Source organism: Olivibacter jilunii, from assembly GCF_900607235.1.
GTDB lineage: Bacteria > Bacteroidota > Bacteroidia > Sphingobacteriales > Sphingobacteriaceae > Olivibacter > Olivibacter oleidegradans.
In genome coordinates, this window is sequence record NZ_LR027852.1 from 1 (window position 1) to 57671 (window position 57671).

Consider the following 57671-nt stretch of genomic DNA (forward strand, 5'->3'; position numbering starts at 1 on the left):
GTGTGGTAAAGAACAGAACGCCATATTCAAGAGATTATATATGTCTGGATCCGAGAGAAAAAAATGTAAACAGCTCCGAAAAAAATGTGGCCTGAAAACTTGCAATTTAATAGAGTATATGAGTGATGAGTTGCGAGTTGCCCGTTGTGAGTTGTGAGTTGTGAGAAAGGTTCGTTCGACTGAAAGCTGAAAAGGAATGATGAATGATGGGTGATGAGTGATGAACGGTGGGAGAATAGGCTTTTTTACTTCCTGCCTACCGCAGGCAGGTTTACTTTTGAATTTTTACTTTATCATACCTAAGTCTTAATACAAAAAATGGAAAAACACCTATATATTATTTTACTTTTTATTCTTCTCGGCAAGGGAGTTCCTCTTTATGCGCAAGCGGTAGCAGTGACACCCGAAGAGATGGAAAGCATCTACCGCGAGGTTAAAACACCGTATAAATATGGCTTGGTGATGGTGCCACCGAGTAATGATAAAAAAATGGATTGTCCAACGGTTTTCAGAAAGGGCGATAAATGGTATATGACCTATTTAATCTTCGATGGGCGTGGATACGAGACTTGGCTGGCCAGCAGTAATGATCTATTGAAATGGACAACCTTAGGCAAGTTGATGTCATTTTCCGATCGTGAGACTTGGGATGCGCATCAAAAGGCCGGATATAATGCCTTACAGGATATAACTTGGGGAGGTACTTATGAGCTAAAAAAATACAAAGGAAAATATTGGATGTCCTATTTTGGAGGCGATGGTAGAGGGTATGAAGCCGGTAATCTCTCCATTGGCATGGCTTATACAAAAGGGAAACCTTGGATAGCCCATGAGTGGACACGTATGGAAAAACCTTTATTCACCGCAAAAGACGCGGATGTGCGATGGTGGGAAAACCGCAAGTTGTTTAAAAGCACGGTGATCGAGGATAAAAAGCGATTAAGCGGTCATCGCTTTGTGATGTATTATAACGCCAATGGTGATTCAGCTCAAAATAATCTGAAAACACGGTGGTTTGAGCGGATCGGTATGGCCGTTTCAGACGATATGGTCCATTGGAAGCGCTATCTTCAGGAACCGATTGTCCATCATCCGGTAGGTATCACCGGTGATGCCGTCATTCAACAGATGGACGATACCTACGTTATGTTTTATTTCGGTGCTTTTTGGCAAGATCGTAAGGGCGCCTTTAATCGTTTTGCAGCTTCCAAAGATCTGGTCCACTGGACGGACTGGGAAGGTGAAAACTTGATCGAGCCCTCTGAACCCTTTGATGCTTTATATGCGCATAAATCTTTTGTGCTGAAGCACGAGGGCGTAGTCTATCATTTTTATTGCGCAGTGAATAAAGATGAGCAGCGGGGTATTGCAGTTGCTACGTCTAAAGACTTGGGAAAAAGTGGGCTGCAGTTTGTTGCTCCACCCGTAGGCCCAAAAAAACAACCATAAAATCTATCAGAAATGTTTAAAACGATTACGTCATTCTTCTTCCTCTATTTATTTGCCTTGACGCTGTATGGGCAGGAATGGGGTAAAACGCTCTTTAATGAACAATGGAAGTTTCATTTGGGCGATCGACCGGAAGCAAAATCAGTGGATTTTAACGATGCAGCATGGCGAGTACTGGATTTGCCACACGACTGGAGCATTGAAGGCACATTTTCGAAAGAACACCCGTCAACTAATCAAGGCGGCGCGCTTCCTGGAGGCATTGCATGGTACCGAAAGACCTTTCAATTAGCCGATACGATAGAGGGAAAGCAAGTATATATCGACTTTGACGGCATTTATCGAAATAGTGAGGTTTGGATTAACGGACATTATCTTGGAAAACGGCCTAGCGGATATACCTCCTTCCGCTATGATCTGACCCCTTATGTAAAAGGCGGCAAGCAAACAAATGTAATTGCGATTCGGGTTGACAATAGCCAGCAACCTAATTCCCGTTGGTACTCGGGTTCCGGCATTTATCGGAATGTCTGGTTGGTAACCAAAAATAAGATTGCTGTGGATCATTGGGGTGCTTTTGTAAGGAGCCCATCGGTTCAAAAGGAGCGGGCTATTATCGAACAGCAGACTACTTTTAAAAACCTAGAAGGTAAAGCTGTATCGGCAGATATAGTGATTACGATATTTAATAAAGAGAGTAAGGCAGTTGTTAAAAAAAGCTTTCCTCAGCAACTGCCTTTGGGTACAAGTAAGGCAAACTTTGAAGTTGAAGTACCGCAGCCAATCCTTTGGAGTCCTGAAAACCCGTATTGTTATCAAGTAGAAACACAAGTTTACGTTGGAAAACAACTAGTAGATCAATATAGGGTACCGATGGGCATTCGCTACTTTTCTTTTGATGCTAAAGAAGGTTTTTCGCTCAATGGAGAGAGAAAAAGGATACTGGGTGTTTGCATGCATCATGATCTTGGTGCCTTGGGAGCGGCCATCAATAAGAAAGCTATGGAAAGACAACTTGTGCTGCTCAAAGAAATGGGTGCTAATGCCATTCGGATATCTCATAATCCACCGGCACAGGAGTTCCTGGATTTATGCGATAGTTTAGGCTTTTTGGTAATGGATGAAGCCTTTGATATGTGGCGGAAGAAAAAGAATAAGTTTGATTACTCCCTCGACTTTGATGAATGGCATCGACAAGATCTGATTGACCTGATCAAGCGCGACCGTAACCATCCGTCGGTTATCTTGTGGAGTATTGGGAACGAAATACGAGAGCAGTTCGACAGCACCGGTAGGGCGCTTACCCAAGAGCTGGTAGCTATTGTCCGTCGAGAGGACAATACCCGCCCGGTTACCGCTGCATTAACTGAAACTCATTTGGAAAAGAATTTCATTGCGCAGGCTAACGCATTGGATATTTTGGGATTCAATTATAAGTATGAACAATACGATAGCCTGCCGATCAATTTTCCGGGACAAAAGTTCATCGCTTCGGAAACGACCTCTGCGTTAGCAGCTCGAGGTCATTATGATTTAGGACATGATACCTTGCGGTTTTGGCCGCCGAGTGCGAAGGAAAAATTTGTCAAGAACGGTAATCCGGATTTTACCGTATCAGCCTATGATCAGGTTGCAGCGTATTGGGGCACCAGCCATGAACAAGCATGGAAAGCCGTTAAGCAACGTGATTTTATGACCGGACTCTTTGTTTGGACTGGCTTTGATTATTTAGGTGAGCCGGTGCCTTATGATTTCCCAGCGCGAAGCTCCTATTACGGTATTATTGATTTGGCGGGTTTTCCAAAGGACGTGTACTATATGTACCAAAGCGAATGGACTGATAAGCCTGTATTGCATTTATTGCCACATTGGAACTGGCAAGCGGGGCAAACCATTGATGTATGGGCCTATTTTAACCAAGCTGATGAAGTGGAGCTTTTTCTGAACGGCCAATCCTTAGGAACTCGGCGAAAGCAAGGGGATGATATCCATGTTTCGTGGACGGTTCCTTTTCAAGCCGGAACGTTAAAAGCCGTTTCCAGCATAAATGGAAAGGAGGTTTTAGTAAAAGAAATTAAAACCGCTTCCACACCAGCCAGCATTCGGCTCACGGTAGATAAAAATAAATTGCGTGCAGGGATAAATGATCTAGCGTTTGTTACGGTGGACATCATGGACGACAAGGGAAATCCAGTACCTATAGCAGATAATGAAATTGTGTTTGATATACAAGGGCCAGGATTTATAGCAGGAGTTGATAATGGTTTTCAGGCGGATTTATCCTCGCTGAAAGGAAACCGAAAGAGAGCATATAATGGCAAATGCCTAGCTATTATCCAAGCTAAAGCGAATACAGGAGAAATCATTTTAAAAGCAAGCGCAAAAGGGTTAAAAGGAGCGGCGTTGAAACTTAACGTGGTGAGAATGATGAGTGATGAATGATGAATGATGAGTTATGAGGGATGAGTGTTTTTAAGTAGCAGTAGCACGAGCAGTGATGCCGAACGTTGACAGCTCTTAGCTGATAACTAATAACTAACAGCTAATAACTATAATAATATGAACAACAGCATTTTTTTTGATCATATCCGTGTTGACAACTATTCTTCAACGCCAAAATACCTGCAACTCGCCTATGCGATATTAAGTGCCGTTAAAGAAGGAAAGTTTCAAAAGGACAATATATTACCTTCTTTGAATGAGCTTACCAATCATTTAGAGATTTCGAGGGAAACGGCCGATAGAGGATATAAATACTTACGGTATTTAGGTATCCTAAAGGCCGTGCCGGGAAAGGGGCATTTTATATCAACCACGGAGATCAGTAGTCCTGGTCGTATTTGCTTGTTGGTTAACAAAATCAGCGAAGGGAAAAGTATTTTTTATCATGAACTGATAGCATCATTAGGTAACTATATTCCAATTGACTTTTATGTATATAACAACGATTTTTTCTTGTTTAAGCGTTTATTAAATCAGCGACGTGACTATAGCCACTATGTGATACTGCCTCATTTTTTTGATAACCAAGATGAAGCGGAGGCTTTGATCGACTCACTTCCAAAAGACAAATTAATCCTACTGGATAAGCGTCTGAAACGACTTAAAGGGAATCATAGTACGATTTATGAAGACTTTGAAGGGGATATTTACCAGGCTTTGGAAAAAGCCTTACCTGCGCTCGAAAAATACCATACTTTAAAACTCATCCTTCATCGAAAGAGTTACCTCCCTAATGAAATTAAGCGCGGCTTTAATAAGTTTTGTCAGCAATATGCTTTTGAACGTGCTATTTTGGATAAGGTGGATCATGTTGAATTAAATAGCGGCGAGGTATATATCTGTGTAAACGATGATGATATGGTGAATCTGTTGGATAAAGTTTCGACATCAGCTTTCGTGTTGGGTAAGGATTTGGGAATTATTTCTTACAATGAAGCACCATTAAAAAAATACATTGCCGGTGGTATTACGACCATCAGTACCGATTACAAACAGATGGCCTCCTTAACCGCTCAGTCGATTAAAGAGAATACGCCACAGCACATTGCTTTAAACTTTTGTTTACAGCTTAGGGGTTCTTTATAGGTGAATGAAACGGATGCCAACGTGTTTACGTAAAATAAATCCTTAGGTAGGAACTGTTCGAGTCGATAAAAGTCCGGCCTTGAAATATCCGGGTAGTAGAGGCTAAGTAGAAGTAGAATCTTTCAAAGGAGATTTCCAGCCGGGAGTTTTTGGTTACTTTTTGCGGAAACCTCGAGCCTGTAGGCGAGAAGCTTGAATGCCTTAAAAACTGACAAATGATGAAAAAAAGTAACTCGGAATTAAAAGAAAAGCTTTCGGTTTACATTGAAAGTCGTTAAATAGATGATAACAAGATGTTGAAAATCAAATACTTCATTCCAATTTACTTATTATTTACGCTGCTTTTTCAGGGAGTAAGCGGGGCAGAGATTTGGGTGTCTCCCAAGGGAAAGGACACCTACAGAGGCAGTATTGACTCACCCTTGGCTTCTATAAGTGCCGCATTAAGGAAGGCAAGGGAATGGAGGCGCTTACAGGCCAAGGAGGTATCCGGAGGGATTGACATTATTTTACAGGATGGAACCTATACATTACATGAAGCTATTTTTATCCGCCCGGAAGATGCAGGAACGGCGGATAGTCCAACACATATTAAAGCCTCCGCTAATGCACATCCGATTATCAGCGGAGGCATCAGCTTGCCGCATGGCTGGAAAAAAGTAAATAGAAGAATTGAAGGGCTACCCGCAGCAGCCCAGGGAAAAGTTTGGGAAATCGAAGCACCACTAATGGGTGATCAGGTACTTGACTTTAGGCAACTTTGGGTTAATAACCGGAAAGCGAAGCGTGCAAAGAGCACGGATGGTGATCGCATGGAAAGGATATTATCTTGGGATCATCAAGCCCAAACCTGCTGGATTCCCAAGCCTAAATCGACACGGTTCAGCTGGCAGCCGGGAATGGAGTTTTTCATTCATCAATGGTGGGCCATTGCTGTATTACGCGTAAAAGAAGCACTTGTACAGGGGGATAGTGTGCGACTATCGTTTTTGCAACCGGAGAGTAAGATACAATCCGAGCACCCTTGGCCCGCACCATGGATATCGAAGGAGACCGGAAACTCTGCCTTTTACCTAAGCAATTCTATCCAATTTTTGGATGAGCCGGGAGAATGGTATCTTGATAAACTCCGTCGAAAGCTTTACTATTGGCCTCAAAAAGATGAACATTTAGCTACCGCGAATGTTATTGTTCCGTATTTAGAAACCCTGCTCCGTATAGAGGGCACCCTAGATGTTCCTGTAAAGCATATCCATTTTTCCGGCATCAGTTGGCAACATAGTACATGGCTTCGGCCCTCACAGCAAGGACATGTCGCTTTGCAAGCCGGTATGTACTTATTGGACGCTTATAAACTAAAGATTCCCGGAACGCCCGACAAAAAGGGGCTCGAAAATCAAGCTTGGATTGGTCGGCCACCGGCTGCGGTAAGTGTATCGCATGCGCAGCACACATCCTTTAAAGGGTGCCGATTTGAACATTTAGCCTCTACGGGTTTGGATTATCATAAAGCCGTTCAGTTCAATACGATCCAAGGAAATGTGTTTCATGATATAGGCGGATCCGGTATATTGCTAGGTGTGTTTTCGGATGAGGCGTTTGAAACACACCTGCCTTATAACCCAACGGACAGGCGGGTTGTGGCCTCCCATAATAGCGTAGAGAATAACCTCATTAAAAATGTCACAACGGAAGATTGGGGATGTGTGGCTATAGGAGCAGGCTATGTCAACAATACCGATATCCGGCATAACGAAATCAGTGAGATCGCCTATACAGGTATTAGTTTAGGTTGGGGCTGGACGCCAACGGTGAATGTAATGGCTAATAATCGTGTTATTGCCAATAAAATTCACCATTACGCCAAGTACATGAATGATGTAGCCGGTATTTATACACTCTCTGCGCAACCAGGCTCTGTTATCGAAAATAACTATATCGATAGCATCTATGCTGCTCCTTATGCCCATTTGCCGGAACATTGGTTTTACCTTTATACAGACGAAGGATCGGCCTATTTTACTGTTAAAAACAATTGGTGTCCGAAAGAGAAATTTTTGCAGAACGCGAATGGCCCCAACAATGTTTGGGAAAATAACGGCCCTATGGTATCAGAAGAGATAAAAAGAAAAGCAGGATTGGAGGACGCGTATGGTTGGTTAAGGAATGATGCCTGCCTGCCGGTAGGCAGGAATTAGGAGTTATGAGCGATGAATTTTGGAAATAGACCTTATCCTCTAAAGCTTATAGCTTATCGCTTAAGGCCTACAGCTTGATTGGAAGCTAATTCCTGAAAGTTGGCAGTGAACGGCGAAATTTAGTTGTTGGTTGCTAGTTGTGAGCGGTGAAGGCGAACCAAAAATTGATACATTTGGTTAAAAGCACAGACTGTATGTCTTCGAAAATGTCGCCTCCAAAATTTTACATCTTGCAGGTGAACGCACTACCGTTCTTGTAAAAGTTTGAAGCGACGAGCTTTTTGCTTACTTTTTTGCGGGAAAAAAGTAAGAAGAGCTTTGATAATATCCTACACAAGCAAGCAAATATCTTACAAAACTTCAGTAGGTTTAAAACGTAAGTTTGACGCTTAAACCAATTTAAGCGTTGAATTTTTTTATTGTGAATATAAGCCTAATTCAATGAAGTTAATCATGTTAATGACAAGCCTTTGGCTGTTGTCGGGGATAGCCTACAGCCAAGAACGTTCCTTGCAAGGAATGGTAACGAATGCCAAAACGAAGGAACCGCTTCCCGGAGTGGGGATTAAGACGAAAGATGGCACCAAAAGCAGTGTGACGGATGCTGAGGGTCATTTTCGTATCGTGGTTTCCCAAAATACGAAAAGCCTTGTTATTTCATCCATCGGTTATGAGACGAAAGAAGTACCTGTTCTGCAACAAGGTTTGCTTCGAATTGAGCTTGTGGAGCAAGAGCAAAGCCTTGATGAAGTCGTTGTAGTAGGCTACGGTACGCAAACCAAACGTGCGGTAACAGGGGCGGTAGCATCGATTAGTCACGAAAAATTCCAAGACCGTTCTTTCAGTAATGTAGCACAGTCGCTGGCAGGGCAGTTAGCGGGTGTAAATATTTCCCAATCTCAAGGAGCGCCGGGGCAGTCGCCGAACATTCGAATCCGGGGAACGAGTTCTATTACTGCCGGTACCAATCCGCTCTACGTCGTAGACGGCATGCCTATAGAGAACTTTAATTTAAATAATATCAACCCACAAGACATCGAATCTGTGGAAGTACTAAAAGACGCCTCGTCAGCAGCTATTTATGGTTCAAGAGGAGCCAATGGCGTCGTATTGGTAACGACCAAATTGGGTAAAGCGGGTACAACTCATGTCGGTTTCAACTACGAGTATGGTATCCAAAAAGTGAGTCGACGGATTGATTTGATGGATGCACAACAGTACATCCAATATTATATCGATGCACACAACAACGGGTGGATCAACTCGGGAGAAGGTAGAAGTGCTAGCGATCCAAATAGTGTTCGAACCAAGCCTTTTCAAATCCCGGAAGACTTTACCGATCCAGTGAAACGAGCTGCTTTGGGTACAGGCACCGATTGGCAGGACGTTATGTTTCGTACAGCCCCTTCGCACCAGGCGCAGTTATCCGTTTCAGGAGGTACGGAAAAAACACAATTTCTGTTTTCCGGCAATTACCTCGATCAAGAAGCGGTATTAGATCAGAATTATCTAAAGCGTTTAACCCTGCGCTCCAATATTCGGCAACAAGTATCGGATCGATTTGCTATTGGATTGAACTTAGGTGTGACGGGCGTTTACGATCGTACCGAAGGAACGGAAGGAAAGAGCGATGTCATCAGTCTAGGTTTGCAAAGTGCACCTATATTTCCGGTGTATAACGAAAACGGTAACCTCGGATTTAAGGACCCGAATTCCAGCTGGTACCGTTTTGCGCAATATACGGATTTGCAGCTATGGCATCCCTACTCGCTCACGAGAGAACTTTACAAGCAAAATAAATCGTTCAATACGCTTGGTAATGCCTTTGCTGAATACACAATTCTTGATGGACTCAAATTCAAAACTAGCATCAATGCAAATTTGCTGAATACACGTTACGAAATGTTCTGGAATAAAGATCAGAAGTATGGGTATTCGTCGGCCCTTCCTGCACAGGGAAACGCTAACTCCCGATTTATGCTTAACTGGCTGTCGGAAAATACCTTAAATTATGATAAGCAGTTCAATGATCACGGTTTGGCTGTCTTATTAGGGTACACGGTGCAAAAGCAGCGAGATGAATACCAAGCGCTTTCTGCCGGCAACTTTCCCAACAATCTGGTACCGACATTAAATGCCGGAACCGTGAATGGAGGAACTTCACTTGCCTACGAATGGGCTATGATATCGTATCTCGGTCGCGTGAATTACAATTTCAAAAATCGCTATTTTTTATCAGCAGTATTGCGTCGGGATGGGAGTTCGCGTTTTGGAGCAAATAACCGCTTTGGCTATTTCCCTTCTATCTCGGGAGGTTGGGTGATATCGGATGAACAATTTTTCGAATCAGTAAAAGCAATTAATAACCTGAAATTACGTGCAAGTTATGGGGCAACGGGTAACAATCAGATTCCAAACTACGGTCAGATTGGCCTATTGGGAGCGTCCAATTATGTTTATGGAAGTGAGCTGGCAACAGGTTTAATGTTGACCAATATTCCTAATCCGGATTTGCGGTGGGAAAGAACCAATATGCTAAACCTGGGTGTAGATGTCGCCTTCCTTCAAGACCGCTTCCGGTTGAGTGCCGAATTCTACCATTCTGTTACGAATGATCTTTTACTCAATGTACCCGTACCGGATATCACCGGTTTTGCGACACAGTTAACCAATGCGGGTAAATTAAGGAACCGGGGATTTGAGCTGAATATTAATAGTCGGAATATAGACCGTGATTTTAAGTGGAGTACCGATTTTAATTTGTCGTTGAACAGAAATAAGGTTCTGCAATTGGGTCCCGGTAATGCGCCTCTACTTTATACCGATTACGTTGTTCAGGTAAAAACGGAAGTCGGCCAGCCTATATCAAACTTCTTTGGCTATATATATGATGGTGTTTACAAAAATCAGGCAGAAATAGAAGCGAGTCCAGCCAGAGGTGACGGCTTTACAAAACCCGGAGATCCAAAAATTAGGGATGTAGATGGCGATGGCCGTATTACAGAAGCCGATCGAACCATTATAGGCAATAACCAACCCGATTTTATTGTAGGTTTGAACAATAGCTTTTCGTTTAAAGGGATTGAGCTATCCTTTCTTTTCCAAGGTTCATTTGGCGGTGAGATTACCAATCAGCTGGTTCGATTTAATGGTATATGGAATGCCGGACGCAATGCCTTTGCTAAGGTAGCCAATTATTGGAAATCGGAAAGCGATCCGGGAGATGGCTGGCATTTTAAGCCAACGGTTGATCCCAAAGGTTATCAAGAACGCTTCTCCAGCTATTGGGTAGAAGATGCCACCTTTGTTCGACTGAAGAACATCCGAATTTCCTATGCCTTGCCACAACGTTGGGTGTCAAAAACACCGGCAAAAGGAATACGCATTTTTGCCAATGCAGAAAACGTTTATCTGTGGAGTAAATACACCAATTATGATCCGGAGAATACCACTTACCAATCGACATCCTATAGCAATATATTTTCGAATGCGGTGCCGTCTGCAACATCAACTGTAAGTGTTCCATCCGGTGCATTTTTAGGAGTGGATTATGGCTCTTATCCGTTGCCGCGCGTTATTACGTTTGGCGCGAAAATCGATTTTTAGAAACAAGATTTAAGGATAAAAATGATTATTATGACACGCTTATTTAAAGTATATATATCACTGTCCATCATCTTCGTCCTGAATGGATGTGGAAAATCTTTTCTGGATCTGGCACCTATTTCCAATGCCAACCAGTCGAACTTCTATCAAACCATTGAGGATTTTGAATTAGCGGTTAACGCCGCATACGCCACGTTATATACCTTTTACGGTCCGACAAGCGCCGTGTCCTACTTTGCTGAACAACTATCGGACAATGCTACCCTGTATAATGTGGCAGGTATTCAGTCAGATCGTTGGGCTTTTAAAGACTATAATCTGAAGCCATCTAATACAGAAGTTTATCGCTTTTGGCAAGAGTGTTACAAAGCTTTGTATAATGTCAATATTGTATTGGATAAAATTGGATCCGCAGAACTCAACGAAACCTATAAAACAGAAGTAATCGCACAGATGCGTTTTCTCCGCGGCCTATATTATTTCAATATGGTGCAAATGTGGGGAGATATTCCGTTGGTGAGCCGGCCGATTTCCGTTGAAGAAAGCTATGCCACCCTGCGCTCACCGGAGTCGGAGGTATATGCCTTTGTGGTAGAAGATTTAACATATGCTGCGGCTAATTTACCCGAACCCGCTGCCATCACCTTAGCAGGCAAAGCTTCGAAATATGCTGCGTTGACCTTACTGGGGAAGGTTTATTTAGCTTTAAACCAAAAGGACAAAGCGGCGGAGAGTCTCTTGCAGGTTTATGGGAAGTTTAGCTTAATGCCACGGTATGAAGCTTTGTGGGGTGCAAATGTTAAAAATACAGCCGAATCCATTTTTGAAATCCAGTATCAGGGCGGAAGTCCCAATTTGCCTTTTAGTAGATACTGGCGGGAGTACGCGCCGACAGAGAATTTTGTGCTTACCTTGTATGGTGGCGGAATGAATCAGGTAACGGACGACTTGTATGGTGAGTTTGAGGAAGGCGATCCGCGAAGAGAACAAACCGTATCCCTGGGATATACCAATAAAGAAGGAACTTTTATTCCCATTAAATTTCAGAATAAATGGGTTGATAAAGAGGCCCCGGCTCCTGCGGGCGAAGAGTTGAGCAATAATAACTTCATGGTGCTGCGATATGCAGATGTTTTATTGATGTTAGCCGAGGCTACAGACGACCCTCGTTATTTAAATGAAGTACGCGCACGTGTCAATTTGCCGCTTTACGGTAGCGACGCTTATCCAAGTAGCCAATATAATAGCCTGGCCCTGGCCATTGAGCATGAACGAAGGGTGGAGCTAGCCTTGGAGTTTCACCGATTCTTTGATCTGAAGCGGACGGACCGGGCGGTAGCGGTTGTAAGTAAGACGAAGCCGATCAAGAACGAAAACCAAACGGTATTACCTATTCCGCAAATAGTTATTCAGCAAAATCCGGCGATTACACAAAACCCGGCTTATCAAGGATTATAAAAAAATTATGAGAAATATTGGATTTGCGTTATTGTTTTACTTTTCCTTTTTTTCGCTTTCATCAGCAGCTACGTCTGAACAAAAAAAGGAACTTGTTTTAGTAGTGCCAAAGAAAATGTCACCGCGCTTCACGTACGGCACAGATAGTTTGACGAAAACTTTGCGCTCTGCGGGTTATAAAGTGAACGTAGATTCCAGTGGTCTTAGGAAAAAGTATCAACAACGATCTCTGTTGATTGGTAAGTTTACTGATTTTCCCGATCGTTGGGACGTGCTTTCGAATAGTGAAGTGGAGGAAAGTTTCCGAATCAAACTGAATACGGGTGGCGGCTACGTCCGGGCAGTTGACGATAGCGGGATTTTATATGGCACGTTGAAATTAGCCGAGACTATCTTGGAAAATGGTGGCGTGCTACCCACGGACTTAGTATGTGAAGACCATCCCGAAATGGTATTGAGAGGGACGGCCATCGGTATTCAAAAAACAAGCTATCTACCAGGAAGAACGGTATATGAATACCCCTATACCCAAGCGGAGTTCCCATGGTTGTATGATAAAAAGCAGTGGATACGGTATCTGGATATGCTTTTGGAAAATCGGTATAATTCGCTTTATCTGTGGAACGGCCATCCTTTTGCATCTTTAGTGCGCTTACCCGAATATCCTTACGCAGTAGAAGTGGATGAAGAGACATTCAAGAAAAACGAAGCCATCTTTAAGTTCATTACGGAGGAGGCAGATAAAAGAGGGATTTGGATTATTCAAATGTTCTACAATATTATTATATCCAAACCATTTGCTGAAAAACACCAACTCAAAACCCAGGATCGAAATCGCCCCATCATACCGATGATTGCGGATTATACCCGGAAGTCGATTGCCGCTTTTGTGGAGAAGTATCCAAATGTGGGTTTACTGGTTACCCTTGGAGAAGCGATGGAAGGTGTAGGGCAAGATGACGTGGATTGGTTTACCAAAACCATTATTCCGGGTGTACAGGACGGCTTAAAGCGCTTGGGATTACGTCAAGAACCGCCGATTGTTTTGCGGGCACACGACACGGATGCGCCTCGCGTAATGAAGGCGGCTCTTCCCCTTTATAAGAACCTCTACACGATGGCTAAGTATAACGGTGAGGCTTTAACAACGTATACGCCGAGAGGGAAATGGGCCGATTTGCATCGTACATTGAGCAAGGCAGCACCCGTGCATATACAAAATGTACATATCCTGGCAAATTTAGAGCCCTTCCGTTATGGTTCACCGGATTTTATTCAGAAAAGCGTGCAAGCCATGCATCAGGTGTATCAAGCGAACGGATTGCATTTATATCCACAAGCGTCTTACTGGGATTGGCCTTATGCCGCCGATAAGATCGACAATATGGGGAATAAGCGACTATTACAGGTTGATCGGGATTGGCTCTGGTATAAAGCGTGGGCACGCTACGCTTGGAAAGCCAATCGGGATAAAGTTGAGGAGAATGATTATTGGTCGGGTTTGTTTGCACGGCAATTTGGTGTCAATAAAGAAGCAGGGCTTGCAATAGTAAAAAGTTACGAAGAAATGGGAGAAATTGCCCCTAAGCTTTTGCGTCGTTATGGCATTACTGATGGTAACCGCCAAACATTAAGTCTTGGCATGTTTATGACGCAGCTGATCAACCCTTACCGCTACGGACTTTTTACTTTACTCTATGAGTCGGAAGCACCCGAGGGAGAGATGATCATCGATTATGCCAAGAAAGAATGGAACGGAGAACCGCATATAGGCGAAACCCCAATACAAGTGGCGGATGAGGTAAAAGAACATGGTCGAAAAGCGGTTGAGTGGATCGAAGAAGTAGGGCATAGTGTGCAACACCATAAAGAGGAGTTTGAACGGATTCGCAATGATATGTATTGCTATCAAGCCTTGGCCAACTTTTATGCCGAAAAGGCAAGGGCTGCAATTGCGGTATTGCGCTACAAATATTCAAATGATATAATTGATTTACAGCAAGCCTTACCCTATCTGGAACGGAGCGTGGAACATTATCGACAGTTGACGGAACTAACCCGTCACACTTATTGGTATGCAAACAGTATGCAGACTACGCAACGTAAAATTCCCATTCGCGGCGTAGACGGAAAATATAAAACTTGGGAAGAGTTATTGCCGCTTTATGAAAAAGAGTTGGTCCACTTCAGGCAACAGATCGATTCATTGAAAGGGGCACCTAGAAGAGCGGATGTTGCAGTCAATCAGCTTCAATCAGTAGAAGTGAAATTGGAAGATAAAGAGCTGGAATATTATTCGTTGACCAAGGGCGCGAGTCCATACGCTGACACGCCTGCTAGCCTGTCGGATTTAGCACCCGATTTAATTGGTTTGAAAGGCGTTCGTCTCCGTCAACGGAAATTAATCGACACGCTGACAAGCATTCGTTTTAGTACAACAAAGCCTGTTAAATTATTGGTGGGATATTTTAGACAGAAAGACCTTGCCTTCGGAGCGGAGCACAGTGAAAATTCATATGCACCGGCGCCTGATTTGGAACACGATGCATCTGCCAACGACTATGGTCAGTCGGAAGTCTTTATTGCCAATGCGATAGCCTTAGGCGATCAACCCGCTGTAGACATTCACACCTATTCCTTTGCTGCGGGCAAGCACAGCTTAACCCTGCCAAAGGGACAACTCTTGTTGTTGGGATTTATAGATGGAACTACAGAACTAAAAAATTATGACGCTAATATTGGTGTGCCACCTGATGAACGGAACATCGATTGGTTATTTGAGTAATATGAAAAAACTTACTTGTTGTTTCCTTTGGTTGTTGTTCGCCTGTTCTTCTTTTGCACAGCAGCATGGACAGCCTTATCAATTTGTACAGCTTGTATTGAACGATAGTGACACCTTATCTGCTGAGTTGATGGCTGATTTGCTGAATCAGTCTGGAAGTAAGGATGGTTTATACCATTGGAGAAATCGCCTTTTATTTTATGGAAAGGAGGAGGAGGCTATGGCCTTTTATGAGCAAAGTAAAATACGGTTTCCAAAAGCAGAAGTGATGTTAGTCCGCGAACCTTTTTATGTGTTTGATAGGACGCGATGTACAGACGGTAAGGAAAATAGTCGAAAGCGAGATCATCTAATTCTATCGGCCAATCTAGTGGCTGATAGTGCCAAGCAACAATCGTATCTTGATTATCACCGTCGGCAATTTGATGAATGGCCGGAAGTATCCGAGGGTTTTTGCAGAGCAGAATTTCAACAAGTGCAGCTATTTAAAACAGGTCGGCAGCTACTATTGGTTATCGATATTCCGGAAGGAGCAAATTTTGAAGAACTCAATAAAAGAACGGTGGAAAACAATCCACGAGTCGATGAATGGAATCGTTTGATGTCCACTTATCAGGAAGGTTTATCCGGTACGAAAGCAAATGAGGTGTGGGTGCGGTTTGAAGTGATGAATGATGAATGATGAATGATGAGTGAATGTTGAATGATCAATGAGCTGAGAGTTGTGCGTTTTGAGAAAAGCTATAAGCGATAAGCTTTAGGCTCTAAGGTTTAAGGAATACGAAGCAGCATCCAATATCGATTTGCCGCTTTCTACCAACGAATAGTTAATAACTAACAACCAACAACCAATAACTAATAACTAATAACTAATAACGAACAACGAACAACCAATAACAAACAACCAATAACGAATATGTTAAAACTAGGAATTTTAGGTTTAGGTGAAGGCCGTAGTACGATTTCTGCGGCCTTGAACAGTTCAAAAATTGAACTGGTAAAAATGTGTGATCTGAATGAGGCGCTGTGTAAACAAAGAGCTGAAGAGTTTAACTTTTACGCGTATACTACGCAATACAGCGACTTACTAGAAGACAAATCAATAGACGCTATCGCTGTTTATACACCTGATAAGTTTCATGCGGAACACGTAAAACTTGCGCTCATGCATGGAAAACATGTGGTTTGCACGAAACCCTTTATTGATAATTTGGCTGATGCAAAGCCCTTATTGGAGTTAGCGCAGTCGAGTGGAAAAAAAGTTTTTATCGGACAAAGTTCGCGTTTTTTTGAGCCCATGAAAAGGCAGCGTGCCGATTTTGAAAAAGGTGTAATCGGAGAATTGATTACGATAGAGGCTTATTATCATGCCGATCATCGTTGGTTTTTAGCGAAACCGTGGTCTTTAGAATCTAACTTCAAATGGTTGTATGGCGGCTTAAGCCATCCGGTAGATTTTATACGTTGGTATCTGCCCGATATTGAAGAGGTAATGGGGTACGGCATGTTAAGCAGTAACGGGAAAGCGGGAGGATTAAAAAACGAAGACACGATGCACTTCATTTTCAAAGCAAAAGATGGCCGTATAGCGAGGGTCAGCGGGGCCTACACGGGGCCAATTCAACCCGTAACGCGGGATAGCGAAATGAGCTGTATTCTGAGGGGAACAACAGGCTGCAGTCAGAGTGATTATATGGATTTGCGTTATGCCGTCACCACCGCTGAGGGAGAGGAAAAGATAATCACTTGGGAACATAAGCTAAAACATTACTTTCGATTTGAAGGAAAAAGCCATCACGCCGGTGAATACCAAAACTACCTCGAATACTTCGCCGATAATATAGCGGCCGGGACCACTGCTTATCCTGATATTACTGAAGGTATAGGTACCGTTATCTTATTACAAGCGATGGACCGTTCATTACGCCTTGGAACCCCTGTAAAGCTACAGGAACTATATGATGAATTCGGTTTAGAGAACCCAATTAGATAAAGGATTGAAGGATGGAAAGTATTGCATCAAAGTTGACCTGGGTTGATTATTCAATTATTGTCGGATATATTGCGTTATTGCTTATCATTGGACTTCGATCTAGTTTACTAGGTAAAGCAAAGCAGCAGGAATCGTTGTTTCTTGCTAACAAATCATTGGGTTGGGCAAGTATCGGCTTTAATATGTGGGCAACCAATGTTGGGCCTTCCATGCTTTTGGCCTTTGCTAGCATTGGATATACGACCGGTATCGTAGCGGTAAATTTCGATTGGTATGCTTTCGTGTTTTTATTGTTGTTAGCCCTTGTTTTTGCGCCTCGTTACCTAGCAGCCGATGTGATGACTTTACCCGAGTTTATGGGGAAACGCTACGGCGATACAACGCGCAGTATATTGGCATGGTATTCATTGGTGAAAATGCTGATCTCCTGGTTATCCCTCGGGCTTTTTGCCGGAGGTTTTCTGATTCGACAGGTACTGGGTGTTCCGATGTGGATTTCGGTGGTGGTGCTTGTCTTTTTTGCAGCCTTCTTTACCTACATTGGCGGATTGAAAACCATTGCCCGCATCAATATCTTTCAAATGCTGTTATTGATTGCGGTTTCCTGCCTGCTAACGGTATTAGGATTGCATCAAGTGGGCGGCTTTTCGGCTCTCTATAAAGGCGTACCGAGCGGGTTCTGGAACCTCATAAGACCGGCATCTGATCCAGATTACCCTTGGCATGCCATTCTCCTAGGCTATCCGGTTGCTGCGATTGCTTTCTTTTGCACGGATCAAGCGATGGTACAATCCGTCTTAGGAGCGAAGAACTTGGAACAAGGACAGCTAGGCGTCAATTTCATCGCTTGGTTAAAGATACTGTCGCTCCCTCTTTTTATTCTTACCGGCGTACTATGCGCCGTGTTATACCCAAATCTAGCCGATCCAACACAGGCCTACATGACGATGGTGACCAACCTATTTCCAACGGGGCTCAATGGATTGGTAATTGTGGTATTGATAGCGGTTTTAGTGGGTACGATTGGTTCTTCCTTAAACTCATTGAGTACGGTTTTCACGATGGACATCTATGTCAAACGCCTGAATCCTACAGCTAGTAAAGCGCAAATTGTCCGGGTAGGGCGACTAACCATTCTTGTTGGCTGTCTCTTTGCTATTATGATGGCCTTGGCGATCGACCAGATTAAAGGGCTTAATCTCTTCGACGTCTTCCAATCGGTACTCGGATTTATTGCACCGCCCTTATCGGTCGTCTTCCTTTTGACGGTATTTTGGAAACGGACAAGTCGTCTGGCCATTAATGTTGTACTTTCTTTGGGATCTGCTTTCAGTTTGGGAGTAGGTGCCGCTTATCTATGGGTATTTACACCAGATAAATATACTTTTTGGCCGCATTATCTGCTGTTATCGTTTTATATTTTTGTTATCTTGATGGGAGCAGCGATCCTACTTTCATTTGTTGGGAGAAAGGAAGACTTAGCGGTGATACCTTATCTGGCCGTAAAAACAACGAAAACCGTGAAATGGGCGTGGGGAAGTTTAATAGTGGTCATGATGTTGCTTTATGCCATTTTCAGTGGGCATTAGCAACGTTGAATATCCGACTAAAATTTGCTAACTTTGAATAACATTTATTTGGTTGCATTAAATGAAAGTATAACTATGGAAGCGAAGCAACAGGAACTATTAAATCGTATTACGCTGATACCAGGATTGATGGGGGGAAAACCCACCATAAGGGGGTTGAGATTTCCTGTAAGCGATATTTTGGAGTTGCTTGCGAGCGGACTTTCGGAAGAGGAGCTGTTGGAGCAACATCCTATACTGGAAAAGTTGGATATACAGGCTGCGCTATTATACGCCTCATTAAAAGTTAAGAATACAGCTGTGATTTATGCCGCTTGATTGGGAAATCTGGTTAGACACCAATATTTCTCCCGTCATCGCTAAATGGATGATGGCACACTTAAATGTAATTGTAAAATCGTCTTATAGCCTAGACCTACATTTCTTAGATGATTTAACAATATATAATCGGGCAAAGTCTGCGGGCAAAGTTGTGCTCGTTTCGAAAGATGCAGACTTTCCTGAATTAATCAGCAAGCTCGGTTCCCCACCAAAATTGATCAATTTAAAGATAGGGAATTGCAGCAACCAAATACTTTGGGAAAAAATAAAACCGAGAATGAAGGAAGTGCTGACTATCTTAGCAGAAAGCGATATTGATATGGTGGAACTGCAGTGATGTAAATGAATACGCTTCGCTAAAATCAGAGCTAATAGGCTTAATTGCGGAGCTACAGAAGAACCTGACACAAGGGACAAACCTCGGTAATAATTGTTTTAAAGTCCTACTTGCTGTTAAGAGTAAAGGCAAAAGTGAAAATCAGAGCAAACGCACTTAAAAGGAACGTTTCTTTTAATCAACTTTTCTTGATAAAAGTTGAGCAAACCGAAGAACGTAGTGATGAGTTCATGAACTCATCTGAAAACAAACACATGTGAATAAATCAAGGCTGGTGTAGGCTACCTTGCAACTGATTGCAAAGCATCATTGGCGCGTATTGGAGCCGTTTCACTTCTTCAATCCGCTTGGGTACTGCAATATGAACAAACGTACAAATGCTTTGCTGCTCGTTGCTTCGGTATCCTCCAAGGCCATTCTTCCCACGCACAGGGCTATCCTAAGGCTGAAGATAATAATACGTTCGGTTAAAAGTAAAAACGCTCCGTTCTGCTAAAATATCGCCTAGGAAATTTGCGGTTTGCACGTTGATGCACTACCACTTGTAGCAAATTTCCAAGCGATGAGTTTATTCACTACTTAGTTATTTTCAAGGTGTTCATGGGCTCCCTAAGGTCGGCTCTTTGACTACTTTCTTTGCGGAAACCTCGAGCCTCCTGGCGAGAAGCTTGAATGCCAATAAAAATAAACTCGTTATGAAAAATAAAGTAGTTGGCGGTGTCGCTGCCAATAAGCGACAACGTAAACGTTCCATTTTTCTAGCTAATATACTACAAAAGCTGGTTAACATCTTACAGTCGTAGAAGCTCGGAGAGTTTTATCTTTGAAGCTACTAACGCTTATAAATCATGTCCGTATATCGTCCAAAAAACAGGATCCAATTACTTGGCTGGCTTGTTCTAATACTTTCTTTGATTCATGCCACTTCATTTGCACAGAACAAAGCTACGTGGATTTGGTATCCGGGTGATTTTGAAATTTGGTTAAGTAATCAAATGCAGAATCGTCGAACAGAGCGCGCTACTTTCTTTCCTCCTTTTTGGCGAATGGACAATCCCTATGTGCTGGTGGATTTCCATAAGGTTTTCGATCTAAAAGAACCGGAAGATGTAAACATATATACAGAGGGGCAGTATAATGTAAAACTCGATGGAAAAATGCTGGAGGGCTATCCCAAAACCATTCATGTACCTGCCGGGAAACACAAGATCAATCTAAAAGTATATGCGCAGGATCGGGTGCCGGCCATCTATGTTCAGGGGAAGACCATCGTGTCGGATAGTACTTGGTTGGTTACTAACGAAGATAAGGAATGGATTGACGAAACAGGAAAGGCGTCCGATCAATCCGGTACTACCTGGCTGCAAGCAGGTTCATGGAATTTCGAGAGTCCCGTGCAGCGTCCTTCACAGTTCCGTTTAACTACTACGCCTAGACAGGCAGTGTCACGGGCAGTCAAAGGAAAAGGCTTTCTCGTAGATTTCGGAAAGGAAACCTTTGGGTTTATAAAACTTCACGGACTGGAAGGTGAGGGCATTGTATCGCTTTACTATGGAGAATCGGAAGAGGAAGCCTTGTCGACCGAAAGCTGCGAGACCTTGGATCGCGTGCAAGTGAACAGCAAACAGTCCATTGACTCCACCTTAAACTTATCTAAAGCTTTCCGCTATGTGTATGTAGAGCCTTCGGCGCAAACAAAAATTGATTCCATTTCCATGCTCTATGAATATCTGCCACTGGAAACAAAAGGAAGTTTTCGTTCATCCGACGAAGAGTTGAATCGCATCTGGGATGTGGGGAAATATACGATGGAGTTAACCACCCGCGAATTTTTTATTGACGGCATCAAACGCGATCGCTGGATCTGGTCGGGTGACGCCTACCAGAGTTACCTCATGAATTATTACCTTTTCTTTGATAGTCCTTCCGTTAAGCGCACTACCTTGGCCCTTCGGGGTAAAGAACCGGTTAGTAGTCATATTAATACGATTATGGATTATACGTTTTACTGGTTCTTGGGTATTTATGATTACTACTTGTACACAGGCGATAAAACTTTTATTCAATTGGTTTATCCCAGAATGCAAAGTCTGATGGATTTTTGTTTAAGCAGGCGAAATAAGGAAGGTTTTATGGAAGGAATGGCTGGCGACTGGGTGTTTATCGATTGGGCGAAAAACCTCAGCAAAAAAGGGGCGCTTAGCTTTGAACAATTATTATTTTGTCGTAGTCTGGAAACAATGGCCTTATGTGCCGACTTGCTCGGTAATGAGGACGCTTCGAAATATCGAGACGAAGCAAAACGACTGAAAAGCAAAATATTCTCACAATACTGGGATGCCGATAAGAACGCCTTTGTACATAGCAGCATAGATGGTAAGGCGAGCGATCATGTGACGCGTTATACCAATATGTTTGCTATATTTTTCGACTACCTGACCGAAGAGCAAAAGGAAGGTGTAAAAACAAATGTTTTACTAAACCAATCCGTACCAAAGATTACCACCCCTTATATGCGTTTTTATGAATTGGAAGCGCTCTGCGCTATGGGCGAACAATCATACGTTCTACAGGAAATGAAAAACTATTGGGGAGGGATGCTGCGCTTAGGTGCTACGTCCTTTTGGGAAGAATATAATCCCGATAAGAAAGGAGCGGAACATTACGCCATGTACGGTCGCCCTTTCGGAAAAAGTCTTTGTCATGCTTGGGGAGCAAGCCCCATTTATCTGCTCGGAAAGTATTACTTAGGTGTCAAACCCACAGCACCTGGTTATGCAAGCTTTTTGATTGAGCCAAATTTAGGAGGACTGGATTGGATGGAAGGAAAAGTACCCACACCATCCGGGCATATTGAACTTTATTGCAGTAAAAAAGAGATAAAGGTAAAGGCTGACGCAGGAAATGGCATACTAAGGGTAAGAAGTAAGGTGATGCCTTACGGAAAAGGAATAAAAGCCGTTGAGAAAAGTAAAGGCCTTTATGAAATAGAAATTTTAAGTAACACGGATTACATTATTAATTATCAGGAGCAATAGAGACCGCTGCAGACAATAAGTCGATAAATATGTAGATTATAGCGTTGTTAAGTTAAAGTACGAACCGTTGGTTTTCGAAAATGTCGCCTCCAAAATTTATAGCTAGCACTGGGAAGCACTACCGTTCCTATAAATTTTGAAGCGACGAGCTTTTTGTTTCTTTTTTGCGGGAAAAAAGAAAATATCAGATGATAATATCCTATAACAGCTAGCCAATTTCTTACAGAAAAGATAAGCTCCCTACTTTTATTTTTGATACTCACTAGCCAGCAAATTAGAACGAACCGTGATTATAAGCAATTGTCGTTTAAAAAGTAATTTAGTAATCTTGATCTGTGGGATGCTTTCGACAAGCCTAAATGCCCAAACGGTGGATGGTTTACCGGCCACTATACCACCTGTTCCTTCCGTATATCAGGCAGAACCGTGGGAAGATCCATTAATAACGAGTGTAAACAGAGAGCCGGCTCGTGCAACGGCCTATTCTTATAGTACAGAACAAGACGCCTTATCCGACAATCGGGAAAGCTCGGGTAGAATGTTATCATTGAATGGCAAATGGGAGTTCGCTTTTGTGACTAAACCTGCTGACGCACCGAAGGATTTTTATAAAGCTAAAGTGAGTGGATGGAATAAAATCGATGTGCCCTCCAATTGGGAGATGAAGGGCTATGATATCCCGATCTATAAAAGTGCCGTCTATCCCTTTCGGCCGGTTGATCCGCCGAGGGTTCCGAAGGACTACAATGCTGTTGGCTCTTATCAACGAACTTTTACGATACCCGAAGACTGGAACAATTTAAATGTTACGCTTCATTTTGGCGGTGTGAGTTCGGCTTTTAAAGTTTGGTTGAATGGAAAATTTTTGGGATATGGGGAGGACAGCTGCCTACCATCCGAGTTTAATATAACGCCCTACCTCCAGACTGGTGAGAATGTGCTATCGGTACAGGTCATCCGTTGGAGTGACGGCTCCTATTTAGAGGATCAGGATCACTGGCGTATGAGCGGTATCCAACGGGAAGTGATGCTTTTAGCTGAGCCGAAAGTGCGCATCGCCGATTTCCATTGGCAGGCTAAACTGGATAAGGATTATCAAGATGCGGTACTGAGTATACGACCACGCATAGAGAACCTGACAGGCGATTCCATCAACGGATATAGTGTACGTGCACAACTATATAATGCTGAAGGGGAACCGGTTTTTGAAAAGGCTTTACAGCGCTCCGCCAATGATATTATAAATGAAATCTACCCGCGACTCGATAATGTGAAATTCGGCTTATTGGAAACGAAGGTGCTTAACCCTAAAAAATGGTCGGACGAGGAACCATATTTATATCGCCTTTTATTGACATTGGTAGATAATACGGGAAAAATATTGGAGGTAAAAACCTGTCGTGTCGGTTTTCGTAGTATAGAATTTGATAAGAATAGCGGAAAGTTACTGATAAACGGGAAAGTGACCTATCTGTACGGCGTTAACCGCCATGACGCACATCCTGAAAAAGGAAAGGCCTTGTCGAGGGAAGATATCAGGAAAGACCTTCAATTGATTAAACAATTTAATTTTAATGCCATTCGAACCAGCCATTATCCCAATGATCCCTATTTATACGATCTATGTGATGAGTATGGCATTTTTGTAATGGATGAAGCTAATTACGAAACGCACGGTCTTGGGGGGAAACTAAGCAACGATCCACAGTGGACACATGCCTTCATGGAACGAACGAGTCGCATGGTCATGCGCGATAAAAATCATCCATCCATTATTATCTGGAGTTTAGGGAATGAGGCAGGCCGAGGGCCGAATAATGCGGCTATGGCCGCGTGGATCCATGATTTTGATATTACACGACCAGTGCACTACGAGCCGGCTATGGGAAGCCCAAGAGAAGAGGGTTATATTGATCCCTCCGACCCGAGGTACCTAAAACCCAATGACCACGCACATCGACTTGGTAATCCAAGGGATCAATATTATGTAGATATCATCAGCAGGTTCTATCCCGGGATTTTTACACCGGAACTGTTGTTGAATCAGCAGAATGGAGATAAAAGGCCCATCTTGTTTGTGGAATATGCGCATTCAATGGGAAATTCGACAGGGAATATGAAAGAGTTTTGGGATATTTTCAGAAGTCATCCGCGATTGATTGGCGGATTTATCTGGGAGTTTAAAGATCATGGGTTAATAAAAAGAGATGGGCAGGGAAAGTCCTATTTTGCCTATGGGGGTGATTTTGGTGAGAAAAGGCACGATGGTAATTTTTGCATCGATGGCATCGTTGCCTCCGATGGCCGACCGAAGGCGGCTATGTATGAATGTAAGCATGTGTATCAACCGATCGAGACGAAGTTGATCGATACGAATGCAGTGCGATTGCAAATTTTCAATCGTCATGCTGTTCGCAATTTGGATAGTTATGACCTAATTATTTCCTTACTTGGTGATGGAGAGGTACTCCTGACAAAAAACCTAGGAAAATACCCCTTGAAGGCAGGATCAGACACCACTGTATTGCTTCGTAAATATCTACCAAAGCTAAAAGACAACAAAGAATATTTACTCAATATCAGTTACCGGTTAACAGAAGAAAAGTCGTGGGCAGCCAAAGGTTATGAAATAGCTACGGATCAGCTGGCTCTGACAAGTATAAGAAGCGGGCAAACAAGCCCTCGTAAATTTGGAGAAGTAAGGTGTCGATCGGATAAGGAGCAGGTTATTCTGCAAAGTAATAACGGCATGGAAGTAATTATCAGTAAAAAGACCGGCGCACTCATTTCTTATAAAAGCGATGGCATGGAGCAAATCGCTCAGCCGTTTTTACCTCATTTCACCCGTCCCCAAACCGATAATGATCGAAAAGGCTGGAAGCCATCTAAGCTATTAAAGGTTTGGTATGAGACAAAACCAAGCTTAGCGCAACTATTCGTAGATAGTACGCAAAAAGGACAGCTTGCGGTTACCAGTATTTATCACCTGATCAAAGACTGTGCTTCGGTACAAGTTAGTTATGTCTTTAATGGAGATGGGGTTTTAAAGGTAAACTATCAGTTACACGCTTCGAACAAGCTACCTAATCTGCCTAAGGTAGGAATACAAGGGGGGATAAAACGTAGTTTCGATCAGTTGGCCTGGTATGGTAAGGGCCCTTCCGAAAACTATATAGATCGGAGATCGGGCTTTGCCGCCGGTATTTATCAGGCGCCTCTTGAAACATTCATCGAGCCTTATGTGTACCCGCAGGAAAATGCCAACCGTACCGATGTTCGTTGGATGCATTTGTCAAATGCTCAAAATGATGGATTGCTGGTTGTTGCCGATAGCCTGTTGAGCATGAGCGCCTGGCCTTACACGGAAGAAGAGATCGTGACAGCCAAGCATCATCATCTGTTAAAAGATGCTGGCTATATTACCCTGAACATCGATCTCATACAAATGGGCGTTGGTGGTAACGATTCATGGTCGGCAGTCTCGCAACCTTTACCACAATATCAAGTGCCTGCTAAAGATTATCACTATAGTTTTTACTTATTGCCTTTCAAGGGAGATGTAAGTAAGCAGTCAGAAAGAATCAAAGCAATTAAATTCTAAGGAATAAGACGAAGGTGCTTAAACAAAATAGGAATGAAACGAATTGAACTGAAAGGAATTACTTGGAATCACAGCAGAGGGATTACACCTATGCATGCCACGGCGCAACGATTTAGCGAAATGCACGCCGGGATTGAGATAAAATGGGAAAAGCGCTCATTACAGGCCTTTGCCGATTTTTCAGTTCAGGAGTTGGCAGAGCGCTATGACTTATTGGTCATCGATCATCCATGGGCAGGTTTTGCGGCGCGTACTAAAAGCATTTTACCTTTAGACGACTATTTGTCATCCCATTTTTTAAAAGATCTCGAAGAAAATAGTGTAGGCCATTCTCATAAAAGTTATCAGTTTGATGGTCATCAATGGGCGCTGGCCATTGATGCAGCAACACCAGTTGCATCGAGTAGGCCTGACCTACTAAGAAAACATGGGTTAACACTTCCTGCGACCTACGAAGAGCTACTGGAAATTGCTGATCGTGGATTCGTCGGTTTCGCACTCATACCGATCGATACACTGATGAGCTTCTATATGTTTTGCTGCTCATTGGGTGAGGACCCCTGTCAGACAGACGAACACGTCGTCAGTGAGGTTATTGGCGTTCGAGCTTTACAGCTTTTTAAGCGACTTGCCGACAAAGTGCATAAGCGCTTTCACCATTTAAACCCGATTCAGGTATATGAGTATATGGCCAATACCGATGACATTGCCTATTGCCCTTTTGCGTATGGGTATTCGAATTATGCGCGTCATGGCTACGCCCCTCGCGTACTGGACTTTCATGATCTGGTAAGTCTCGATGGAAAGGAAAACATGCGGAGCACCTTAGGAGGCACAGGTTTAGCGGTTTCGGCTAAATGTCAATACTTGCAGGAAGCGATGGATTATGTACGCTATGTGGCTTCTCCGGCTTGTCAACTTGGGCTGTATTTCGATAATGGCGGTCAACCCGGGCATCTGAAAGCTTGGCAGTCGGTACACACCAATAAAATGAGCGGAAATTACTTTTATAATACGCTGCCGGCATTGCAGCGTGCTTTTCTTCGTCCACGTTACCACGGCCATATGTTTTTTCAGGATCATGCAGGAGATGTGGTGCGCAATTTTATTATCGATGGCGGAAACGAACAAGCCGTATTGCAAAAATTAAATGAACTCTATCAAGAGTCTAAAGCATTAGTATGAAGCCATTAGAAGGAATATTGGTGTTAGAGTTTGCCCAATTTATGGCCGGTCCAACGGCGGGTCTCAAACTAGCAGATTTGGGTGCCCGTGTTATTAAAATAGAGCGGCCGGGTAAGGGTGAGGGTGGAAGACAAATTGCTATTAAAAATTTGTTTGTTGACGGTGATAGCTTGGTTTTTCACACCATAAATCGAAATAAAGAATCCTATGCTGCCGACTTGAAAGACCCGAAAGACCTCAAAAAGGTTAAACAGCTTATTGCCAAAGCCGACGTAATGACGCACAATTTCCGACCAGGTGTCATGGAGAAAATAGGACTAACGTATGATGCGGCCTGTAAGATTAATCCACAAATTATATATGGTGTGGTAACAGGCTATGGAAAGAAAGGCCCTTGGGCCAATAAACCTGGTCAAGACTTACTAATACAAGCCATGTCGGGGCTTAGCTGGCTTTCGGGTACTAAAAGCGATGGACCCGTACCATTTGGATTAGCAGTGGCGGATATGGCCTGCGGTGCGCACCTGACCCAAGGTATTTTGGCCGCCTTATTAAAGCGTAATAAGACAAGAAAAAGCGCCTTGGTTGAAGTCAGCTTATTGGAATCTACTCTTGATCTACAGTTTGAGTTGCTTACCACCTTTTTAAATGATGGCGGAAAGTTGCCGAAACGTAGCGCTATGCGGGGAAGCGGACATGCTTATTTAAGTGCTCCCTACGGTGTTTATCAAACAAGTGATGGTTACCTGACCTTGGCAATGGGCGACTTAATGAAAATAGGAACCAGCATGGGTTGCGACTTAACAGCTTATCAAGACCGATCTTCTTGGTTCGAAAAAAGAGATGCTATTATTAGCAAGCTAGGAAAACATTTTCGCCATAATAGTACAGAATATTGGCGAGTTCGACTTGAAAAAGACGGCATTTGGTGTTCTTCGGTTCTCAATTATCGTCAAGCATTAGATCACGAAGCCTTCCGTGTTTTGGAGATGACACAAGAAGTGATATTGGCTGACGGAAAAAAGCTGACTACAACCCGAAATCCCATACGTATCAATGGAGAGAAGTTATATGCCACTAAGGCAGCGCCGAAAGTAGGTGAGGACACCGACGATATTGTCAATGAGTTCAATATAGTATAAGATGAAGCCACTGGAAGGATATTTAGTTGTTGATTTTAGCCAATTTTTGTCTGGCCCCTCGGCTAGCCTTCGCCTAGCGGATTTGGGTGCACGTGTTATTAAAGTGGAGAAACCGATAACAGGCGATATTTGCAGAAGCCTGTATACGACGGACCTGATTATGAATGGCGAGTCTTCCGTTTTTCATGCCATTAACCGTAACAAGGAAAGTCTATCAGCTGATTTGAAGAATCCGGATGACATTGTTCTAATAAAGAAGTTGTTAAAGCAGGCCGATGTGATGATCCATAACTTTCGTCCAGGTGTTATGGAACGACTAGGGCTTGATTTCAACGAGATTATAAAGGTCAATCCGCGTATTGTGTATGGGGAGATATCAGGATACGGAAATGAGGGCCCGTGGAAGGACCGACCGGGGCAGGATTTGCTATTGCAATCGCTTACCGGATTAACCTGGCTCAGTGGAAACGCGGGTGACGGCCCAGTGCCTATGGGCTTGTCTATAGTCGATATGTTGGCGGGAGCAAATCTTGTGCAGGGAATACTTGCCTGTTTAATTCAACAATCCCGCACGGAACAGGCGGCGCTGGTGCAGGTAAGCATGATGGAAACAGCCTATGATTTTCAATTTGAAGCCATTACGACTTTTTATAGAGACGGAGGTGCTTTGCCTCAACGAACAAAAGTGAATAATGCACATGCCTATCTGGGTGCTCCTTATGGAATTTATCAAAGCTCTGACGGCTATATCGCCTTAGCAATGGGTTCCATTCCGGTTTTGGGCAAATTGTTAAAATGCCCTGATCTCGAAAACTACCCATTGGTGTCTGATGCGTTTGATAAGCGCGATGAGATAAAACAGATTATCGCTGTGCATTTAAAAGGAGGAAGCACCCAACAATGGTTAGACCTTTTGGAACCAGCGGACATATGGTGTGCAGAGGTATTAACTTGGGATCGGCTGGTGACTCATGAAGGCTTCCAAACGTTGGAGATGATACAGGAGGTAAGAATGCAAGATGGTTATACCTACCGAACCACGCGATGCCCGATCCGAATTGATGGTGAATACCTGATTTCTCCGATTGGATCGCCGATGTTAGGACAGGATAATGAGTCGATTTGGAAGGAATTCGGAGGGGAGGTGACTCGTGAGTCATAAACCTCTACGTATAGCGGTGAGAAAGTTCGAACCCTTTGAACGGTCCATGAAGCAAGCTTGGGAAGCTTATGCGAAGGCGACCGGCTGCTCCTTGGAAGTGGAGTTGGTGGCTATGGACTTACATGAGCTTTATAACGAAACTATTCAGCAACAGGGTTTAAAAAAAGGTGTTTGGGATATCGCTCATATTAATACGGACTGGGTCTGTGAAGCTTATACAGATAATGCGCTTTGCGATCTGGCGCCTTGGCTTCAAGCGAACCCACCGGAAGATTATCCTAATGGATGGAGCACATCACTCCTCAGCATGCAGCGTTTCGATGAGCAAGTGGTCGGTTTACCTTTTCATGATGGGCCCGAATGCCTGATTTACAGAAAGGATCTATTCGAACAAGAAGAAAATAAATCAGCCTTTTACAAACAATATAAAAGAGAGCTGAAAGTCCCCCAAACGTGGGATGAATATGTGGAAGTGGCACAGTTCTTCCATCGGCCAATGGATAAATTGTACGGAAGTGTGATGGCGCTCTATCCTGATGGGCATAATGCTGTATTTGATTTTTGTCTGCAATTATGGAGTAGAGGGGGGAACTTAGTGGATGCGCTTGGAAAAATCCGATTAAATACAACAGAAGCGGAGAAAGCCTTGCAGTTTTATAAAGCCCTTGTATCGCAGTCGGACTGTATTCACCCCAACTCCTTTCAATATGAGTCGGTACAGGCAGGTGCTGCCTTTGCACGTGGGGAAGCGGCAATGATGGTGAATTGGTTTGGTTTTGCTTCGGTTTGCGAGGTAACAAAAGAAGGGGCATTAAGAGGGAAAATTGACATTGCATCGGTACCGGCAGGAAATAACGGCCAGGGAACGTCTCTGAATGTTTATTGGCTCTATACCATTGGCTCCGGTAGTAAGTATGCTTCTATCGCCTATGATTTTATACGTTTTGCCATTAGTAGGCAGATGGACAAACAGCTTACCTTAAACGGAGGGATTGGATGCCGTGTGTCTACCTGGAAGGATCCCTTTGTGAATCAAATGATCCCTTACTATTATAAACTTGAGCTCTTGCATGAGCAATCGCAGACCTTGCCTCGGAAAAAGAATTGGGCAGCTATAGCTAATAGGATCGATCAGTTAATACAAGAAGTTCTTAATGGAGATGAGGTGATTGCCTCTTTATTGGAACAGGCACAAGAGGATATCAATATATTGGATCATGAATAAAGAAATACACATACCTTATCAAGCTGTTTTGCCGAAGCGTCCGTTGCCTATTATTGTAATAGGGGCGGGTGGAATTGTAGGAGACGCGCATTTACCAGCCTATAAGAAAGCCGGATTTGACGTTATCGGTATTACGAATCGCACCAAAGAAAAAGCAACACGATTGGCCAGACAGTTCGCCATACCACATGTATATCACTCTGTGGAAGCAGCTGTAGCTCAGGCTACGCCCAATGCGGTTTATGATATTACCATTATGCCCGATCAGTTTGTAGAGACCTTGAAGAAGCTGCCGGACGAAAGTGCGGTGCTTATTCAAAAGCCTATGGGAGACTATTTTCAGCAAAGCAAAGAGATTTTAGCGGTCTGTAGGGATAAAGGACTAGCCGCAGCCATTAACTGTCAGTTGCGCGTAGCACCTTATATTAATGCTGCTCGCTATCTAATTGAAGAAGGGTTTATCGGTGAGCTATACGACATGGAAGTTAAGGTCACCGTACAAACACCTTGGGAGCTTTTTCCGTTAGTAAAGGTACATCCACGCTTGGAAATACAATATCACAGTATTCATTATATCGACCTAATTCGTTCCTTCCTTGGCGAACCGATAAGCGTATTCGCGAAGACCTTAAAGCACCCGGCGAAACAATTGTCTTCGTCCCGCTCTGCGATCATACTAGACTATGGGGACACCTTGCGGGCGATTATTAATACCAATCACGACCATGATTTTGGTCCGCAACACCAAGAAAGTTATATCAAATGGGAAGGAACAAAAGGGGCAATAAAAGTTAAGATGGGCTTGTTAATGAATTACCCACACGGTGTTCCTGACGCCTTTGAATATTGTATACACGTAAAAGGAGAGGAGCCGCAGTGGCAGTCTCTGGCAATCGAAGGGTCTTGGTTTCCTGATGCCTTTATTGGAAGTATGGCCGCCCTTATGCGCTATAAAAATGGTGAGAGCGATGGGTTGAGCGCTCATGTAGAAGATGTTATCAAAACGATGGCTGTTGTCGAAGCGGCTTATCAGAGTAGTGATCAAGGAGGAATACCGATACAAACCGAATTTTAACATAAACCGGTCATTATGTACTTTAAATCAATTTTTTTTGAAGACTATCAGTTGGAAGATAAACGTGTTACATTGGGAAGGACGCTGACGGAGACAGACTTCGTTGTTCATGCGGGGCATACCGGAGACTTTTTTCCGCATCATTTAGATGCAGAGTGGTGTAAAACGCAACCATTCGGTCAACGTATAGCACATGGAACGATGGTGTTTAGCATTGGTATTGGATTAACAGCCTCCGAGATAAATCCAGAAGCTTTCTCGAAAGGTTATGATCGTCTACGTTTTATCAAGCCTGTTTTTATTGGTGATACCATTCACGCGGAAGTGACGATAAGCAATAAAAGTGAGGCAAAAAATCCAGCCTATGGTACCGTAACGGAGCATGTAGAGATCATCAATCAACGTGGAGAGGTTGTGCTGGTTGCCGATCATATTCTATTGGCTAAAAAGAAACCTTAAAACCCCATTGACCAATGGAGATTTTAGTAAATGAGTCCTTAGCTCAATCAAAAACGGGACAATCAACGAAAAAATATTTACTGCCTTTTATATTGGTAACAGGCCTGTTTTTCCTTTGGGGAATGGCCCATAATCTGGATTCTATCCTGATTCCTCATTTGAAAAAAGCATGTAATTTGACCAATAGTCAATCGGCACTTGTCGACACATCCGTGTTTCTCGCGTATTTTATCATGGCCATTCCTTCCGGGTTTTTATTGAAGCGTTTCGGATATAAACACTGCATTATCATTGGTTTACTAGTTTTTGCCAGTGGGGCCTATCTATTCGTGCCGGCAGCAAACAATTTGAGCTATGAGATTTTTTTATTGGCACTTTTTATCATCGGTTGTGGTTTAGCTATCTTGGAAACCACGGCCAATCCTTATGCTGCCGTTTTGGGGAGTCCTGCTACAGCAGGACGTCGATTAAATTTAGCGGCCTCCTTTAACGGTTTGGCTGCTATGGTAGCGCCCATAGTAGGAGCCAACTTTATATTGTCTGGAAAAGAATATAGTAAAGACGCCTTGGCAGCTATGCAGGAGACCGAACGTTTGCATTATTTTATGGACGAAGCATCCTCGGTGAAACTACCCTATGTTATCTTAGGCACTGTACTTTTGCTAGTAGCAATTGCATTCCTTTTTGTCAAACTTCCGGAAGTTGGTCAACAACCGGAACATGTTGAAAAGAGCAACTTTTTTTCAGTGTGGAAATATCGGAATCTTAGTCTCGGTGTGGTAGCTCAATTCTTTTATGTAGGGGCGCAAGTTTGTATCACGAGCTTTTTTATTCGCATGGCTCAGCAGGGTGCGAATGTAGACGAAAAGACAGCTGGTTATTACTTAGGTATCTATGGGTTCTTATTTATGCTGGGTCGATTTGTAGGAACTTTTTTATTACGCTTTCTTTCGTCGCGCAAACTGCTGATTCTTTTCACTGCGTTTGCCCTTCTTCTCTGTTTGGTGGCTATTTTAGGTGAAGGGATGTCGGTAGTATATGCATTGGGATCAATCGGGTTTTTTATGTCCATCATGTTTCCCACCATTTTTGCGCTGGGCATTGAAGGTTTAGGAGACCAAACAAAGACTGCCTCGTCCTGGCTTATTATGTCCATTGTAGGAGGCGCTATTTTGCCGTACGGTATGGGTAGCTTAATAGATTATGCCGGTGATAGTATACAGATCGGTTATATCGTGCCTTTAGTCTGTTTTGTAGTGGTGCTGGCTTATGGATGGAGAGGACGATCTGTTCGTTATTAGTTGTTAGTTATTGGTTACTAGTTGTCGGTTATTCATTATTGGAGACGGATGGCAGCTAATTAGAAATAGGAATTATCAGAAATGAATATACAAGGTAAAGGAGCAAATATAAGGTATTTGCTTGTGTGTATGATGTTCATGCTCCCGTTTACATTGTTTGCGCAGCAAAAAAAACTTCCGATAAATGTGGTGCATACTACATCTGCCGATTCTTCGGAGGCGAAGCCTTGGGTCTTTTGGTATTGGATGCATTCTGCTTATTCCAAAGAAGGGATTACAGCTGATTTGGAAGCGATGAAAGAAATTGGGATTTCGGGCGCTTATTTAGCACCTATTAAGGGTAAAACGGATCCTCCTTTGTACGAACCGGTAATAGAAACGATGACACCCGCTTGGTGGGATTTAATACGCTTTACGTTGGAAGAAGCTGATCGTGTTGGAATAAAGCTTGCATTATTGCCGGGAGACGGTTTCGCGACCGCCGGTGGAAGTTGGATAAGTCCGGAGCTGTCGATGCAGAAAGTGGTATGGGCGGATACCGTTATTGCTGGCGGGAAAGATGTGCGACTGGCATTGCCCCAACCGGAAGCCTACCAAGGTTATTACCGTGATATAGCGACTTTTGCTCTGCCAGTAAAGGATTATCAACGTGAAGATAATCAGCCCACCGTAAGCACCAGTACGCGCACTGAAGCTCAATTTTTAACAATTAAGGGGAATAAGAAAAATTTTAGCAGTAAAGAACCCTGTTGGATTCAGTATACGTATAAGCAACCTTACACTTGTCGCGCTATCCAAATAGAAGTTGAAGGTTTTAACTATCAATCAGGCAGACTTATCATTCAAACAAGTAACGATGGTGTTCATTTTCAGGAAGTAAGCCGGCTCAAACCGCCGCGAGCGGGCTGGCTTGATTGGGATGTTGGACTGACGCATGCGATAGAACCGATTACGGCGCGATACTTTCGTTTTGTGTATGACCCTGAAGGCAGCGAACCGGGGGGAGAAGACCTGGACGCAGCAAAATGGAAGCCTAGCTTAAAGTTGTCGGGTATCCATTTATTGTCGACATCGCGTATCCATCAATACGAAGGTAAATCAGGCGTAGCTTGGCGAATCAGTGAGCCAAGCACTTCTTTGCAAATTGCAGACACCGATTGCATCAAGAAAGACCAGCTGATTAATATCTCTTCTTCTGTACAGGCGGACGGCACATTGACTTGGAAGGCACCTTCGGGAGTATGGAAGATTTTGCGTATGGGGCATACATCAACGGGGCATATGAACGAAACTGCCGGAAACGGTAAAGGCTTGGAATGCGATAAGATGAACCCGAAAGCCGTTGAAATACAGTTGCAAGGCTGGTTACAAAAGGCAATTGATGTGGCGGGTGATAGCTTAGCCCGTCAAGTCTTAAAAATTTTTCATGTTGATAGCTGGGAATGCGGTAGCCAAAACTGGTCGCCCGTTTTTCGTAATGAATTTAAAAGAAGAAGGGGGTATGATCCAGTCGATTATTTACCGGCGATGGCCGGATATCCGATAGCGAGTGCCGATTTTTCAGAACGGTATCTGTATGACATTCGCCAAACGATTGCCGAAGTAGTAAATACCAATTTCTTTGAACCCATAAAAGCCTTTACACATAAGCACGGAGCTGTTTTCAGCGCAGAAACGACAGCGCCAGTAATGTTAACCGATGGTATGGCTCATTTTAAGACGGTGGACATACCCATGGGAGAATTTTGGTTAAGGAGTCCGTCGCACGACAAGTTCAACGATGTGCTCGATGCAGTATCCGGCGCTCATATCTATGGTAAACCCCTTGTGCAGGCCGAGGCTTTTACCCAAATACGGATGGAGTGGGATGAGCATCCCGGAAATCTCAAAACATTGCAAGATCGAAATTACGCCCTTGGCGTAAATCGGTTGGTCTATCATATTTACGTACATAATCCATGGCTGAATAGAAAACCTGGAATGACTCTTAGTAGTATTGGTCTGTATTTTCAGCGTGATCAAACTTGGTGGAAGCAAGGAAAAGCATGGGTTGACTATGCTACGCGTGTACAACAGCTGCTGCAGGCAGGGACGCCGGTTACCGATTTGGCTGTTTTTACCGGTGAAGAGCTCCCAAGAAGAGCCATTCTTCCTGATCGCATGGTCTCAACCCTACCGGGTATCTTTGGTGAAAAGCGTGTATTGACGGAGCGAGCCCGGTTAGCTAATAAAGGCTTACCCATACAAAAAATCGCTGGGGTAAGTACAAGTGCGAATATGGTGCAACCTGAAGATTGGATAAATGCATTGCGTGGTTATGCTTATGATTCGCTTAATCCTGACATATTGTTGCAAGCAAAAGTGGAGGACGGACGCATCGTACTTCCTACCGGCGCAGCTTACGGAATATTAGTACTACCGGGTAGGCATGCTTTGCAGCCGAATGATCAAGCCATGAGCTTGGAAGTAGCGCGTAAACTGAAACAGCTTATCACTGAAGGTGCCAAAGTTGTACTAAGTAATAAACCACTGCGTACGCTGGGATTATCGGGTTTCCCGATGGCGGATACTGAATTGAATCGAATAACAGCACTTATCTGGGACGGCTCTTTCGAGCAAATGGAAGAAGGCGATAAATCTGTGCTCTTTAAAAAGCTCGGGAAGGGTATGATTATCAAGGCACCTTATTTGCTCTCTTCATTCAATCAATTCGGAGTGCAACCTGATGTTCATTTTAGTGAATTAGATGGCTCAGAAGCTACCGGCTTGGGCTTTAACCATCGGCGAACCGATGAAAAAGATATTTACTTTTTGACCAATCAACGAGAGCAAGATCGGAAACTGCTCGTGTCATTCCGGGTAGCGGGTAAAGTTCCGTACCTATATGATCCGGTAAGTAATATCGGGAAGCCCTTGGGCGAATGGCGTATCATAGGGGATCGCACGGAAATCCCGCTTCAATTTGCTCATAATGCTTCTTTATTTGTCCTTTTTAAGGAAGAAACCAACTTAAAAGAAGCTAAATCAGCAAGAAACTGGCCGCAGTTAAGCGAGACAAAGAAATTAATGGCCGCCTGGCATGTCGAATTCAATCCTGATTATGGCGGACCAAAAAAAGCAATTACATTAAAAGAGCTAAAAAGCTGGAGCGAGTTTGAAGATACATCGATACGGAATTATTCGGGTACGGCCCATTATCGGACGACTTTTCAATGGAAAGGAAACGCCCAGCACTCACCGGTTTGGTTACAGTTAGAAGAAGTGGCGAATATCGCTACCATTAAAGTAAACGGCGTAGATTGTGGGACACTTTGGACAGCGCCATACCGTGTTGATATTGGTAAAACGTTACGGAAAGGAGAGAACCAATTGGAGATAGCTGTAACGAATACCTGGGCGAATCGACTGATCGGTGATCAGGCATTGCCAATGGAGAAACGCATTACGCAAACAACGGCACCCTTCCGTTTAGAAGGGCAGCCTTTGTTGAAGGCTGGCCTTATTGGGACGGTGCGTTTGATGGAAGAAGAAGTTAATTAGCCAATTCATTAATTAGCTAATGTGATAATGGAAATAATGAACGATGAGTTATAAGTGAATGAGATAATGAATGAGAAGCAGTATCTTACAACGAGAGCCTAGCAGCCTACCGTAGGTAAGCTAAGGGATTTCGCTTTTAACATACAGATGAAGGTATTTATATTAAAAGACTGTTTTTTTTATTCAACTTTTCTTGATAAAAGTTGAGCAAACCGAAGAACGTAGTGATGAGTTCATGAACACCATTAAAAATAAACAAGAGTGAATAAATCAAGGCTTGTGTAGGCTACCTTGCACCTGATTGCAAAGCATCATTAGCGCGTATTGGAGCCGTTTCACTTCCTCAATCCGCTTGGATACCGTAATATGAGCAGACATGCAAATGCTTTGCTGCTCGTTGCGTCGGTATCCTCCAAGGCCGTTTATCCGATACTCGGGGGCCATATGGCTGTCCGCAAAAGCTTTCCGTTCAGCTGAAATATCGCCTAGGAAGTTTGCGGCTTGCAGGTTGAAGCACTACCATCGTAGCAAAGTTCCAAGCGATGAGTCTTTGGTTACTTTCTGCGGAAGAAAGTAACACAAATTAAAAAACCTGATTAGGAAAAACGTTCCTTTTTTTAAAAGCGAAACCGACCAACGGGAGTTCATCGAGGTAATCCCGGTAGATAAGATGAAGATCTGCCTTTGATCAATTATTATGTATGATGATATATAAAAATGCTATAAAAAGTCTTATTTGGTTAGGAGTATGTGCTACTCTTAATTTAAAAGCGCAGGAAGCCGCCTTGGTAAACACCTCTGCCAGCCCCTATGCGAAATTAAAACCTGTGGGAATGGACCAGGTACATTGGACGGAAGGTTTTTGGGCAAACCGATTCGAGGTGTGCAAAGAACGTATGGTTCCGCAACTATGGAGTGTTTATAACGATGAACATATCAGCCACGCCTATAAGAATTTTGAAATAGCTGCAGGTTTGGACACGGGGAGTCATAGTGGGCCATCTTTTCATGACGGTGATTATTATAAGATGTTGGAAGCCGTTGCGAGTCTATATGCTGTTACGAAAGATCCGGCACTGGACAAGAAAATGGACGAAGTTATCAAGACCATTGCTCTATCGCAACGGGAAGACGGTTACATTTATACATTGTCGATGATTCAGCAACGCAAAACTGGTGTAAAAAATCAATTTGAAGATCGCTTAAGTTTTGAAGCCTATAACATTGGGCATTTAATGACGGCCGCCTGCGTACATTATCGAGCTACCGGAAAACGTAATCTATTGGATGTTGCGATTAAGGCCACTGATTATCTCTATCGGTTTTACAAATCGGCTTCACCAACCTTAGCGCGAAATGCCATTTGTCCTTCTCATTATATGGGGGTAGTTGAGATGTATCGTACTTTAGGCGATAAACGATACCTGGAGCTGGCAAAACACCTAATTGATATAAAAGGCCAGATTGAGGACGGAACCGACGATAATCAGGATCGAATTCCCTTTCGGGAACAGCAAAAGGTAATGGGACACGCGGTGCGGGCAAATTACCTCTATGCCGGTGTTGCGGACGTCTATGCAGAGACAGGTGATACCAGTCTTTTTAATCAACTCCATAAAATGTGGACAGACGTCACCTCTCATAAAATGTATATAACCGGTGGTTGTGGTTCGCTATATGATGGAGTTTCGCCGGATGGCACTTCTTATGATCCCAAAGAGGTCCAGAAGATCCATCAAGCTTATGGACGAGACTACCAATTACCTAACTTCACCGCTCATAATGAAACCTGTGCCAATATCGGAAATATGCTATGGAATTGGCGGATGCTACTACTAACAGGTAACGCAAAGTTTGCTGACGTTTTAGAGTTGGCACTTTATAATAGCGTTCTATCGGGTATTAGCTTAGATGGAGAACGGTTTTTATATACAAATCCACTGGCTTACTCGGATAAATTACCCTTTAAACAGCGATGGTCGAAAGATAGAGTGCCATATATCGCATTGTCCAACTGTTGTCCGCCAAATGTAGTAAGGACCCTTGCAGAGGTACATAATTATTTTTATAGCGTTTCGGATGAGGGCATATGGATTAATCTATACGGTGGAAGTGAGTTAAAGACGTCATTGCCGAATGGGGGTACGGTTAAATTAAAACAGGAAACGGCTTATCCTTGGGATGGAGTGATCAAAGTTGTGGTAGAAGAAGCTGTTAAAGATGACTTTTCTTTGTTTTTGCGTATTCCCGGATGGGCGGACCAAGCCATGATTCAGGTAAACGGGCAGGACGTGAACAAAGTTTTGAAACCAGGCTCCTATACCATGATACGGAGAAAGTGGAAAAAAGGGGATGTTGTATTCTTGAAGATGCCCATGGAAGCTCATTTGATGCAAGCTAACCCATTGGTAGAGGAAAGCAGAAACCAAGTAGCCGTGAAACGTGGCCCTATTGTGTATTGTTTGGAATCTTCGGACTTGCCCCGAGGCAAGAGCATATTCGATGTAGCAATTCCTGCTGATATGACCTTTCAGACAGAAAACCAGTTGATTGACAACTGCCCTGTTACCTCTTTAACGGGGGAAGCAAAGGTAATCGACCAACAGCAGAATTGGGACGGTGTTCTTTACAGAAAAATAGACAAGGGCATTAAGAAAACGATACCGCTCCGATTCGTGCCTTATTTTACCTGGGGTAATAGAGGACATACAGACATGACGGTTTGGATGCCTGTTAGTTATTAGTTGTTGGTTATTAGTTATTAGTTGTTGGTTATTAGTTATTGGTTGTTAGTTATTAGGAGTGATAGTAAGACGAAATCAACATCGCACCCTATGGGTCGACTTGGCAGCTGATCGCTGATAACTGAACATAAATCTTATGTCCTTTATCTTAAGTCTTATGTCTTGATAAAAATAATTTAGTAAAATGAGAAGAGCACTTTTTATACTTTCTTTCCTCTTCATTTATGGCAGTGCTTTTGCCGAAATTAGGTTGGGAGCCATTTTTACGGATGGCATGGTACTTCAACGGCAGTCGGCCGTACCTATTTGGGGATGGGCGTCTCCTGGTACAAACGTAACGATCGAGAGTTCATGGAACCATCAAAAATATAATGTAAAGGCCAACGAGAAAGGTAAATGGCTTGTTAAGGTGCAAACACCGGACGCTGGAGGGCCCTATTCACTGGCTTTAAATGACGGTACGCCGTATACAATAAAAGACATACTAATTGGTGAAGTATGGCTATGTTCCGGTCAGTCAAATATGGAAATGCTATTAAAAGGCTTTAGAGGACAACCCATTATCGGGTCAAATGACGCAATTCTTCATTCGGCAAATAACCACCTTCGTTTATATACCGTGCCTCGATCCTCTCAGTTACAGCCTCAGGACGATAGCAAACCGTCGGTTTGGAAGGAGGCGAATCCTGAAAATGTAGCTAACTTCAGTGCTACCGCCTATTACTTCGGGCGCTTACTGCAAGAGATTCTGCAAGTGCCTGTTGGACTGATTCACAGCAGCTACGGCGGATCAACCATTGAAGCTTGGATGGATCGTGAACTGTTGCAGGATTTTAAGGAGGTTTCCTTACCAAAAGACAGTATTCCGGTAAAGAATCGGACCCCAACAACCCTTTTTAACGGGATGATTCACCCAATTGTTGGTTATACAATTAAGGGATGTATTTGGTATCAAGGTGAATCAAATTATGAAAACCCTGATCTATATGAACAGCTTTTTCCGGCCATGGTGAAGAGGTGGAGAGCTTTGTGGAATCAAGGGAATTTCCCTTTTTATTATGCGCAAATCGCACCGTATAATTATGCACAGCTGCCACCTTATCATACAGGTGGTAAATATAATTCGGCCTTTTTGCGGGATGCGCAAAGAAAATCACTGGAGAAAATACCTAATAGCGAAATGATTTCTTTAATGGATGTAGGCGAAGAAAATTGTATCCACCCTGCTAACAAAAAAGTAGGCGGAGAACGCTTTGCTTTAATTGCCTTGTCAAATGTATACGGCAAAAAAGGTTTTGCCTGGGCTTCCCCTAGCTATGAATCAATGGAGGTGCAAGGAGGACAGGCGATTGTACATTTTAAGCATGCTACCCTTGGTCTAAGCGCTTTTGGCGGTGAATTACATAATTTTGAAATAGCAGGCGAAGACAAAGTTTTTTACCCGGCGCAGGGATTGATTAAAGGCAATACCGTTATCCTAAGCTCGCCTTCCGTAGTGAAGCCGCTGGCAGTCCGTTACGCCTTTAAAGATTTTGCAAGAGGCGAACTATTTAGTACTGCCGGCTTGCCCGTTGCGTCCTTTAGAACGGATAATTGGTAAAATGGTTAAGTTGTTAAGTAGGGAAGTGGTTGAGAAGGTTATACGGAGATATTAGTCAATGTGATGATGTGATAATGGAAAGCCCTATAGCGATAGGAGCGAGCTGAAGGTGTATAGCCGATAGCTAAAAAAAATTGAAAAAATAATGCAAAGATATTTTATCCTATTCTTTTTTTTTCTTTGGAAGTTTTCCGTTGGTCAAGAGGTAGATCTAAGTTCATATAATATTATATGGAACAGCCAAAGTAACAATTCGAGCGAATCCATGCCTTGTGGGGGAGGGGATGTGGGACTGAATGTATGGACAGAGAAGGGCGACGTGCTATTTTATATTGCGCGCAGCGGAACCTTTGACGAAAACAATACGTTATTGAAATTAGGGCGCGTTAGATTGCGCTTATCTCCTAATCCATTTTATGGTGGCACCTTTAAACAGGAATTGAAGCTTCGGGAGGGGACCATATATATTGAAGCGAAGAACGAAGAGATTTCAGCAAAGATCAACTTGTGGGTGGACGTGTTTGCACCTATCGTTCATGTAGACATTGCGGCTGATAAACCTCTGCAAGTAACAGCTACTTACGAAAATTGGCGGTACCAAGATCGGGTCACAAAAGGTAAGGAAAACAATGCAAATTCCTATAAATGGGCGCCGCCTGGTGATGTTATTGCAAAAAAAGATATCGTAGGTTACGAAGGTAGTAGCGGAGTTTTATTTTATCATCGAAATAAGGAAAATACCGTTTTTGATGTAACTGTGAAACAACAAGGTCTGGATAGTGTTAAAAAGAAGTTATTCGATCCCTTGTCTGACCTGACCTTTGGTGGATTCCTGATCGGTGAAGGTATGCAACAAGCTGGTGAAACTTCAGGCAAATACCAAGATACAGATTATAAGGGGTGGCGTCTAACGACCGAAAAACCAACAAAAAAACAATCAATCAAAATTTACCTTCATACAAAACAAGAAAAATCGGTAGATACTTGGAAGAAGGAATTGTTGCTCTTAGCTAAAACGAAGAAGGATAAGGGGGCTACTGTTCATAACAAGGAATGGTGGGCGAATTTCTGGGATCGAAGTTATATCTGCATCAAGCCCGGGAGTAAAGACACCAGCGATATTGATTGGCAAATGGCCCGGAATTATCAGCTATTTAGGTATATGCTGGCTTGTAACGCTTACGGAGCATATCCGACAAAATTTAATGGCGGACTTTTTACCTATGATCCGTCGAGGATAGATACGGCAATGACCTATACCCCTGATTTCAGGAATTGGGGTGGAGGCACTCATACGGCTCAAAATCAACGTTTGGTATACTGGCCCATGCTAAAGAGCGGAGATGTCGATTTGATGAAGCCCGCATTTGACTTTTACCGTAGGATATTAAGCAATGCTGAGTTGAGAACGCAAACCTATTGGGGCCACAAGGGCGCCAGCTTTACCGAGCAAATCGAAAACTTTGGCCTGCCGAATCCGGCCGAATATGGGTGGAAGCGGCCAGTGGATTTTGATCGGGGAATGGAGTATAATGCTTGGTTGGAATATCAATGGGATACCGTATTGGAGTTCTGCATGATGATATTGGAAAGCCATCGTTATACCGGCGCTAATATTCGTCCATATATGCCTTTAATAGAAAGCTGTTTACAGTTTTTTGATGAACATTATCAATACCTAGCGAAGAAGAGAGGACGGAAGGCTCTGGATGGAGATGGACAGCTTGTGCTTTATCCCGGATCGGCTGCTGAAACCTATAAAATGGCTTACAATGCAAATTCCACCATAGCAGCTTTGAAAACCGTTACGGAGGGACTGTTGACGCTTCCTGATACATTATTGCCTTCTTCAAGAAAGGCCGAATGGAAAAAGATGCTATCCCGTATTCCTCCCTTAAGCTATAGAACGATAGATAATCGTATCTTACTGGCGCCGGCAAAACTGTGGGAACGGGTAAATAATGTCGAATCACCTCAATTATACCCTGTTTTTCCCTGGGGACTCTATGGGGTTGGGAAGCCGGGCTTAGATACGGCCCGTAATACCTATCAATTCGATCGGGATGCGTTGAAATTTAGAAGTCATATTGGCTGGAAGCAGGATAACATATTCGCTGCCCGTTTAGGGTTAACAGATGAAGCTTTACGGTTAAATCGATTAAAATTAAGCAATGCACCTCGTCGATTTCCTGCGTTCTGGGGGCCGGGTTTTGATTGGGTGCCGGACCATAATTGGGGCGGCTCGGGTATGATCGGTTTGCAGGAAATGTTGTTGCAAACCGTAGGAGATAAAATCTATGTGCTTCCGTCGTGGCCGTTGGACTGCGATGTAGCTTTCAAACTGCATGCTCCTAAGCAGACGACCGTTGAGGTGGAGGTGAAGAATGGGAAAGTTAAAAAGCTAATCGTTAAGCCGGCAAGCCGAAGAAATGATGTTATTTTACCCGAATCTACTAATATCTTGGAATCCTCAAACAATATCAATGAAGTTACGGTGTTTTTTCTGCTCCAGGAAAGTATATTCACAAAAAAAGCCCTACTGTAAGGTAGGGCTCTTCTTTGTTCTTAGGAGGACGTTATTCTGCTACAACCACAAAAGGAACTTGTACTTTAACTTCCTTGTGTAAGTTTAAATTAGCAGTATATTCGCCAAGCTCTTTTGGCTCTACATCAAAAGTGATACGACGGCGATCAACTTCAAAACCTTCTTTTTTCAAAGCATCAGCGATTTGAATCGTGTTAACCGAACCGAAGATCTTGCCGGTTTCTCCAGCTTTAGCGCCTATTGTTAATTTAACAGACTCTAATTTAGCTGCAAGATCGGTAGCATCCTTCTTGATTTTTTCTTGTTTAAATTGCGCTTGTTTAATGTTTTCTGCAAGCACTTTCTTGGCTGAAGGAGTAGCTAAAATCGCTAAACCTTGAGGAATTAAGTAGTTACGACCATAACCATTTTTTACGGTTACGATATCATCCTTCTCGCCAAGCTTCTTAATATCTTGTTTTAAAATAATTTCCATGTCGTTCTTACCTCCAGATTATTTTAATGAATCAGTTACATAAGGTAATAAACCAATATGGCGTGCACGTTTCACAGCCTGTGCCACTTTACGTTGGAATTTTAAAGAAGTTCCTGTTAGGCGGCGAGGTAAAATCTTACCTTGATCATTTACAAACTTCAATAAAAAGTTTGCGTCTTTATAATCGATATATTTAATACCGTTCTTTTTGAAACGGCAATACTTCTTACGGTTATCCTCTACTTTAGGGGCAGTAACGTATTGAATTTGCTCTTTTGCCATTATTTTGCTACCTCCTCAGTTTTCGTTTCAGGTTTCTTGTTAAAAGCACCGCTGCGCTTTTTCTCGTTATAAGCAATTGCATGCTTATCTAACGAAATGGTAAGGAACCGCATAACACGTTCATCACGTTTGTACTCAAGTTCCAGTTTGCTGATTAATTCACCTGGAGCCTTGAATTCTGTTAGGTGATAGAACCCTGTTGTTTTTTTCTCAATAGGGTACGCTAATTTTTTCAAACCCCAATTATCCTCGTGGATAATTTCGGCTCCGTTTTCAGTAAGAATGTTTTTGAATTTGGCAATTACCTCTTTCGCAACCTCTTCTGATAACAACGGGGTAAGAATTACTACGGTTTCGTATTGTTGCATTTTGTTAAAAAGTTTGTTATTATAATGTCCGCACAAAGCGGAGCGCAAAGATAGGTATATGTTTTTAGAATTGCAAGCTTTGTTTCGCTTGTTGTTAAGTAGTTAAGTGGGGAAATAGTTAAGTAGGAGAGTATTTGATGATCCAACAGAAACATAACAACTCAACGGCTCGACTACTTTTACTTCTCAACTAACAAAAGCCGATTGGCTAATTCCGGCAAAATCCGTACCTTCGTGCCGATGGATAATTTTATTGTTTCTGCGCGTAAATATCGGCCTTCAACCTTTGAAACGGTAGTGGGACAGCAGCACATTACCGGAACGCTTAAGAATGCCATTAAGAACAGTCAGTTAGCACAGGCCTTTCTCTTTTGCGGTCCACGTGGGGTGGGGAAAACGACTTGTGCACGCATTTTAGCAAAAACAATTAATTGTCAACATTTAAGTTCGGAAATAGAAGCTTGTGGTACCTGCGACTCCTGTAAGTCATTTCAAAACGGCAATTCCTTTAGTATTCACGAACTGGATGCAGCTTCTAATAACTCTGTTGATGATATAAGAAGTCTGATTGAACAGGTTAGAATTCCCCCGCAGACCGGTAAGTATAAAATTTATATTATCGATGAGGTGCACATGCTTTCAACGCAGGCCTTCAACGCTTTCTTGAAAACATTGGAGGAACCTCCCGCTTATGCTATTTTCATTCTGGCGACTACTGAGAAGCATAAAATATTGCCTACGATTTTATCTCGTTGCCAGATTTTCGACTTTAACCGGATTAAAGTTGAACATATTGCCGGTCACCTGGCAAACATAGCGAATAAAGAAGGCGTTGCTTATGACCAGGACGGATTGCATCTCATTGCACAAAAAGCAGATGGGGGACTTCGGGATGCCTTATCCATGTTTGATCAGATTGTTAGCTTTTCCAATAAGAACGTTAGCTATCAAGCAGTTATTGATAACCTGAATATCTTAGATTATGACTATTATTTTAAGCTAACCGATGCGATCTTTTCCGAAAATTCGGTGAATGCACTATTGGTTTTTGATGAGGTACTGTCCAATGGTTTTGATGGCAGCCATTTTATTTCGGGTTTAGCGTCTCACTTTAGAAACCTTTTAGTAGGAAAGGACGCCAGTACACTTAAATTATTGGAAGTAAGTGAAAATATTCGTCAACGCTATTTAGAGCAGGCACAACAAGCGGAGGTGGGCCTGTTGCTTTCGGCTTTAAATATCGCCAATCAATGCGAAATAAATTATCGAACGAGCAAAAACCAGCGACTGCAAGTAGAACTCGCTCTGTTAAAAATGTGCCACATCCGATCGGCCATTCAGTTTAATAAGCAAGCAATCGAAATGAATAACCGGCCTGAGTCGGTAAAAAAAAAACCTGATACTTTAGCAGTTAACGTGGTTTCAGCCCCTCCTCCTGTGACGGCGACGCCAAAGGAGCCGATGAAACCCACGTCTCCGGCAGCTATCCATCAAGACTCTTCGCCGAAATTGCAGGAGTCCACAGCCTCGGGAAAACTGAAGATTCCTAGTTTTAAGGATATCAAATTATCGTCCTCGATTCCCAGCTTAAGTGACGTTTTTAAAGATAAAAAGGAAACGGATCCTAACGCTGATCCCGAATATATAACGGGATCGGACCAACAGCACTTTACCTATGACGATTTTTTAAAGGTTTGGCATGCTTTTGCAGATAAAGCGAAGGCCGAAAGCAAGATTACGCTTTTTACCTTAATGACCGCTAATCCTCCTAAACTCAGGGATGATTTCAAGGTAGAGGTAATCGTAGAAAATGCCATTCAGGAAAATTTATTGTCCATATCTAAAATTGATATGCTAAATGAATTACGGGTCAGATTGAAAAATTTTTCTATAGACCTGATTCCCGTACAAGCCGAATCGAATGTCGTACGTAAACCTTATACCAATCAAGAGAAGTATCAGGCAATGGTCGCTAAAAATCCTTTAGTGGATAAATTAAGACAAGAATTCAACCTGGGGTTTGAATAAGTTATTAGCCGTGAGGCCTGAGCTATTGGCTGTTGCATTTATTTATATTAATTGCTACACCTAAAGGCTAAAGCCCCTATAAGCAGTCCTAATCTCGTTTTGGATAACCCTCTTCATCTAAATCATCTCTTTCATCTTCAGGTGTTTCTGCTAATTTTTCATCCTCTTTACTTAAGCGTGTGATCCGTCCATTGTCGATATGCATACCTAACTCTTCGACATCAGTTTCTAACGATTTGTCGGGGTCGTATTCATCGCCTACATACTGATTAGCTTCATCCCAATCCGAATTGTCATCTTCCCCCTGCGGCGCAGTAGTATCATAAGGATCTTCATGTTGATACTCTCTTTCTTCGTTCGGATAGTCCTTCGTGTCGGGATCAATATCGTACTCAAAGCTATCTTCCCGCTCATTATAACGTAAATTTTCTATATTACCACGATCGGCCTGATCATTTGGAATCTCTTCGTTCTTTTGAATATTCGGTTTATCCTTATTCATAATGCTTTTTCTTAAGTTCGTATTCTTCCTATGGAACAGTTGATTTTAAAATAGGTTTGTTAAAATGTGTTTAATCCGAAGCTGTATCTTTGTTTATGCTTAATCGATGTGTAATCACATTTTTTTTCTTTATCGGTTTATCCGGAATATTGTTTTCGGTTCAGGCACAGCAGCCGGTTTTACTAACAGATAGCCTACATCAACATATGTTCACTTTTGGAGAACTCAAATCCATGGTAGATACGACAGATAGGTTAACATTCGAGCAGATTCAGCAAGCTCGCGGCGCGTCGTTATTTAAGACCAATAAAAGCAGCACTCCTCAGAATACAGAAACCAACAAATACTATTGGTATAAATTACGCATTGATCACCGGGATACGCGGGAAAAGTTGTTTGTTCTAGAATTCTTTGACCAAACTATTGATGAGATTGAAGCTTATATTCCCACCCGGCAAGGTAGATATGCACAGGTCGTATTGGGTGATCAGTTAACGTTTTCTGCCCGTCCTTTTAGGCACAAAAACTTTGTGATTCCTTTGTATAACGAATTACAGGGAACGCATGACTACTACTTCCGTATTAAATCATCTCAGGTAGCAGATGTTATCATCGTCCTTCGTTCCATTGATTATTTTATAGGATATGCCTTGGGAGAGTATTTTAGTTTCGGTATTTTCTACGGCATGATCTTTATATTCTGTTTTTATAATATGGTTATGTTCTTCGCCGTAAGACAGAGAGCCTATCTTTACTACGTTTGTTACCTGTTATGTGTTGCCCTATTTGAAATGTGTACAGACGGTATCGCCTATCATTATCTATGGCCCCGTCTGTCAAACTGGAATCAATTTGCTTTTGGGATTGTTCTATGTTTGATGAGCATATTCGCCTTATTATTTACACAGCGTTTATTGCTGCTGCACCGAAAGGCCCCTCGCTTGCATTTTTTTATTTCTGTTGTTATTGCTGCCAGATTATTGTTCTTTGCTTATTGCTTGCTTTTTGATAAAAGTCTTTTCAATTATAAATTTCTGGAAGCTGTGCCACTTCTTGTCGCGTTTGGTTCAGGAATTTATATATGGACGACAGGCTATCGCCCTGCTCGATATTTTGTTATTGGCTATGGCTTCCTATTCTTCGGCTATCTCGTAAAGTTTCTCATTATGTTAGGGTTCACTTGGCTGAATTTTGGGATCATTTCCTATTATATATTAAGCTTCTGTTTTATTATGGAAATGACCTTTTTGTCATTAGCCGTGGGTGACCGCGTGCGTGTGCTTAAATACAGTCGCGATCGCGCGCAACAGCGCATCATCAAACAAATGAAAATTAATCAGGAGCTTAAAGATAATATTAACCGAGAGCTGGAAGCAAAAGTGACGGAGCGCACCAAAGAACTTATGGAAAAGTCCTCGATTATAGAGCAGCAAAACGAAGCGCTTTTTTCAGCCAATCATACCCTTCAGGAGCAGCGTGATGAAATAGCACGGATCAATGCGCTGCTTAATAAAGATAATGAAGAACTGAAAGAAAATGTAGAACAGGTTACTCGTGCGCGTGTGCTATCAACAGGTGTTCGGTTTGAGGAATTCAGTAAACTCTATCCCGATCAGGAGAGCTGCCTGAAATTTTTAGCAGAGCTTAAATGGAGGGAAGGTTATGAATGTAAGAAATGTGCAACCACCACTTATTATCCTGGGCATTTACCTTATAGCAGGCGTTGTTCGAACTGTGGCTACGAAGAGTCGGCGACGGCCCATACGCTCCTGCAAAATATACGTATACCTATTAACAAATCTTTCTACCTTATCTATTTAATCTACTCTACCAAAGGAAAAATATCCTCACACAAGTTATCAGATATCTTATCGATTAGGCAGAGCACCTGCTGGGCATACAGTAAAAAAATTAAGCAGCAAATAGAAGAGAAAAAACTAACTTTTCGGAAATTGGGCGATAAAGGATGGAGTGAATTGCTTTTTTAGCCTTAGTAAAAGTAGATTATGGGTGCTAATAAATTAAAAAATCGACGGTGTTAAAGCGTATCATAGTGTATTTAGTACACATGCTTCTATTTTAAAGGAAGGTGCTGAAACACAAGCATTGCGACCCGCTTTATATTCCGGTATTTAAGCGTATCAATTAATTTGTAATTATCTATATATCAGTCATTTACATATAAAAATATTTGTTTTTTTCCTGTTTTACCATCTATATTTGTCCCGGAATAAATAGCCGGCTAACAAGTAAACAATTTTAATTACACCAATTTATTAAACTATGTCGAGGAAGCTTTTACTAATGATTTTCCTATTTTTCATCTGCATCTCAAGTTACGGGCAAGGGACCACTGTGAGAGGCGTGGTGAAGGATATATCCGGAGATGCCCTGCCCGGTGTATCTGTTAAGGTGAAAGGAGGGACAGGGGGTACCACTACCGATGGAAATGGGCAATTTACGCTAAAGACACCAGACAATGCGGTATTGATTTTCTCTTATATCGGTTATCAGGTAAAGGAAGAAGCCGTACAGGGAAGCAGTACACTTGAAATTACACTATTGCCCTCCAATCAAGAGCTAGATGAAGTAGTAGTTGTAGGTTATGGCACGCAACGTAAAGGAGATATCACGGGGGCTGTAGGTGTCGTCTCACAAGAAGCTTTTGAGTCTAGACCTAACACCCAATTTGGAAGTATCTTGCAAGGTAAAACGGCAGGGGTGCAAGTATCCTCCCCCGGCGGTAAACCTAATGCGGGGTTGAACATTCGTATCCGTGGAACGAGTTCCATTACCTCCAGCAGCGACCCACTGTATGTAGTAGATGGCGTACCGATAGCCGATACACGTTCGATTAATCCCGCTGATATCGAAAGTATGTCTATTTTGAAGGATGCCGCATCGGCTGCTATTTACGGTGCGCAGGGAGCAAACGGCGTTGTACTTATCACCACAAAGAAAGGCAAGGAGGGGAAGACTCGTGTTGACCTAAATGCCTATGCCGGGTTTTCTTCCGTATGGCGTAAACTCGATGTGCTAAATGCGAGTCAATATCGGGAGTTGATGACAGCGTTAGGAAGAAACACGGATTGGGATCGATACACAGCCAACACGAACTGGCAAGATGAAGTTTTTCAACAAGGGGCATCCCAGAATTATCAATTAGCATTTTCGGGGAAAAGCAATAAAACAACTTATTACTTATCCGGCGGTTGGACCAAGCAAAAGGGAGCTGTGAGAAGCGCCGAAATGGATCGTTATAACTTTAAGGTAAATTTGCAACAAGAAGTAAATAGTTGGCTGACGTTAGGTACCAACTTAGGTTATACGCGTTACCATGATGTAGATGTGGCCGACAATCAAGCAGTTAATCAAGGAGGGGTCATTATGGGGATTTTATCTACACCTCCCAATATTGGAATTTACAATCCTAACGGTACCTTCACCAGTAACCCCTTTCAGGATTGGGAAAACCCCCTTGCATTTACAGATGGATCTGAACGGGGTTATAGAAATCAACGGGTCATAGGAAATGCCTATGCAGAAATCACTTTTCTTCCCGGATTAAAGTTCCGCAGTAATTTTGGTATTGATGCAGGAAGTGGTGTATATGAATATTTCCTGGATCCGATCCGTACAAGCTATGGTCGTGCGCAGGAAGGTATTGGACGTTACAATACCGATCAACGTAATTACTGGATTGCTGACAACACCTTAACTTATAACAAACAGCTTGAAAAACACAATTTCGGTGCTTTACTGGGGATGGTGGCACAAAAAACCCAGTGGGAAAACAGTGAAACCGAACGTACCGGTTTTTCCGGTACATCGATTACGACACCCAATGCAGGCTCCGTGATACGGATAGCAAATGTGTCGAAAAGGGAAAAAGCAAATGTTTCCGTTATCGGGAGAGTTAACTACGATTTTGATGGTAAGTATCTGTTTACCGCAAACTTTCGTGCAGACAATAGCTCCAATTTCGGTTCGGAAAACAAATGGGGTTACTTTCCATCGTTTTCTGCCGGATGGCGTTTGTCAAAGGAAAATTTCTTAAATGAAGTTTCCTGGTTGGATGATTTAAAGTTGCGCGCAGGTTGGGGAATTGTTGGAAATGATAATGTAGGTGAATATGCTTATTGGGGGCGCGTAGCTAGTGATGCTAATTATCCCTTTGGAGGTGTTATATCCCCGGGAACCCGGCCATCTACTTTACAAAATGATAATTTGAAATGGGAGGAGACGAAGCAAACAAATATTGGCCTTGACATCAGTGTATTTAATGCTCGGTTAAATTTCAGTGCCGATGCCTATTTAAAGAAGACGAGCGACTTATTACTGAACGTTCCTGTACCTCGAGCAACGGGTTTTGATTATGTCTTACAAAATGCGGGAGCATTGGAAAATAAGGGTTTAGAATTTCAGGTAAATTCCCGAAACTTAGCGGGGGCGCTCAAATGGGAAACCGATTTAAATATTTCATTGAACCGTAACAAAGTAAGCGATTTGGCAGGTACCACTATTTTCGGTGCCAATATATCCGGAAGGGGAGATTTGAGTTATACTACCGTAGGCAACCCCATCGGCATGTTTTATGGTTATGTGTTCACAGGAGTAGATCCGCAGACGGGAGATGCTCTATATTTAAGAAACGACGGAACAAGCTCCAACAATCCATCCCCGGATGATCGCCGAATTATTGGAAATCCTAACCCAGATTTCATTTATGGACTAACCAACACCTTTGGATACAAGAACTTTGGATTCAGTATTTTTCTACAGGGAAGCCAAGGCAACGATATTTACAATGGTACGCGGGTAGAAACGGAAGGAATGATTGATGCTAAGAACCAAACGACGGCGGTGCTCGATCGTTGGACCAGTCCGGGGCAGCTTACCAATGTTCCGCGAGCTGTACCGGATAATACCAATAATTCACGGAACTCCACTCGTTTTGTTGAAAATGGTTCGTATCTGCGCGTAAAATCAGTAACCTTAAGCTACAATTTGCCGGAAACATTATTGAGTAGGTTGAAACTAAGCAACGTAAAAGTATATGTAACGGGCGAAAACCTATTTACCGTTACAAATTATAAGGGCTTTGATCCGGAAGTTAATGCTTTCACTAATACCAATGATGCTACGCAGAACAAAAACACTTTTGTGGGAATCGACTACGGAACGTACCCGCAAACGCGTAACTTAATCTTTGGCTTGAATGTTTCATTTTAAAGAAGATAGATATGACACGACATATAATAAGAGGTATGGTCGTTTGCCTTGTTGCGACAACCATTATTTCCTGTAATAAATTTACCGATTTAACGCCGATTTCTGAGGCCACTAATGAAAATGCTTATACCACAGCAAAGGAAGCAGAAGCAGCATTGACAGGAGCTTATGACGCGCTGCAGCAGGAATACTATGTTTGGGACAACATTATATTCAGCGATGTAATATCCGACAATTACTACGCAGGGGGAGATAACCCTGAGATTTTTGCTGTTGATAAATTACAAATTGTTCCTACAAATGGTCGCTTATTCACCAATTGGGGGCAGCTGTACGGAGGGATCGCCCGGGCAAATACCGTATTGGAAAAGGTGCCGGGTATTTCCGATCCGCAGTTGGACGAAAGCGGAAGACGGGATCAGATCCTGGGAGAGGCTTATTTTCTTAGAGCCTTTCATTATTTTAATTTAGTGAAACTTTTCGGTGGCGTGCCCTTGATCTTGGTGCCTGTGGAGGCGAGCAAAACAGAAGAATATATCATTTCCAAATCAACTGAAAGCCAGGTGTATGATCAAATTATTGCTGACCTGGAACAAGCAGTGGCTTTGCTGCCGGATACTTTTTCCGATGAAAGCAGTATCAATAAGGCTCGGGCAACAAAAGGTGCCGCAAATGCTTTATTGGCGAAAGTGCACGCCCAGAGACCAGATCGCGACTATAACCGCGTGTTAAGCTATTGCGATGCCGTAATAAACAGTCCGGCCAATTATCAATTGTTGGCCAATTTTTCGGAATTATTTGATGGGGCGCATTACAATAATGCCGAGTCGATTTTGGAAGTGCAATATGTTGGCGCTCCCGAGGGTAATTTTGGTCCGCAGATGTTATTGCCACCGTCATTGAGTGGGGATACCTGGCGAAAATTTGTAACTCCGTCCCATGATTTGGTAAATGCTTTCGATAGCGAGGCAGATGTGGTACGGAAAAATAGCAGCATTTTATTTGAAAAAGTAAATTGGTTGGATGAGTTCTGGGGAAATCGGGCCGATAGTGAAGTTCCTTTTGCCTATAAGTGGAAAAATGCGAGCGGTTGGGCCAGTTCCAATAGGCAGTATTTACTTCGTTTAGGGGATATTATTTTGCTGAAAGCAGAAGCTCTAAATGAATTGGGTAGAACGGCGGAAGCAAGGGAAATTTTAAATCAAATCCGACAGAGAGCAAAGATCAGTCCCTCCGAAGCCAACAGTCAATCAGCTCTACGAGCGGCCATCTTGAAAGAAAGAAGGCTGGAACTTTGTCAAGAAGCACAACGATGGGATGATTTAAAGCGCGCCGGTTTGGCGGTGGATGTAATGAATGAGCTGAATGAAATCGACTTACGCACCAATCAGCCAGTGGATTATAATATGACGACGGAGAAATTGCTGTTGCCAATGCCGCAACAGGAATTAGACCGAAATGGGCAATTGACGCAAAATCCGGGATACTAATTATGGTAGATATGCAGTTTGGGAAACTATATATGGCAATATTGGCCTTGATTATCTTTCTGTCTTGTAAACAAGGTCTTTCAAAGAAAGAGCGTAGCGAAGCACAAGCAAGCGATACCGGCAGCGAGATTACTTCTTATTTAACCAGAGGAGACCGTTCGGCTTTATTGCAAAAATCTTCGCTGTCTTTTGGCGGAAGTAAAGCCTCGAAAAATATCGTGGTAAACACGTTGGAAACTTATCAGGAGATTGATGGATTTGGATATACATTGACGGGGGGAAGTGCCGATCTTATCGCTTCTTTGTCGAACACCAAGCAGGATAGCTTGCTGGAAGAGCTTTTTGCTGATAAGGAGCAATCAATCCGAGTGAACTATCTCCGTATAAGCATTGGAGCATCTGATTTAAGTGCCACTACATTTACTTACGATGAAATGCCACCGGGTAAAACCGATCCGGACTTGAACTATTTTTCGATCGCCAAGGAAAAGGAGACGTTGATTCCGGTCCTGAAGAAGATACTGGCCATCAATCCTGATCTTAAAATACTGGGCTCCCCTTGGACGGCTCCTACATGGATGAAAACAAATGGAGCTTTTAAAGGTGGAAGCCTGAAAAAGGAGTACTACGCAAGTTATGCGCAGTATTTTGTTAAGTATATAAAGGAGATGGAAAAGGAAGGTATTACAATTGATGCGATTACCATTCAGAACGAACCCTTGCACCCGGGGAACACACCGAGTATGTACATGGAAGCAAAGGATCAAGCCGATTTTATTAAAACGGCTTTAGGTCCTGCTTTTGAATCTGCGGGCATAAAAACCAAAATAATCGTATATGATCATAATGCAGATCGGCCCGACTACCCGCTGGAAATTTATGCAGATAAAGATGCAGCAAAATATGTAGATGGAGCTGCCTTCCATTTGTACGGTGGCAAAATTGAAGCATTGTCGAAAGTGCATGAGGCTTTTCCTGATAAAAGTCTCTACTTTACCGAACAATGGGTGGGCGGTCCTGGCAATTTTCCGGAAGATTTGAAGTGGCATGTGTCTACGCTTGTTATAGGTGCTACGCGTAATTGGAGCAGGAATGTACTTGAATGGAATCTGGCAGCTGATGCCTCTTATAACCCGCATACACCCGACGGTGGTTGTACCAGCTGCCTAGGGGCTTTAACCATAGATGACGACCGCGTAAGTCGTAATGTGGCTTATTACATTATAGGTCATGTCTCCAAGTTCGTTCCAACGGGATCCAAGCGTATAGCCTCTACATGGATGGATAGTTTACCCAATGTGGCCTTCTTAACTCCTGAGGGAAAAAGGGTGTTGATTGTTGTCAATGTGGAAAGCGAGGAACAAGGCTTCACATTTGAAGAATCGGAACGAAATGTACCGGTTGTCCTGCCAGGTGGATCGGTTGCCACCTTCGTTTGGTAAAAAGGATTTCGGTTTACGTTTTATCGAAAAGTTTGCTTTTCATGCTACTTTTGAGTTATTTTACCGTTTGTTAGATGATGCTTTGCCTCATCCTGTTAAAAAATCAAATAACTATAGATGAAACTTAACAAAATTGCTTTTATTGTTGCATTAGGAGCAGCTACGTTTTTCGTAAGTTGTAAAAGTAAAAAGCTGATTGTGAACGATGGTGCCGAAGTTGTCAATACAGGTGGTACGCCAGATCATATTGAAGGCGGTACCGTTTCCAGAACAGACGAAGGGGTGGTCCTTACTTTTGAATCCGATGTACTGTTTGCCACGAACTCTTCTTATCTGTCGGAAAAGGCGAAAGTAACAATGAAGAACATGGTGGCCTACATTAATAAGAATTACCCGAATGCACAAATTCAGATCAATGGCCATACCGACTCGACAGGTGAAGCGGATTATAACCAATGGTTATCCGAGAAACGTGCAGCATCGGTTAAGAACTATGCGGTATCCATAGGGCTTAATGGAAGCAACATCAAAACAAAAGGATATGGTAAAAGTAAACCGGTAGCAACGAACAGTACTGCAGATGGTAGGCAAAAAAATAGAAGGGTAGAGGTGATTATATTGAAATAGCTTTTAGCCTTTAGCGATTAGGGGTTAGTCTTTTGAAATGAAGTGCTAAAACTAATCGCTAACAGCTAAGGACTTCTAAAGTTCATTCGCTCTGGCTGTTATCTCTGCGATATCCAATACCTGCACTTCCTGCTCCTTATTGTAGTTTTTAACACCATCTTTGAGCATTGTCATACAGAAGGGGCATGCTGCTGCTATGATATGTGGATCGGTTTGCAGCGCTTCATCAATCCGTTCGATATTAATATCCTTTCTTCCTTTTTCGGGCTCTTTAAACATTTGGGCACCGCCGGCACCACAGCATAGTCCATTGCTTTTACATCGTTTCATCTCTACAAGCTGTGCATCAAGTACTTCGAGTGCTTTTCGAGGAGCCTCATATACGTTGTTTCCGCGACCTAAATAGCAAGGGTCATGAAAAGTTATTCTTTTACCCTTGAATGGTTTTCCCTCCGTTTGCTTGAGTTTTCCCTCATCAATTAATTGTTGGATCAATTGGCTGTGATGAACCACTTCATATTGTCCGCCTAATGCAGGGTATTCATTTTTCAGCGTATTGAAGCAGTGCGGGCAAGCGGTTACGATCTTCTTTATCTCATACGTGTTTAATGTTTGGATATTCATTTGAGCCTGCATTTGAAATAGGAATTCATTGCCAGCCCGTTTAGCCGGGTCTCCGGTACAACCTTCTTCGGTTCCTAGTATGGCAAATTTAAGGCCCACATGATTCAAGATCTTACAAATGTCACGAGTGATGTGTTGAGCACGCTCGTCAAAGCTACCTGCACAACCTACCCAAAATAGTATTTCCGGATTTTCCCCCTTGGCTGCCATTTCGGCCATAGTAGGGATATGTAGCGTGTTATCCATTATTTTTATTTAAGTATCATGACTAAGTGTAAAGGATGTGCGTCCTCTTGATATATATTTATGCCTTGTATTTTCGATAACTAAAGGCCTTCTCTCCAGTTTACGCGATCAGCTTGTGCATATTTCCATGGAGCTCCGTTATTTTCAACATTAGCAAACATTGTATTCAAGCTGGATGGTGCCAGTGATTCTTCCATGACAATATATCGTCTCATATCCATAATAATTTCCAAGGGATTAATATTAACAGGGCAAGCTTCTGTGCAGGCGTTGCAGCTTGTGCAAGCCCAAAGTTCTTCCCGCGAAATATAATTATCTAATAGCGATTTCCCATCCTCTGTAAATGAGCCGTTTTTATCTATTTGTTTTCCGACTTCTACCATACGGTCCCGAGTATCCATCATGATTTTCCGC

At 42.8% G+C, this 57671-nt stretch carries 37 protein-coding genes (1 of these 37 running past the window's edge); 31 read left to right on the top strand and 6 right to left on the bottom strand.

The genetic code is table 11. From position 1 onward, the window contains the following. Positions 1 to 318: 318 nt before the first annotated feature. The 25 genes from E0E36_RS16255 to E0E36_RS16375 all read left to right on the top strand — a co-directional run bounded on the left by E0E36_RS16255 (position 319) and on the right by E0E36_RS16375 (position 43941). Entirely contained in the window at positions 319 to 1449 is a 1131-nt protein-coding gene (locus E0E36_RS16255) for a glycoside hydrolase family protein (RefSeq protein ID WP_130856843.1), read from the top strand. A gap of 12 nt (positions 1450 to 1461) precedes the next feature. After that, complete coding sequence (locus E0E36_RS16260; protein WP_130856844.1) at positions 1462 to 3891, top strand: glycoside hydrolase family 2 TIM barrel-domain containing protein; 2430 nt, start codon at positions 1462 to 1464, stop codon at positions 3889 to 3891. 117 nt (positions 3892 to 4008) lie between these two features. Beyond that, a complete protein-coding gene (locus E0E36_RS16265; protein WP_130856845.1) occupies positions 4009 to 5037 on the top strand; it encodes a GntR family transcriptional regulator in 1029 nt (342 codons plus the stop codon). Between the two features lie 293 nt (positions 5038 to 5330). Beyond that, positions 5331 to 7235 (top strand): right-handed parallel beta-helix repeat-containing protein, encoded by a 1905-nt coding sequence (locus E0E36_RS16270; protein ID WP_242627257.1) that lies wholly within the window; start codon positions 5331 to 5333, stop codon positions 7233 to 7235. A gap of 441 nt (positions 7236 to 7676) precedes the next feature. Next, positions 7677 to 10841, top strand: coding sequence for a SusC/RagA family TonB-linked outer membrane protein (locus E0E36_RS16275; RefSeq protein ID WP_130856846.1), 3165 nt, complete (start codon positions 7677 to 7679; stop codon positions 10839 to 10841). Between the two features lie 30 nt (positions 10842 to 10871). Then, complete coding sequence (locus tag E0E36_RS16280; RefSeq protein WP_130856847.1) at positions 10872 to 12299, top strand: RagB/SusD family nutrient uptake outer membrane protein; 1428 nt, start codon at positions 10872 to 10874, stop codon at positions 12297 to 12299. A gap of 7 nt (positions 12300 to 12306) precedes the next feature. Then, a complete protein-coding gene (locus E0E36_RS16285) occupies positions 12307 to 15084 on the top strand; it encodes an alpha-d-galacturonidase (protein WP_130856848.1) in 2778 nt (925 codons plus the stop codon). Between the two features lies 1 nt (position 15085). Continuing rightward, positions 15086 to 15766, top strand: a complete 681-nt coding sequence (locus E0E36_RS16290) for an L-rhamnose mutarotase (RefSeq protein ID WP_168204543.1) — start codon at positions 15086 to 15088, stop codon at positions 15764 to 15766. A gap of 234 nt (positions 15767 to 16000) precedes the next feature. Beyond that, positions 16001 to 17077, top strand: a complete 1077-nt coding sequence (locus tag E0E36_RS16295) for a Gfo/Idh/MocA family protein (protein ID WP_130856850.1) — start codon at positions 16001 to 16003, stop codon at positions 17075 to 17077. Positions 17078 to 17088: 11 nt separating this feature from the next. Next, positions 17089 to 18666, top strand: a complete 1578-nt coding sequence (locus E0E36_RS16300) for an SLC5 family protein (RefSeq protein WP_130856851.1) — start codon at positions 17089 to 17091, stop codon at positions 18664 to 18666. A 33-nt stretch (positions 18667 to 18699) separates the two neighbouring features. Further along, positions 18700 to 18984 carry a DUF433 domain-containing protein gene (locus tag E0E36_RS16305; RefSeq protein WP_242627259.1) on the top strand — a complete coding sequence of 95 codons (285 nt, stop codon included), beginning with the start codon at positions 18700 to 18702 and terminating at the stop codon, positions 18982 to 18984. Continuing rightward, complete coding sequence (locus E0E36_RS16310) at positions 18974 to 19324, top strand: DUF5615 family PIN-like protein (RefSeq protein WP_130856852.1); 351 nt, start codon at positions 18974 to 18976, stop codon at positions 19322 to 19324. Before E0E36_RS16305 ends, E0E36_RS16310 begins: the two co-directional genes overlap by 11 nt. An 848-nt stretch (positions 19325 to 20172) precedes the next feature. After that, positions 20173 to 22362 (top strand): alpha-L-rhamnosidase-related protein, encoded by a 2190-nt coding sequence (locus E0E36_RS16315; protein ID WP_130856853.1) that lies wholly within the window; start codon positions 20173 to 20175, stop codon positions 22360 to 22362. A gap of 340 nt (positions 22363 to 22702) precedes the next feature. Further along, the gene (locus tag E0E36_RS16320; RefSeq protein WP_130856854.1) at positions 22703 to 25963 is read left to right on the top strand and encodes a glycoside hydrolase family 2 TIM barrel-domain containing protein; all 3261 of its coding nucleotides are present in this window, start codon (positions 22703 to 22705) and stop codon (positions 25961 to 25963) included. A gap of 33 nt (positions 25964 to 25996) precedes the next feature. After that, on the top strand, positions 25997 to 27148 hold the full coding sequence (locus tag E0E36_RS16325; RefSeq protein ID WP_130856855.1) for an ABC transporter substrate-binding protein: 1152 nt from the start codon (positions 25997 to 25999) through the stop codon (positions 27146 to 27148). Continuing rightward, the gene (locus tag E0E36_RS16330; RefSeq protein WP_130856856.1) at positions 27145 to 28290 is read left to right on the top strand and encodes a CaiB/BaiF CoA transferase family protein; all 1146 of its coding nucleotides are present in this window, start codon (positions 27145 to 27147) and stop codon (positions 28288 to 28290) included. The genes E0E36_RS16325 and E0E36_RS16330 overlap by 4 nt, the downstream gene beginning before the upstream one ends. A gap of 1 nt (position 28291) precedes the next feature. After that, on the top strand, positions 28292 to 29452 hold the full coding sequence (locus E0E36_RS16335) for a CaiB/BaiF CoA transferase family protein (RefSeq protein WP_013665616.1): 1161 nt from the start codon (positions 28292 to 28294) through the stop codon (positions 29450 to 29452). A gap of 16 nt (positions 29453 to 29468) precedes the next feature. Beyond that, entirely contained in the window at positions 29469 to 30677 is a 1209-nt protein-coding gene (locus tag E0E36_RS16340; RefSeq protein WP_242627261.1) for an extracellular solute-binding protein, read from the top strand. Next, on the top strand, positions 30670 to 31752 hold the full coding sequence (locus E0E36_RS16345) for a Gfo/Idh/MocA family protein (protein ID WP_130856858.1): 1083 nt from the start codon (positions 30670 to 30672) through the stop codon (positions 31750 to 31752). The genes E0E36_RS16340 and E0E36_RS16345 overlap by 8 nt, the downstream gene beginning before the upstream one ends. 15 nt (positions 31753 to 31767) lie before the next feature. Continuing rightward, positions 31768 to 32211 (top strand): MaoC/PaaZ C-terminal domain-containing protein, encoded by a 444-nt coding sequence (locus tag E0E36_RS16350; protein WP_013665619.1) that lies wholly within the window; start codon positions 31768 to 31770, stop codon positions 32209 to 32211. A 14-nt stretch (positions 32212 to 32225) separates the two neighbouring features. Then, on the top strand, positions 32226 to 33512 hold the full coding sequence (gene fucP / locus E0E36_RS16355) for an L-fucose:H+ symporter permease (protein ID WP_130856859.1): 1287 nt from the start codon (positions 32226 to 32228) through the stop codon (positions 33510 to 33512). Between the two features lie 129 nt (positions 33513 to 33641). Continuing rightward, positions 33642 to 37052, top strand: coding sequence for a glycosyl hydrolase (locus tag E0E36_RS16360; protein ID WP_242627263.1), 3411 nt, complete (start codon positions 33642 to 33644; stop codon positions 37050 to 37052). A gap of 701 nt (positions 37053 to 37753) precedes the next feature. Further along, on the top strand, positions 37754 to 39796 hold the full coding sequence (locus E0E36_RS16365) for an aceric acid hydrolase (protein WP_242627265.1): 2043 nt from the start codon (positions 37754 to 37756) through the stop codon (positions 39794 to 39796). Between the two features lie 184 nt (positions 39797 to 39980). Then, positions 39981 to 41396 (top strand): sialate O-acetylesterase, encoded by a 1416-nt coding sequence (locus E0E36_RS16370; protein ID WP_130856861.1) that lies wholly within the window; start codon positions 39981 to 39983, stop codon positions 41394 to 41396. A gap of 145 nt (positions 41397 to 41541) precedes the next feature. Further along, a complete protein-coding gene (locus tag E0E36_RS16375) occupies positions 41542 to 43941 on the top strand; it encodes a DUF5703 domain-containing protein (RefSeq protein ID WP_242627267.1) in 2400 nt (799 codons plus the stop codon). A 31-nt stretch (positions 43942 to 43972) separates the two neighbouring features. Here the strand turns inward: E0E36_RS16375 and rplI are convergent, their stop codons facing one another. The 3 genes from rplI to rpsF are packed head-to-tail and all read right to left on the bottom strand — an operon-like array spanning position 43973 to position 45066. Next, positions 43973 to 44416 (bottom strand): 50S ribosomal protein L9, encoded by a 444-nt coding sequence (gene rplI / locus E0E36_RS16380; RefSeq protein WP_013665625.1) that lies wholly within the window; start codon positions 44414 to 44416, stop codon positions 43973 to 43975. An 18-nt stretch (positions 44417 to 44434) separates the two neighbouring features. After that, entirely contained in the window at positions 44435 to 44698 is a 264-nt protein-coding gene (rpsR, locus tag E0E36_RS16385; protein WP_013665626.1) for a 30S ribosomal protein S18, read from the bottom strand. Next, positions 44698 to 45066 (bottom strand): 30S ribosomal protein S6, encoded by a 369-nt coding sequence (gene rpsF, locus E0E36_RS16390; protein WP_013665627.1) that lies wholly within the window; start codon positions 45064 to 45066, stop codon positions 44698 to 44700. Before rpsF ends, rpsR begins: the two co-directional genes overlap by 1 nt. A gap of 240 nt (positions 45067 to 45306) precedes the next feature. On the opposite strand from rpsF, the gene E0E36_RS16395 reads away from it, so the two are divergent. After that, positions 45307 to 47094, top strand: coding sequence for a DNA polymerase III subunit gamma/tau (locus E0E36_RS16395; protein WP_041388169.1), 1788 nt, complete (start codon positions 45307 to 45309; stop codon positions 47092 to 47094). Positions 47095 to 47182: 88 nt separating this feature from the next. Here the strand turns inward: E0E36_RS16395 and E0E36_RS16400 are convergent, their stop codons facing one another. Continuing rightward, positions 47183 to 47596: a hypothetical protein gene (locus E0E36_RS16400; RefSeq protein WP_013665629.1), complete on the bottom strand. Its 414-nt coding sequence runs from the start codon at positions 47594 to 47596 to the stop codon at positions 47183 to 47185. 206 nt (positions 47597 to 47802) lie between these two features. Between E0E36_RS16400 and E0E36_RS16405 the strand changes: the two genes are divergently transcribed. The 5 genes from E0E36_RS16405 (at position 47803) to E0E36_RS16425 (ending at position 56387) form a co-directional block, all read left to right on the top strand. Then, positions 47803 to 49584: a 7TM diverse intracellular signaling domain-containing protein gene (locus E0E36_RS16405; protein ID WP_242627269.1), complete on the top strand. Its 1782-nt coding sequence runs from the start codon at positions 47803 to 47805 to the stop codon at positions 49582 to 49584. Positions 49585 to 49879: 295 nt separating this feature from the next. Beyond that, positions 49880 to 52828, top strand: a complete 2949-nt coding sequence (locus E0E36_RS16410; RefSeq protein ID WP_130856862.1) for a SusC/RagA family TonB-linked outer membrane protein — start codon at positions 49880 to 49882, stop codon at positions 52826 to 52828. 11 nt (positions 52829 to 52839) lie between these two features. Next, on the top strand, positions 52840 to 54318 hold the full coding sequence (locus tag E0E36_RS16415; protein ID WP_130856863.1) for a RagB/SusD family nutrient uptake outer membrane protein: 1479 nt from the start codon (positions 52840 to 52842) through the stop codon (positions 54316 to 54318). Between the two features lie 2 nt (positions 54319 to 54320). After that, the gene (locus E0E36_RS16420) at positions 54321 to 55760 is read left to right on the top strand and encodes a glycoside hydrolase family 30 protein (RefSeq protein WP_242627271.1); all 1440 of its coding nucleotides are present in this window, start codon (positions 54321 to 54323) and stop codon (positions 55758 to 55760) included. A gap of 117 nt (positions 55761 to 55877) precedes the next feature. Continuing rightward, on the top strand, positions 55878 to 56387 hold the full coding sequence (locus tag E0E36_RS16425) for an OmpA family protein (protein ID WP_013665634.1): 510 nt from the start codon (positions 55878 to 55880) through the stop codon (positions 56385 to 56387). A 75-nt stretch (positions 56388 to 56462) separates the two neighbouring features. Here the strand turns inward: E0E36_RS16425 and E0E36_RS16430 are convergent, their stop codons facing one another. After that, positions 56463 to 57257, bottom strand: a complete 795-nt coding sequence (locus E0E36_RS16430) for a (Fe-S)-binding protein (RefSeq protein ID WP_013665635.1) — start codon at positions 57255 to 57257, stop codon at positions 56463 to 56465. Positions 57258 to 57337: 80 nt separating this feature from the next. Then, positions 57338 to 57671: the end of a 4Fe-4S dicluster domain-containing protein gene (locus E0E36_RS16435; RefSeq protein ID WP_130856864.1), read on the bottom strand. It continues 962 nt past the right edge of the window; the window shows 334 of its 1296 coding nt (coding positions 963-1296); the start codon falls outside the window, past its right edge — the gene reads right to left on this strand; the stop codon is at positions 57338 to 57340.

Excerpts from the sequence above, each read along its gene's own strand:
- E0E36_RS16255 (WP_130856843.1), top strand. The coding sequence starts at position 319 with ATGGAAAAACACCTATATATTATTTTACTTTTTATTCTTCTCGGCAAG.
- E0E36_RS16260 (WP_130856844.1), top strand. The coding sequence starts at position 1,462 with ATGTTTAAAACGATTACGTCATTCTTCTTCCTCTATTTATTTGCCTTG.
- E0E36_RS16265 (WP_130856845.1), top strand. The coding sequence starts at position 4,009 with ATGAACAACAGCATTTTTTTTGATCATATCCGTGTTGACAACTATTCT.
- E0E36_RS16270 (WP_242627257.1), top strand. The coding sequence starts at position 5,331 with ATGTTGAAAATCAAATACTTCATTCCAATTTACTTATTATTTACGCTG.
- E0E36_RS16275 (WP_130856846.1), top strand. The coding sequence starts at position 7,677 with ATGAAGTTAATCATGTTAATGACAAGCCTTTGGCTGTTGTCGGGGATA.
- E0E36_RS16280 (WP_130856847.1), top strand. The coding sequence starts at position 10,872 with ATGACACGCTTATTTAAAGTATATATATCACTGTCCATCATCTTCGTC.
- E0E36_RS16285 (WP_130856848.1), top strand. The coding sequence starts at position 12,307 with ATGAGAAATATTGGATTTGCGTTATTGTTTTACTTTTCCTTTTTTTCG.
- E0E36_RS16290 (WP_168204543.1), top strand. The coding sequence starts at position 15,086 with ATGAAAAAACTTACTTGTTGTTTCCTTTGGTTGTTGTTCGCCTGTTCT.
- E0E36_RS16295 (WP_130856850.1), top strand. The coding sequence starts at position 16,001 with ATGTTAAAACTAGGAATTTTAGGTTTAGGTGAAGGCCGTAGTACGATT.
- E0E36_RS16300 (WP_130856851.1), top strand. The coding sequence starts at position 17,089 with ATGGAAAGTATTGCATCAAAGTTGACCTGGGTTGATTATTCAATTATT.
- E0E36_RS16310 (WP_130856852.1), top strand. The coding sequence starts at position 18,974 with ATGCCGCTTGATTGGGAAATCTGGTTAGACACCAATATTTCTCCCGTC.
- E0E36_RS16315 (WP_130856853.1), top strand. The coding sequence starts at position 20,173 with ATGTCCGTATATCGTCCAAAAAACAGGATCCAATTACTTGGCTGGCTT.
- E0E36_RS16320 (WP_130856854.1), top strand. The coding sequence starts at position 22,703 with ATGCTTTCGACAAGCCTAAATGCCCAAACGGTGGATGGTTTACCGGCC.
- E0E36_RS16325 (WP_130856855.1), top strand. The coding sequence starts at position 25,997 with ATGAAACGAATTGAACTGAAAGGAATTACTTGGAATCACAGCAGAGGG.
- E0E36_RS16330 (WP_130856856.1), top strand. The coding sequence starts at position 27,145 with ATGAAGCCATTAGAAGGAATATTGGTGTTAGAGTTTGCCCAATTTATG.
- E0E36_RS16335 (WP_013665616.1), top strand. The coding sequence starts at position 28,292 with ATGAAGCCACTGGAAGGATATTTAGTTGTTGATTTTAGCCAATTTTTG.
- E0E36_RS16345 (WP_130856858.1), top strand. The coding sequence starts at position 30,670 with ATGAATAAAGAAATACACATACCTTATCAAGCTGTTTTGCCGAAGCGT.
- E0E36_RS16350 (WP_013665619.1), top strand. The coding sequence starts at position 31,768 with ATGTACTTTAAATCAATTTTTTTTGAAGACTATCAGTTGGAAGATAAA.
- fucP (WP_130856859.1), top strand. The coding sequence starts at position 32,226 with ATGGAGATTTTAGTAAATGAGTCCTTAGCTCAATCAAAAACGGGACAA.
- E0E36_RS16360 (WP_242627263.1), top strand. The coding sequence starts at position 33,642 with ATGATGTTCATGCTCCCGTTTACATTGTTTGCGCAGCAAAAAAAACTT.
- E0E36_RS16365 (WP_242627265.1), top strand. The coding sequence starts at position 37,754 with ATGATGATATATAAAAATGCTATAAAAAGTCTTATTTGGTTAGGAGTA.
- E0E36_RS16370 (WP_130856861.1), top strand. The coding sequence starts at position 39,981 with ATGAGAAGAGCACTTTTTATACTTTCTTTCCTCTTCATTTATGGCAGT.
- E0E36_RS16375 (WP_242627267.1), top strand. The coding sequence starts at position 41,542 with ATGCAAAGATATTTTATCCTATTCTTTTTTTTTCTTTGGAAGTTTTCC.
- rplI (WP_013665625.1), bottom strand. The coding sequence starts at position 44,416 with ATGGAAATTATTTTAAAACAAGATATTAAGAAGCTTGGCGAGAAGGAT.
- rpsR (WP_013665626.1), bottom strand. The coding sequence starts at position 44,698 with ATGGCAAAAGAGCAAATTCAATACGTTACTGCCCCTAAAGTAGAGGAT.
- rpsF (WP_013665627.1), bottom strand. The coding sequence starts at position 45,066 with ATGCAACAATACGAAACCGTAGTAATTCTTACCCCGTTGTTATCAGAA.
- E0E36_RS16395 (WP_041388169.1), top strand. The coding sequence starts at position 45,307 with ATGGATAATTTTATTGTTTCTGCGCGTAAATATCGGCCTTCAACCTTT.
- E0E36_RS16400 (WP_013665629.1), bottom strand. The coding sequence starts at position 47,596 with ATGAATAAGGATAAACCGAATATTCAAAAGAACGAAGAGATTCCAAAT.
- E0E36_RS16405 (WP_242627269.1), top strand. The coding sequence starts at position 47,803 with ATGTTCACTTTTGGAGAACTCAAATCCATGGTAGATACGACAGATAGG.
- E0E36_RS16410 (WP_130856862.1), top strand. The coding sequence starts at position 49,880 with ATGTCGAGGAAGCTTTTACTAATGATTTTCCTATTTTTCATCTGCATC.
- E0E36_RS16415 (WP_130856863.1), top strand. The coding sequence starts at position 52,840 with ATGACACGACATATAATAAGAGGTATGGTCGTTTGCCTTGTTGCGACA.
- E0E36_RS16420 (WP_242627271.1), top strand. The coding sequence starts at position 54,321 with ATGGTAGATATGCAGTTTGGGAAACTATATATGGCAATATTGGCCTTG.
- E0E36_RS16425 (WP_013665634.1), top strand. The coding sequence starts at position 55,878 with ATGAAACTTAACAAAATTGCTTTTATTGTTGCATTAGGAGCAGCTACG.
- E0E36_RS16430 (WP_013665635.1), bottom strand. The coding sequence starts at position 57,257 with ATGGATAACACGCTACATATCCCTACTATGGCCGAAATGGCAGCCAAG.